The sequence below is a fragment of the Bradyrhizobium sp. 139 genome, from assembly GCF_023074175.1.
Taxonomy (GTDB): Bacteria; Pseudomonadota; Alphaproteobacteria; order Rhizobiales; family Xanthobacteraceae; genus Bradyrhizobium.
On sequence record NZ_JADPKS010000024.1, the window covers coordinates 1 to 57493 of the forward strand.

50 protein-coding genes and 2 pseudogenes (1 of these 52 cut by a window edge) are annotated in these 57493 nt (G+C 63.7%); 26 read left to right on the forward strand and 26 right to left on the reverse strand.

From position 1 onward, the window contains the following. Positions 1–129 precede the first annotated feature (129 nt). From IVA80_RS06395 to IVA80_RS06410, 4 genes are all read right to left on the reverse strand, one after another. Positions 130–1776 carry a GMC family oxidoreductase N-terminal domain-containing protein gene (locus IVA80_RS06395; protein ID WP_247426829.1) on the reverse strand — a complete coding sequence of 549 codons (1647 nt, stop codon included), beginning with the start codon at positions 1774–1776 and terminating at the stop codon, positions 130–132. A 17-nt stretch (positions 1777–1793) separates the two neighbouring features. Further along, entirely contained in the window at positions 1794–2387 is a 594-nt protein-coding gene (locus IVA80_RS06400) for a GNAT family protein (RefSeq protein ID WP_247426832.1), read from the reverse strand. Between the two features lie 201 nt (positions 2388–2588). Beyond that, positions 2589–3515, reverse strand: a complete 927-nt coding sequence (locus IVA80_RS06405) for an SMP-30/gluconolactonase/LRE family protein (protein ID WP_247426835.1) — start codon at positions 3513–3515, stop codon at positions 2589–2591. Positions 3516–3824: 309 nt separating this feature from the next. Beyond that, complete coding sequence (locus tag IVA80_RS06410) at positions 3825–4175, reverse strand: hypothetical protein (RefSeq protein WP_247426838.1); 351 nt, start codon at positions 4173–4175, stop codon at positions 3825–3827. A gap of 184 nt (positions 4176–4359) precedes the next feature. On the opposite strand from IVA80_RS06410, the gene IVA80_RS06415 reads away from it, so the two are divergent. Beyond that, positions 4360–4584: a hypothetical protein gene (locus IVA80_RS06415; protein WP_247426841.1), complete on the forward strand. Its 225-nt coding sequence runs from the start codon at positions 4360–4362 to the stop codon at positions 4582–4584. Between the two features lie 280 nt (positions 4585–4864). Here the strand turns inward: IVA80_RS06415 and IVA80_RS06420 are convergent, their stop codons facing one another. Beyond that, entirely contained in the window at positions 4865–5521 is a 657-nt protein-coding gene (locus IVA80_RS06420; protein ID WP_247426844.1) for a glutathione S-transferase family protein, read from the reverse strand. Positions 5522–5691: 170 nt separating this feature from the next. Between IVA80_RS06420 and phaZ the strand changes: the two genes are divergently transcribed. Continuing rightward, entirely contained in the window at positions 5692–6915 is a 1224-nt protein-coding gene (gene phaZ, locus IVA80_RS06425; protein ID WP_247426846.1) for a polyhydroxyalkanoate depolymerase, read from the forward strand. A 53-nt stretch (positions 6916–6968) separates the two neighbouring features. Here the strand turns inward: phaZ and IVA80_RS06430 are convergent, their stop codons facing one another. The 9 genes from IVA80_RS06430 to IVA80_RS06470 all read right to left on the reverse strand — a co-directional run bounded on the left by IVA80_RS06430 (position 6969) and on the right by IVA80_RS06470 (position 19216). Next, positions 6969–10298: an adenylate/guanylate cyclase domain-containing protein gene (locus IVA80_RS06430; RefSeq protein WP_247426850.1), complete on the reverse strand. Its 3330-nt coding sequence runs from the start codon at positions 10296–10298 to the stop codon at positions 6969–6971. Between the two features lie 175 nt (positions 10299–10473). Continuing rightward, a complete protein-coding gene (locus IVA80_RS06435; protein WP_247426853.1) occupies positions 10474–10632 on the reverse strand; it encodes a hypothetical protein in 159 nt (52 codons plus the stop codon). After that, the gene (locus tag IVA80_RS06440; RefSeq protein ID WP_247426856.1) at positions 10629–11144 is read right to left on the reverse strand and encodes a hypothetical protein; all 516 of its coding nucleotides are present in this window, start codon (positions 11142–11144) and stop codon (positions 10629–10631) included. Before IVA80_RS06440 ends, IVA80_RS06435 begins: the two co-directional genes overlap by 4 nt. A gap of 336 nt (positions 11145–11480) precedes the next feature. Beyond that, entirely contained in the window at positions 11481–13349 is a 1869-nt protein-coding gene (locus tag IVA80_RS06445) for an ABC transporter ATP-binding protein (protein ID WP_247426859.1), read from the reverse strand. 9 nt (positions 13350–13358) lie between these two features. Further along, positions 13359–14285, reverse strand: a complete 927-nt coding sequence (locus IVA80_RS06450) for a glyoxylate/hydroxypyruvate reductase A (protein WP_247426862.1) — start codon at positions 14283–14285, stop codon at positions 13359–13361. A 13-nt stretch (positions 14286–14298) separates the two neighbouring features. Next, complete coding sequence (locus IVA80_RS06455; RefSeq protein ID WP_247426865.1) at positions 14299–15627, reverse strand: FAD-binding oxidoreductase; 1329 nt, start codon at positions 15625–15627, stop codon at positions 14299–14301. A 43-nt stretch (positions 15628–15670) separates the two neighbouring features. Continuing rightward, the gene (locus tag IVA80_RS06460; protein ID WP_247426867.1) at positions 15671–16546 is read right to left on the reverse strand and encodes an ABC transporter permease; all 876 of its coding nucleotides are present in this window, start codon (positions 16544–16546) and stop codon (positions 15671–15673) included. 3 nt (positions 16547–16549) lie between these two features. After that, a complete protein-coding gene (locus IVA80_RS06465) occupies positions 16550–17500 on the reverse strand; it encodes an ABC transporter permease (protein ID WP_247426870.1) in 951 nt (316 codons plus the stop codon). A gap of 27 nt (positions 17501–17527) precedes the next feature. Next, a complete protein-coding gene (locus tag IVA80_RS06470) occupies positions 17528–19216 on the reverse strand; it encodes a peptide ABC transporter substrate-binding protein (RefSeq protein WP_247426873.1) in 1689 nt (562 codons plus the stop codon). A gap of 218 nt (positions 19217–19434) precedes the next feature. Here IVA80_RS06470 and IVA80_RS06475 point away from each other — a divergent pair, with 218 nt between their 5' ends. The 4 genes and pseudogenes from IVA80_RS06475 to IVA80_RS06490 all read left to right on the forward strand — a co-directional run bounded on the left by IVA80_RS06475 (position 19435) and on the right by IVA80_RS06490 (position 23668). Beyond that, positions 19435–20067, forward strand: a complete 633-nt coding sequence (locus tag IVA80_RS06475; protein WP_247426879.1) for a cupin domain-containing protein — start codon at positions 19435–19437, stop codon at positions 20065–20067. Between the two features lie 121 nt (positions 20068–20188). Next, positions 20189–22029, forward strand: a pseudogene (locus IVA80_RS06480) (ATP-binding protein). Positions 22030–22106: 77 nt separating this feature from the next. Then, positions 22107–22556 carry a cupin domain-containing protein gene (locus tag IVA80_RS06485; protein ID WP_247426882.1) on the forward strand — a complete coding sequence of 150 codons (450 nt, stop codon included), beginning with the start codon at positions 22107–22109 and terminating at the stop codon, positions 22554–22556. A gap of 41 nt (positions 22557–22597) precedes the next feature. After that, on the forward strand, positions 22598–23668 hold the full coding sequence (locus IVA80_RS06490) for a hypothetical protein (protein ID WP_247426885.1): 1071 nt from the start codon (positions 22598–22600) through the stop codon (positions 23666–23668). Between the two features lie 72 nt (positions 23669–23740). Here IVA80_RS06490 and IVA80_RS06495 read toward each other — a convergent pair whose 3' ends face one another. Continuing rightward, positions 23741–24532, reverse strand: coding sequence for an ABC transporter substrate-binding protein (locus IVA80_RS06495; RefSeq protein ID WP_247426888.1), 792 nt, complete (start codon positions 24530–24532; stop codon positions 23741–23743). A 243-nt stretch (positions 24533–24775) separates the two neighbouring features. Here IVA80_RS06495 and IVA80_RS06500 point away from each other — a divergent pair, with 243 nt between their 5' ends. Both IVA80_RS06500 and IVA80_RS06505 read left to right on the forward strand, forming a co-directional pair. After that, positions 24776–25960 (forward strand): efflux RND transporter periplasmic adaptor subunit, encoded by a 1185-nt coding sequence (locus IVA80_RS06500; protein WP_247426890.1) that lies wholly within the window; start codon positions 24776–24778, stop codon positions 25958–25960. A 24-nt stretch (positions 25961–25984) separates the two neighbouring features. Continuing rightward, positions 25985–29143 carry a multidrug efflux RND transporter permease subunit gene (locus IVA80_RS06505; RefSeq protein WP_247426892.1) on the forward strand — a complete coding sequence of 1053 codons (3159 nt, stop codon included), beginning with the start codon at positions 25985–25987 and terminating at the stop codon, positions 29141–29143. Here the strand turns inward: IVA80_RS06505 and IVA80_RS06510 are convergent. Together IVA80_RS06510 and IVA80_RS06515 are read right to left on the reverse strand one after the other, a co-directional pair. After that, a complete protein-coding gene (locus IVA80_RS06510) occupies positions 29140–31407 on the reverse strand; it encodes a cation:proton antiporter (RefSeq protein ID WP_247426894.1) in 2268 nt (755 codons plus the stop codon). The two genes, IVA80_RS06505 and IVA80_RS06510, sit on opposite strands and share 4 nt — an antisense overlap. A gap of 421 nt (positions 31408–31828) precedes the next feature. After that, positions 31829–33001: an MFS transporter gene (locus IVA80_RS06515; RefSeq protein WP_247426897.1), complete on the reverse strand. Its 1173-nt coding sequence runs from the start codon at positions 32999–33001 to the stop codon at positions 31829–31831. 59 nt (positions 33002–33060) lie between these two features. Between IVA80_RS06515 and IVA80_RS06520 the strand changes: the two genes are divergently transcribed. Both IVA80_RS06520 and IVA80_RS06525 read left to right on the forward strand, forming a co-directional pair. Continuing rightward, positions 33061–33858 carry a helix-turn-helix transcriptional regulator gene (locus IVA80_RS06520; protein ID WP_247426900.1) on the forward strand — a complete coding sequence of 266 codons (798 nt, stop codon included), beginning with the start codon at positions 33061–33063 and terminating at the stop codon, positions 33856–33858. Positions 33859–34201: 343 nt separating this feature from the next. Continuing rightward, complete coding sequence (locus tag IVA80_RS06525; RefSeq protein WP_247426906.1) at positions 34202–35554, forward strand: malonyl-CoA decarboxylase; 1353 nt, start codon at positions 34202–34204, stop codon at positions 35552–35554. 151 nt (positions 35555–35705) lie between these two features. Here the strand turns inward: IVA80_RS06525 and tarD are convergent, their stop codons facing one another. From tarD to IVA80_RS06550, 5 genes are all read right to left on the reverse strand, one after another. Next, complete coding sequence (gene tarD, locus IVA80_RS06530) at positions 35706–36875, reverse strand: mandelate racemase/muconate lactonizing enzyme family protein (RefSeq protein WP_247426909.1); 1170 nt, start codon at positions 36873–36875, stop codon at positions 35706–35708. 164 nt (positions 36876–37039) lie between these two features. Next, complete coding sequence (locus IVA80_RS06535; protein ID WP_018318553.1) at positions 37040–37297, reverse strand: DUF3297 family protein; 258 nt, start codon at positions 37295–37297, stop codon at positions 37040–37042. Next, positions 37294–37770, reverse strand: coding sequence for a glutathione peroxidase (locus IVA80_RS06540; RefSeq protein WP_247426912.1), 477 nt, complete (start codon positions 37768–37770; stop codon positions 37294–37296). The genes IVA80_RS06535 and IVA80_RS06540 overlap by 4 nt, the downstream gene beginning before the upstream one ends. A gap of 2 nt (positions 37771–37772) precedes the next feature. Next, complete coding sequence (locus IVA80_RS06545) at positions 37773–39173, reverse strand: amidase family protein (RefSeq protein WP_247426914.1); 1401 nt, start codon at positions 39171–39173, stop codon at positions 37773–37775. 177 nt (positions 39174–39350) lie between these two features. Continuing rightward, entirely contained in the window at positions 39351–39608 is a 258-nt protein-coding gene (locus tag IVA80_RS06550) for a hypothetical protein (RefSeq protein WP_247426917.1), read from the reverse strand. Positions 39609–39855: 247 nt separating this feature from the next. Between IVA80_RS06550 and pqqA the strand changes: the two genes are divergently transcribed. The 10 genes from pqqA (at position 39856) to IVA80_RS06600 (ending at position 49865) form a co-directional block, all read left to right on the forward strand. After that, a complete protein-coding gene (gene pqqA, locus IVA80_RS06555; protein ID WP_007595659.1) occupies positions 39856–39936 on the forward strand; it encodes a pyrroloquinoline quinone precursor peptide PqqA in 81 nt (26 codons plus the stop codon). A gap of 130 nt (positions 39937–40066) precedes the next feature. Then, complete coding sequence (gene pqqB / locus IVA80_RS06560; protein WP_247426920.1) at positions 40067–40996, forward strand: pyrroloquinoline quinone biosynthesis protein PqqB; 930 nt, start codon at positions 40067–40069, stop codon at positions 40994–40996. Next, complete coding sequence (pqqC, locus tag IVA80_RS06565) at positions 40993–41772, forward strand: pyrroloquinoline-quinone synthase PqqC (protein ID WP_247426923.1); 780 nt, start codon at positions 40993–40995, stop codon at positions 41770–41772. The genes pqqB and pqqC overlap by 4 nt, the downstream gene beginning before the upstream one ends. Before the next feature lie 12 nt (positions 41773–41784). Continuing rightward, complete coding sequence (gene pqqD, locus IVA80_RS06570) at positions 41785–42096, forward strand: pyrroloquinoline quinone biosynthesis peptide chaperone PqqD (protein ID WP_247426926.1); 312 nt, start codon at positions 41785–41787, stop codon at positions 42094–42096. Then, positions 42093–43292 (forward strand): pyrroloquinoline quinone biosynthesis protein PqqE, encoded by a 1200-nt coding sequence (gene pqqE / locus IVA80_RS06575; RefSeq protein ID WP_247426930.1) that lies wholly within the window; start codon positions 42093–42095, stop codon positions 43290–43292. The genes pqqD and pqqE overlap by 4 nt, the downstream gene beginning before the upstream one ends. Further along, on the forward strand, positions 43282–44268 hold the full coding sequence (pip, locus tag IVA80_RS06580; RefSeq protein WP_247426934.1) for a prolyl aminopeptidase: 987 nt from the start codon (positions 43282–43284) through the stop codon (positions 44266–44268). The genes pqqE and pip overlap by 11 nt, the downstream gene beginning before the upstream one ends. A gap of 13 nt (positions 44269–44281) precedes the next feature. Further along, positions 44282–44959, forward strand: a complete 678-nt coding sequence (locus IVA80_RS06585; protein ID WP_247426937.1) for a DUF4286 family protein — start codon at positions 44282–44284, stop codon at positions 44957–44959. A gap of 237 nt (positions 44960–45196) precedes the next feature. Beyond that, complete coding sequence (locus IVA80_RS06590) at positions 45197–46996, forward strand: FAD-dependent oxidoreductase (RefSeq protein ID WP_247426940.1); 1800 nt, start codon at positions 45197–45199, stop codon at positions 46994–46996. Continuing rightward, positions 46966–48813, forward strand: a complete 1848-nt coding sequence (locus tag IVA80_RS06595; protein ID WP_247426942.1) for a 2-oxoacid:acceptor oxidoreductase subunit alpha — start codon at positions 46966–46968, stop codon at positions 48811–48813. Before IVA80_RS06590 ends, IVA80_RS06595 begins: the two co-directional genes overlap by 31 nt. After that, complete coding sequence (locus IVA80_RS06600; protein ID WP_247426945.1) at positions 48810–49865, forward strand: 2-oxoacid:ferredoxin oxidoreductase subunit beta; 1056 nt, start codon at positions 48810–48812, stop codon at positions 49863–49865. The genes IVA80_RS06595 and IVA80_RS06600 overlap by 4 nt, the downstream gene beginning before the upstream one ends. Here IVA80_RS06600 and IVA80_RS06605 read toward each other — a convergent pair whose 3' ends face one another. Further along, positions 49866–50312, reverse strand: coding sequence for a DUF4399 domain-containing protein (locus tag IVA80_RS06605; RefSeq protein ID WP_247426947.1), 447 nt, complete (start codon positions 50310–50312; stop codon positions 49866–49868). It lies immediately after the preceding gene. Positions 50313–50329: 17 nt separating this feature from the next. After that, positions 50330–51841 (reverse strand): SUMF1/EgtB/PvdO family nonheme iron enzyme, encoded by a 1512-nt coding sequence (locus IVA80_RS06610; protein ID WP_247426950.1) that lies wholly within the window; start codon positions 51839–51841, stop codon positions 50330–50332. A gap of 303 nt (positions 51842–52144) precedes the next feature. Between IVA80_RS06610 and IVA80_RS06615 the strand changes: the two are divergent. The 6 genes and pseudogenes from IVA80_RS06615 (at position 52145) to IVA80_RS06640 (ending at position 54946) form a co-directional block, all read left to right on the forward strand. Next, positions 52145–52765, forward strand: a pseudogene (locus IVA80_RS06615) (hypothetical protein). Positions 52766–52803: 38 nt separating this feature from the next. Then, positions 52804–53253 (forward strand): DsrE family protein, encoded by a 450-nt coding sequence (locus IVA80_RS06620; RefSeq protein ID WP_247426953.1) that lies wholly within the window; start codon positions 52804–52806, stop codon positions 53251–53253. Between the two features lie 240 nt (positions 53254–53493). After that, on the forward strand, positions 53494–53817 hold the full coding sequence (locus IVA80_RS06625; protein ID WP_247426956.1) for a metalloregulator ArsR/SmtB family transcription factor: 324 nt from the start codon (positions 53494–53496) through the stop codon (positions 53815–53817). Continuing rightward, the gene (locus tag IVA80_RS06630; RefSeq protein WP_247426959.1) at positions 53814–54245 is read left to right on the forward strand and encodes an SRPBCC domain-containing protein; all 432 of its coding nucleotides are present in this window, start codon (positions 53814–53816) and stop codon (positions 54243–54245) included. Before IVA80_RS06625 ends, IVA80_RS06630 begins: the two co-directional genes overlap by 4 nt. 46 nt (positions 54246–54291) lie before the next feature. Next, positions 54292–54495 carry a hypothetical protein gene (locus tag IVA80_RS06635; RefSeq protein WP_247426961.1) on the forward strand — a complete coding sequence of 68 codons (204 nt, stop codon included), beginning with the start codon at positions 54292–54294 and terminating at the stop codon, positions 54493–54495. Positions 54496–54508: 13 nt separating this feature from the next. Continuing rightward, positions 54509–54946 (forward strand): DUF1801 domain-containing protein, encoded by a 438-nt coding sequence (locus IVA80_RS06640; RefSeq protein ID WP_247427184.1) that lies wholly within the window; start codon positions 54509–54511, stop codon positions 54944–54946. Between the two features lie 9 nt (positions 54947–54955). Here IVA80_RS06640 and IVA80_RS06645 read toward each other — a convergent pair whose 3' ends face one another. After that, the gene (locus IVA80_RS06645; RefSeq protein ID WP_247426965.1) at positions 54956–56491 is read right to left on the reverse strand and encodes a SpoVR family protein; all 1536 of its coding nucleotides are present in this window, start codon (positions 56489–56491) and stop codon (positions 54956–54958) included. After that, positions 56488–57493: the 3' portion of a YeaH/YhbH family protein gene (locus IVA80_RS06650; protein ID WP_247427187.1), read on the reverse strand. It continues 272 nt past the right edge of the window; 1006 of the gene's 1278 nt are visible here — the last part of the coding sequence; its start codon lies beyond the right edge, outside the window; the stop codon is at positions 56488–56490. The genes IVA80_RS06645 and IVA80_RS06650 overlap by 4 nt, the downstream gene beginning before the upstream one ends.

Here is a 57493-nt window from a genome sequence, read left to right on the forward strand (position 1 = left end):
GCAGAAAGCTCGGCTGATCCCGGCTGACACCGGTCTTGAAGGTACGATTCGTCATGCCGAATCGTACCTTCCTTCGCTATAAGAATCTTGCCCAGTCTCGAAAGCGAAACCCATCCTACGAAGATGCCTTCACGCCACCGCGGCATCCGGCACGCGCGCGGATTCCATCGGCTGCTTGCCGCGGAGGAGATCCGACGCGCGGTCGGCGATCATCATGGTCGACGCATTCAAATTCGCCGAGATCATGCGCGGCATCACCGAGGCATCGATCACGCGGAGGCCTTGCAGGCCGTGGACGCGGAGCTGGTCGTCGACCACTGCCCACGTCGAATCCGCCGGGCCCATGCGGCAGGTGCAGCCGGGGTGGAAGGTGGTGGTGCCGCGTTCGGTGGCGGCGGCCAGGAACTCGTCGTCGGTGTTGATGTTCGGCCCCGGGAAATCCTCATAGGCGTAATAGGGCGACAGCGGCGCGGATTTCAAAAGTCTGCGCGCAAGCTTCATGCCGCCGACGATGACGCGGCGGTCGAGCTCGGCGTCGAGATAGTTGGTCTGGATGATCGGCGGTGCGAACGGATCTGAGGAGCGAATGCGGACATAGCCGCGGCTCTCGGGGCGCTGCTGCCAGGACGCCACGGTCATGCCGGGCTCGTCCTCGAGCTGGCCCTGCACGCCTTCCTTGTAACTTGCCGGCGTGAAGGTGAGTTGCAAGTCGGAGCTGTCGGCGCTCTCGCCGGAATGCCAGAAGCAATAGACCATGGTCGGCGAGAGCGAGAGCAGGCCGCGGCGCGCGGTCGCCCATTTCAGCGCCTCGACCCACAGCGAGAGGCCGCGGCGGAGCTCGTTGATGGTCTTGATGTCCTTGACCCGCGCCACGGTGCGCGGGGCGTAATGGTCCTGCAGGCCCTCGCCGACCGGCAGCGCGTGACGCACTTCGATGCCGTGCGCACCCAACAGCTCAGGCGAGCCGATGCCGGAGAGCTGCAAGAGCTGCGGCGAATTATAGGTGCCGCCGGAGAGGATCACTTCCTTGTTGGCGCGCACTTCCACCGGCGTGCCGCCACGGCCGCCCTTGATGTAGCGCACGCCCACGGCGCGCTTGCCCTCGAAGATGATCTCGGTCGCGTGCGCATGGGTGCGCACGTGCACGTTCGGCCGCTTCATCGCCGGCTTGAGGAACGCGGTGGCGCCGGAGACGCGCAAGCCCCTCTCGATGGTGCGCTGGCAGTAGGAGACGCCTTCCTGGGTCTTGCCGTTGTAGTCGGGGTTGCGGGGAATGCCGAGTGAGACCGCGCCTTCCATGAAGGCTTCGCAGAGCGGATCGCGCCACTCCATCGTCGTGACCGTGAGACTGCCGTCGCGGCCGCGATAAATTTCCTCGCCCTCGCCGACCCGCTTCTCCAGCCGCCGGAAGTAAGGCAGCACGTCGGCATAGCCCCAGCCGCGATTGCCCATCTGCGCCCAGGTGTCGAAATCCATGCGCTGGCCGCGGTTGTAGATGTGGCCGTTGATCGAGGAGGAGCCGCCCAGCGTCTTGCCGCGCGGCGCATAGATGCTGCGCCCACCGGTCCAGGGCCCGACCTCCTGCTGGTAGGCCCAGTTGATGCTCTTCATGTGGAAGGTCTTGATGAAGCCGGCCGGCAGATGGATGTAGGGATGCCAATCGCTCGGTCCGGCCTCGAGCACGCAGACACTGGTCGAGGGATCTTCGCTGAGCCTGCTGGTAAGCACGCAACCGGCGGAGCCCGCGCCGATGATCACATAATCAAATCTATCCATATTGCCTCGGCCGCCGCTCATCGCGGCTTGTCGTTGAGTTGATAATTCAAATGCGTCCGCACCGTCGGCCATTCGGCCGCAATGATGCTGTAGACCACGGTGTCGCGCAGCGTGCCGTCCGGCGCGACCTGGTGGCTGCGCAGAATGCCGTCCTGCTTGGCGCCGAGGCGCTCGATGGCGCGGCGGCTCTGGTGATTGAAGAAATGCGTACGGAATTCGACCGCGATGCAGTTCAGCGTCTCGAAGGCGTGCGTGAGCAGCAGCAGCTTGCACTGCGTGTTGAGCGGCCCGCGCTGCGCGCTCTTGCCATACCAGGTCGAGCCGATCTCGACGCGGCGATTGGCGGCATCGATGTTCATGTAGGTCGTCATGCCGACGATCTTGCCGCCGCTGTCGAACACGGTGAAGGGCAGCATCGAGCCCGCGGCCTGAAGGCCGAGGCGGCGGTCGATCTCCTTGGTCATGTTCTCGGGCGTCGGGATCGCGGTGTACCAGATCGTGGAGAGCTCGCCGTCCTTCACGGCCTCCACCAGCCCCTCGCGGTGCTGCTGCGACAGCGGCTCGAGACGGGCGTGCTGTCCACGCAGGGTGATGGGATCAGGCCAGGGCATTGATGTCTCTCCTTGCGTCATTGCGAGCGAAGCGAAGCAATCCAGGCTGCCAGACCCTTATCCTGAGGAGCGCGCCTCTTGCGCGCGTCTCGAAGGATGAAGGCCCGCTCTCGGCCTCGCCCTTCGAGACGCGCGAAGGGCGCGCTCCTCAGGGTGAGGGTCTAGTGGATTGCTTCGCTTCGCTCGCAATGACGGCTTGGCTCACTTGTTCAAAAAGTTCAACGGCAATCCGCCGCGCGGCCAGTCCATGGCGATCAGCTCGCCCTTGCCGGACAGCGTAATGTAGGCGGTCTTCAACCCCTCGCCTCCGAAGGCGATGTTGGTGGTGACGCGGTCGCCGGTCGGGACCTGCTCGACCAGGGTACCGTCGGGCGCGATCACCGAGATGCAGCCGGAGACGAGGGTGGCGACGCAGACGTTGCCATTCGCTTCCACCGCGAGCGAGTCGAACATCTGGTAGCCGCCGAGGCCGCAGATCGGTTTTCCCCGCTCGCCGCGATAGATTACGTCGCGCGGCTTCAGCGTGCCGGGCGCGGAGAGCTCGTAAGCCCAGAGCCGTCCGGTCGGCGTCTCCGCGATATAGACGGTGTTCTCGTCCGGCGAGAGACCGATGCCGTTCGCCGGCAGCACGCCGTGCACAATCTCGACGATCTCGGTCATGCCGGGCTTAAGATAGTACATGCCGCCGACGTCCATCTCGCGCGCGCGGCGTTTGCCGAGATCGGAGAACCACAGGCCGCCCTGCTTGTCGAAGACGAGATCGTTCGGCCCGCGCAGATCGTGCTCGCCGCATTTGGTCACGACGGTCTCGACCTTGCCGGATTGCAGATCGACGCGCTGGATCGAGCCGCCGAGATAATCATCCGGCTGCGGGCCCGGCATGATCATGTTGCGGGTCGGAATCCAGGAGAAGCCGCCGTTGTTGCAGATGTAGATCTTGCCGTCGGGGCCGAGCGCTGCGCCGTTCGGGCCGCCCGGAATCTTCGCGACGATCTCCTTGCGGCCGTCGGGATAAACGCGGGTCAGGCGCTGGCCGCGGATTTCCACCAGCACCACCGAGCCGTCCGGCATCACGACCGGCCCTTCCGGAAATTCGAGGTCGGTGGCGAGAACGCGGACGTTGGACATGTGGGGACCCTCCCGGCTGCTTGTTATGACTTGCACGCGATGTCCGGCACGGGCCCCACACGCAAGATTACCTGCGGTTATGGCAAAGTCACCGGGGCTTGCCAAGCAATCGCGATGGTATGCCAGCCTTGCGCGCTACTGCTTCACGGGCGTTGCGGCCACGCGAAATCGCAGGGTGGGTTAGCCGATCACATCACAGGTCGCGCAACGCGCGCAGGTAAAAGGCGTAACCCACCATGCCGCGGGCGAGAGAAGTGGTGGGTTACGCCGAGCGGATTGCGCTTCGCGCAGCCGCGGGGCTAACCCACCCTACTTTTCCTTCGCCGGCGGCGCGTCCTGCTTCTTCTTCACATCCTCCGCGATCTTCGCCTGCGCGGCCTGGAGATCACCGAGCGTCTTCTGCAAGCCAGCGATCGTCGTCTTCAACGCATCGATCTGACGGTTGGCGGCATCCAGCTTCTGCTGATGATCGAGGTTGAGCTTGGTGATCGTCTTCTGGAGAAAATCGACGTTGCTCTGGAGGCAGCTGGTGCGCCGCTCCATGGTTTTCTCGACGGTGCAGATCTCGAGGCCCGGCACGTCTTGCGCGCGGACCGGCGCGATCGCCAGCGTGGCGAGCGGCAACATCACGAAACAAACGCCGGCGCTTCGAAGCAGCATGCAGGTTCCTCGTCCAATCGATCACGGCAATGTGCGCTGTTTGCGCGCGGCCTGTCGAGGCTACCACACTGGTACCGTATTCTCGCGTTGAGCTTGGGTTTGTTCCCTCGGACGGGGAGCGATGATCTGCACGCGAAGGAAGTGGGCGCTCCTTCCGCGGCTTTGTTTAGGGGAGATTTTTGGAATGGCAACGCGCGACAGACGACTGGCGGAATTCGACGGCGCCGGAGAACCGCCACCTGGCCTCGCAGTCGAAGTGCTGTGCGAGGACCACAGCGGAACATATCAACTGCCGTTCGCCTGCCGCTATGTCGAGGGACGCTGGCAGAATCACGCAGCCGGGGTCGCGGTGGAAGCAACCGTGATCGGCTGGCGCGTGCCGCGCGCCAAGCATAGCGGAGCGGCCTGACGGGCCGCGCTGTCTCAAAATGCAACGGGGCCGCGCTCCGGCTTAACCTTCGGAACGCGGCCCGAACGAATCACGTCCGAATCAGCCGCAAGGCTATGTTCCCGCCTGTTCACGGCTAGATGTCGCAACGAGCCCGCGCTCGTATACAATATCTGCGCAGCGCGTGAGCAGGCCCGAGCCGGCCACCGACGCCAAAAGTTAACGGCTTCAATGACATGGCTGCCCGGTGCGGCGGCTTTAAGAGCCCGCTCCCAAAACAGGCAGGGCGGCGCCAGCCTGCCTAATATTCCACCTCGAGCTCCTCGATCTCGGCCGGCTCATCCCTGGCCGCCGCGATCCATTCCTTCATCTCGGGCATGGCCATGATGGTGTCGGCATAGGCCTTCAGGAGCGGCTCGAGCTTGACGTCATAGGTCACGAAGCGCGTCACCACGGGGGCGTACATCGCGTCCGCCATGGTGCGCCTCTCGCCGAACAGGAAGGGACCGCCGGACTTCTCCAGGCAGTCGCGCCAGATGTGCCAGACTCTGTCGATGTCGCCCTGCGCGCGCGACCAGATCTTGAAGCCGGGGAAGTGCCCCTTCAGATTGACCGGCAGCGAAGCCCGCAGCGTCGTGAATCCGGAATGGATTTCGCCGCAGATCGAGCGGCAATGCGCCCGCTGGACGCGATCATCAGGCAACAGACCGGCGTGCGGCATCACCTCGTTGAGATATTCGGCGATCGCCAGCGTGTCCCAGACGGTCGCGCCCTCGTGGCGCAGGCACGGCACCAGGATTGACGACGACAGCAGCAGGATCTCCGCGCGCGCCGACGCGTCGTCCGGCGCGGTGACGATCTCCTCGACATCGAGCCCGGAAAATTTCGTCAGCAGCCAGCCACGCAGCGACCAGGACGAGTAGTTCTTGCTGCTGATGGTCAGTGTCGCCTTCGCCATATGGCCCTTCCTCTTACGCCTGATGCTGGCACTCCGCCCGGCCCGCGGCGTGCCCATGATCTGTGCTTCCCGCGAAATGAGCAGCAAGCGATGTGCCAGTTTTGAGGGCGGCCTGACTCCCGTTTGGCTTCGATATTGCATAGCAGCACGGGACAGGTGGGCATTTCAGTATGATGTCGATGTATTATCAGGCCTTTCAGAACCATATGGACTTGACGGCGCCGTGGCGGTCGGGCGCTTCGTCCGCGCTCAAATTCCTCAATCTGGTGCCGCAGGGCCTGTCGGATCAGGTCGTCGGCCGGCTCTCGGCCGCGCTGGAGCTGATCTCGCGCTCCACCCTCACCTATCACCGTCCCGCCTATGGCATCGACAGCGTCATGGTCGGCAATCGCGAAGTCGCGGTCACCGAGGAGATCGCCTACGCGACGCCGTTCGGCTCGCTGCTGCACTTCAGGAAACCGGACGTTCCCCAGCAGCCGCGCATGCTGCTGGTAGCGCCGATGTCTGGCCATTTCGCCACGCTGCTGCGCGGCACTGTGAAGACGCTGCTCCAGGATCATGACGTCTACATCACCGATTGGCACAACCCGCGCGACATTCCCCGCAGCGAAGGCCGCTTCGGGCTCGACGACTACACCGATCACCTCATCGATTTCCTCGGCCAGCTCGGCCCGCGCCCGCACATGGTCGCGATCTGCCAGCCATCGGTCTCTGCGCTCGCGGCCGCCGCGGTCATGTGCGAGGATAACCACCCGTCGCGGCCTGCCACGCTGACGCTGATGGCCGGCCCGATCGACACGCGCATCCAGCCGACCCGGGTCAACGAGTTCGCCAAGAGCAAGCCGATCGAATGGTTCGAGCAGAACCTGATCAATTACGTGCCGGTGCAATGCCGCGGCGCGCTGCGGAAAGTCTATCCGGGCTTCGTGCAGCTCACCGCGTTCGTCTCGATGAACCTCGAGCGCCACATCAAGCAGCATGTGGATCTCGCCAACCATATCGCCAAGGGCGAGAAGGAGAAGGCGGCCAGCATCAAGACCTTCTACGACGAATACTTTGCCGTGATGGACCTGCCGGCCGAGTTCTATATCGAGACCGTGCGCGATGTATTCCAGGAGCACCTCCTGCCGCAAAGCAAGTTGATGCATCGAGGCCGTCCCGTGAACACCAAGGCCGTCAGCCGCATGGGACTGATGACGGTCGAAGGCGAGAAGGACGACATCTGCTCGATCGGCCAGACGCTCGCGGCGCAAGACCTCTGCACCGGCGTGCGCGCCTATCGCCGCGTTCACCACATGCAGGCCGGCGTCGGCCATTACGGCGTGTTCTCGGGCAAGCGCTGGAATAACGAGATCTATCCGCTCCTGCGGGATTTCGTGCACGTGAATTCGTAACCGTCATTCCCCGGCCCGCACCCCAAACGGCCAGCTAGAGAAGCGGCACGTGGCTACCGCTCTTTCTTGAGCAGCTCCTTCGCTTCTCCAAATTCGGGAAGATTTCGCTCTGCATCGAATTCAGCGAGGACGGGAGCGAGCACCTCGGATACCGCGCCCGCTCGGCCATTTTTCTTGTGCAGGCGTGCAAGTCCAAGAGCGCTGCGCAGCTCGAAAGACTTCGCCTGTTGGTGCCGTGCGATTCCCAGCGCTCGGTTGAAGGCATTTTCGGCTCCGGAATCGTCTGGAGGGGCATGACGCAACAAAAGCTCCCCCTGGACGCGATGCAGCTCGGCATCAAGCCAATGCTGGCCGGATTGCCCGGTCCACGCGATCAAGTCGCTCAAGATTTCCAGCCCGGATTCGAGTTGGCCCGCCTCTGCATCCGCCATGGCGACATGCATCCCCCAAAACGGTTCACAGAGATAGCAGTCATTCTCATGCAGCAAGGTCCAGCCGCGACGCATTTCCATCGGTCCGGCCATTCGGTCGCCGGCACGCCACTTGGCCAGGCCATTCAGGTAGGTCCCGGCGGCCACATACAGCGGCATCGTATGGTCGCGAGCGAGACCGAGCGCCAGGATGGTCTCTGTTTGCTGCAACATGCCCCCGCATAGTCCGTCGAACACAGCTCGATGAACAAGCGCGTTGGCCTGGGAAAGCGCCCGTTTTTCTCCTGAAGCACTCACCGCTTCGGCGGCGAGCCCGCGCGCGCGAGCGATCCTGCCAAGCGGCCAGAGCACCAGGGCAAGAAACCTCATGATCACGAACGGGAGATCCAGCGCCGAGGCCCTGAACGTCGCGGGATCCGGCTCGGCACCATAGATCGCTAGTGCCTGCTCAAGATGCGTTCTCGCGTTCAAGTAGTCGCCCCCGAACCAGCAGGTGACGCCGCCCGTCCAATGCGCAACGACGGCGGCCACCGGCGAGTCCGGTCGTCGGTCAGCGGCGCTCATGATGGCATCCGCCAGCTCCCGCATCGGAGCGAGTTCGCCGTGTGTCAGGCAGGCGTTGAAGAGGCCCGAATGGACCGGCGCAAGTTCAACTGGATCATTGATGTCGGCTGCGAACTGACGAGCGCGCGTCCATGCGGCTACCGTTTCGGGAGCGTTGTGCCCGAGGCTGCCCCGTAGTGCGCGGCCATATGCGATTTGAAGATGGAGCCTACTCATCATCCCGCGGGGCTCATCAGGCAACTCATCGGCGGTGGCAATCGCCTTGCCGAGATGTGCGATCGCCTCGGAATAGGCCGAGCGCTTCAGCGCCTGCTGTCCCGCCTTGCGCCACCATTCGTGGGCGACCTCGCTCAGCCCCGCCTCGGTGAAGTGGTGTGCCAGAACTTCCGGCTCAGTCTCGGCGATGACTGGGAACTTTTCGCGCAGGACATCGCCGATGCGCGTGTGAAGCAGATGCCGTTTGCTCTTGAGCAGGCTCTCGTAGGCCGCTTCCTGAACGAGAGCGTGCTTGAAACTATAGTTTGCTTCGGGCGGAGCCCCGCGACGCACCAGCAGTTCGGCCTCTTCGAGTTGCCCTAGCGCAGCGCTCAGCGTCAGATCATCGCGTCCCGCCACATATCTCAGCAGCGTGTATGAGAAGTCGCGGCCGATGGCGGCGCCTATCTGCGCTACCTCCTTGACTGGAGCCAGCCGGTCGAGCCGTGCCATCAGCGAATCTTGCAGCGTCGCGGGAATAGCGAGCGGCGGGAGCGGACTTTCGAGGCGATAGCGCCCGGCATCCTCGACGAGCAGTCCGGACTCCAGCACCATCTTGGTCAATTCCTCAACGAATAGCGGGATGCCATCCGTCTTGTCGATGATCTGCTTCATCATCTCGCGGGGCAGCTGGCGACCAACGGCCACCTGCTCGACCAGCGCGCGCGTGTCCTGCCGATCGAGCCGGTCGAGCCGCACCAGACTGACGTTGGCAAGGCCCGACCAGGGGGGCTCGAACTCTGGCCGGGACGTCATGAGCACGAGTATCGGCAGTCCCCTGATCCGGTCGACCCCGAGATCGAACAGTTCACGTGTCGTGGCGTCGGCCCAATGCATATCCTCGCAGACAATCAGCAGAGGTTGCTCTCGCGCCAACCCCTCAAGCTGATCGAGAAGGGTGGCAAATGTCTGTCGCCGCTGCTGCGCCGGGCTCAAACCAAGCGGCGGACAACGGTCGCCGGTTGGAATCGAAAGGAGAGCCGCAATAAGCGGTGTCGCTCGGGCGACCTGCTGTGTTCCAAGCGCCAGCATTGCTTCAAGCTTGTCGAGCTTTTGCCCGGACGTGTCGTGCGGGCGGATGCCGGCGGCGCGCTCGAACTGCGCGACAAAGGGATGAAGCGCACTGTTGGTGTGGTAGGGCGAACACTGATATCGCACCCGGCGGTGCGTCCCCAACGCGGGGCTTTCGGACAGCGTTGCAACAATGCGCGACTTGCCGATGCCCGCTTCGCCAGAAATCAACACCATCTGGCCCTGCCCCTGCCATGCCAGCCGCTGGCGCGAGAGCGTGAATTCGATCTCCTCCTTGCGGCCGACAAAGCCGATCGAGCGCGCTGCGCGGACCGCCTCGAAGCGACTCTCCGATGCGGCCGCCCCCTCGACCGCCCAGACCGCAATGGGTTCGGATATCCCCTTGACCTCGCGGCGGCCGAGATTGCGAAAAGTGAAGAGATCGCCAAGCAGCCGGCGCGTCGACGAGGCAACGACGACCGCCCCCGGTTCCGCCAGGCTCTGGAGCCGAGCAGCAAGGTTTGGTGTATCGCCGACCGTTGCGTGCTCCTCTGACGCATCTCCGCTGATGAGGTCGCCGACCACCACAAGCCCGGTCGCGATTGCGATCCGCAGTTCAACCCGTTCGTCGGCGCCTGTTCTGAGCTGCCTAATCGCAGAGATGGTGTCGAGGCCCGCTCGCACCGCGCGCTCCGCATCATCCTCATGGGCACGGGGATAGCCGAAATAGACGAGTATTCCGTCGCCGACGAACCTGACTATCCTGCCGTCATAAGCAGCGATGACGTTCGCGCAGGCGGCACGATAGGCCCGGATCACTTCCCACATATCCTCGGGATCGAGACGCGCCGAGAGCGCAGTGGAGCCGACCAGATCGCAAAACATAACGGTAAGGTGACGCCGCTCGGCGTCGTGAGGAGGAGCCGGCGATGCGATCAACGCGGCTGGATCGAGGTCGGCAATGGCACGCAGCATTTTACGGCGATGGCCGAGCAGGACTCCGAGCTTCTCGAAGTCCTCGTCCATCAGTTCGGGAAGGACGCCCATGTCGATCCCATTTTGGGAAAAACGCTCTGCGTATTGCCCAAGCCCCAGCTTCTCGAGCCACTCTGCAATCTGCATTGGCTCCACCGATTGCGTGGTTGGCGGTTAGCAGAATTTTGGACCACGGCGCGCGGGGACAATATCCCAACACCACCATGATGGCACGCCTTGTTTGTTGCGCGATAATTTAGGTTGCTCAGTACCGATACCGCCTTCCAGGCAGGGACATTGCTCGATGCGAACGGCTGCGCTACTAAAAATCGTCAGCACGCAGCGTTTGGCCACAGAGGTTGCGATGAGTCCTCAGCCGCCAGCTTCTCACTTTCAGACCTGAAGCCGAAACCAACACTGCGGCTTGTGCCCACGCCATGACGCCAAGCAGACGTTTTTCCGTGAGCACAGCTTTCTTCATTCCTTGTCCACGGGCGCTTCGTAGTTGCGAGCCATCGTGCCCGCCGCAACTTGAAGCGAAGAACCAACCACCCAACAGCCGGCAACAAAGCCTATCAGGCCATTGGGCAAGGTTTGATCAAGGACAAGGATGCTGACGGACAGAGTTGCTGCAATCGCGGCGCCGAACGTTCCGGCCGCACTCATGATCTCAGCCGCCTCGAAACCGTTCCATTCTTCCGTGATGCTCGAAGTCGACCTCCGAGCGGCAGTGCGGGACAAATCAATTCCGACATAACAGCTAAGAGCTCCGTACAGCATCATTAGCAGCACGATCCAGCCGCTTTCAACCAGTCCGCCTCTCTGACGCAATAAGGTCGCACCCACATAGAGGCCGCAAGACGCCCCAACGGCTGCGAGCCCAATTCTCTCAAGAACATGGGCCGATTTGATCAAACTGGAACGAGCGATCCGAAGATTGCCGGTTTGCTTCGTTACGGACAATGCGCTGGAAACTGCATTGCTTATCTTCATTGGTGAACTCCTTCTCAGGTAAGTAGCGACCTACCGGCGGACCGGAATAGAGACTGCGTGCTGGACGCGTTTCGCTATGCCCTTGATTCCAATTTCTGAAGGATCTGTTCTGAGTGATGGCGCTGGCTTGCTCGTGAGCAAGGCGAGGGCCAATCCAAAGCTGCGAGCTCGCGGCTTCGCAGGCATTGCATCTCACCCGTGTCTGTCGGTTAGCTCCGGGTGCGGCAATTTCTTATGTGAGTGGTAGCTCGAAAAGAGAGTGATGGAATATGAGATCGTTCACATACCGCAGTTCCTTGTCGCTCCATCCGGTCACAATTTCCGGAAGACAACGCCTCAGGCCGACCATTCCTCGCCCCAGACCTGGATGACGTGACCAGGTGACACTTCGCGATATTGCCGGACCGGCGGCTGATAATCCGGCGCGCGCACCGGGCTTCTGATCTCGTCATTCGAGGCCGCGCGCCGCGTGCCGCGACGCGATGGATCGGGCACCGGCACGGCGGCCATCAGCTTCTTCGTATAGGGGTGCTGCGGATTGCCGAACACGGCCGCGCGCGGACCGGTCTCGACGATCTCGCCGAGATACATCACCGCGACGCGATGGCTCATGCGCTCGACCACCGCGATGTCGTGGGAAATGAACAGATAGGCAAGACCCATGCTGGCCTGGAGGTCGAGCATCAAATTGACGACCTGCGCCTTGACCGAGACGTCGAGCGCGGAGACCGCTTCGTCCGCGACGATCAGTTTCGGCCCGAGCGCGAGCGCGCGTGCGATGCAGATGCGCTGACGCTGGCCGCCGGAGAATTCATGCGGAAAGCGCGCGGCCATGTCGGCGGTCAGGCCGACGCGCACCAGGAGATCGGCGACCTTGTCGCGCGCCTGCGACGCCGTGGCGAGCCCGTTGGCGAGCAGCGGCGCGGCGATCGCCGTCCCCACCGACATGCGCGGGTTAAGGCTCGCGAACGGATCCTGAAACACGATCTGCATCCGCTTGCGGAAGTCGCGCAAGGTGCGGCCGTTCATGGCAAGCACATCCTGGCCGTCGATCAGGACCGTGCCGCTGTCCGGCTCCGTCAGCTTGAGGATGGAGCGACCCGTGGTCGACTTGCCGCAACCGGATTCGCCGACCAGCGCCAGCGTCTCGCCGGCGCGCAAGGTGAAGGAGATGTTCTCGACCGCGTGGACCCGGCCCGAGACTTTTCCGAACAATCCCGACCGGATCGGAAAGCGCGTGGTGAGGTTGGAGACTTCGAGCAGCGGCCGCTCGGCAATCGAGACCGTGTCAGGCGTTTCCGCCGGCTCGTCCGAGGTCCCCGTCATCTTGTCGACGATCGGAAAACGCATCGGCCGCACGCGTCCATCCATCGAGCCGAGGCGCGGCACGGCCGCGAGCAGCGCGCTTGTGTAGGGATGCGAGGGTGCTGCGAAGATGCGCGAGGTATTGTCGGTCTCCACGGCCTGGCCGCCATACATCACCACGGTGCGGTCCGCGATCTCGGCGACCACGCCCATGTCGTGGGTGATGAAGAGGATCGACATCCCCTCTTCCTGCTGAAGTTCCTTCAGCAGCTCCAGGATCTGGGCCTGGATGGTGACGTCGAGTGCCGTCGTCGGCTCGTCGGCGATCAACAGCTTCGGCTTGCAGGCGAGCGCCATCGCGATCATCACGCGCTGGCGCATGCCGCCGGAGAAACGATGCGGATGCTCGTGGAAGCGCGATTTCGCCGCGGGGATGCGGACACGATCGAGCAGACGGATGGTCTCGGCCTCCGCCGCCGCGCGCGACAGGCCGCGATGCTGGATCAGCGCCTCGGCGATCTGGAAGCCGATGGTGAGCACCGGATTGAGGCTCGTCATCGGCTCCTGGAAGATCATGGCGACGTCGTTGCCGCGGATATCCTTCATGCTCGCTTCAGGCAGCGTCAGCAGCTCGCGGCCGGCGAGCGTAACGCGCCCCTCGATGCGGCCGTTCTCCTTCGGGATGAGCCGCATGATCGACAGCGCGGTGACGCTCTTGCCCGAGCCGGATTCACCGACGATCGCCACGGTCTCTTTTGCTACGACGTCGAACGACACGTCGCGGACGACCGGAATCCATTGCCGCTCGCCCAGGAAGGCCGTGGTGAGGCCGGCGACGGACAGCACGGGCGCTTGCGCTTCGGCAACGACTTGGTCAGATCTGCTTGCACCGATGCTCATGCGAGTGTCCTAGTAACCGCGTTCACGATCGACACGCCCCGGCAACTCTTCGCCGCGGCGGTGACGCGCAATAATGTCGAGCACGTGGTCGACGGCCGTGTCAGGCGTCGTCATGCTGGCATTGTGCGGCGTCAGCAGGATGCGCGGGTGGCTCCAGAAGGGATGGCTGGCAGGCAGCGGTTCGGGTTCAGTGACGTCGAGCACCGCCCCCGACAGCGCACCGCTGTCGAGCGCCGCGAGAAAATCGGCTTCGACGAGATGCGGGCCACGCCCGACATTGACGAGGGACGCACCGCGCGGCAGGCGTGCGAACAGATCGGCATTGAGGATGCCGCGAGTCTCATCGGTCAGCGGCAGCAGGCAGACGAGGATATCAGCCTGCGCAAGGAAATCTGGCAAGGTATCCGCACCGGCATAGCAGGTGACGCCCTCGATCTCGCGCGGCGAACGATTCCACCCCGAGAGCGGAAAACCGAACGCCTTGAGGCGTTCGAGCACGGCCTGGCCGAGCTGGCCAAGCCCCATCACGCCGACACGCCGTCGCTTCGCCGGCGTGATCCGGATCTCGCGCCAGACCTGTTCTTTCTGCTGGCTGATGAAGTGCAGGAGATCGCGATGCAGCGCGAGTACAGCCATGGTGACGTATTCCACCATGGTCTCGGCAATGCCGGGCTCCAGCATGCGGACGAGCGGAATATGCGCCGGAAGCTTTGTGGCGTCGAACTGGTCGACGCCCGCGCCGACCGAGAAGACCAGTTCGAGGTTGGGGAAGGTCGTCCCGATATCGTCGGGCGGCACCCACGCCACCAGATAGCGCACCTCTGCGGGATCGCCGATGTCTGGCCAGAGCCGGAACGGCACATCGGGCGCGCGCTCCGCGAAGAAGCGCGCCCATTCCGCGCCGCGAACCATGTTGGCCTTGTAGAGAACCGTCATGCCGCCACAGCCCTCAGAACGGGCTGACCGGCGCGAGCCGGCGGCCGTCGATCAGGCGCTTGTGGCTGTAGGCCGCGGGATCGACCAGCGGCGTCGCGCCGGTCACGATGTCGGCGGCGAGCTTGCCGGCCGCAGGACCGATGCCAAAGCCGTGCCCGGAGAAGCCGGTCGCGAGGAAGAAGCCGGGCAAGGCATCGACCGGCGAGATCACGGGAATGGTGTCCGGCGTGCAGTCGATCGTGCCGCCCCAGGCTTCCGCGATCTCGATGTCCTTCAGTTCGGGGTTCGATTTGATCAGAGAGGCGAGCGCCGCGTTGACCAGCGACATGTCAGGCGCGGGATCGCGTACGCGCTCGGTCTCGAACGGCGACGGCTTGTCAAGGCTCCAACTGGTGCCGCGCATGAGCTGGTCGAAGAACGACTTGCCGAATGACATCTTCAGACCATTGCGGCGATGCAGGTAAGTCGGCCAGAAGGTGCGCGCGTAGCGGAACAGATCGGGCGACAGTTCCACCGTACCACGATTGCGCAGCGCCAGCGTGAAACCGCCGTCGAGACGGCGGCGGATGCAGTAGAAGTCGGTGCCGAGCGCGCCGGACGTGATTTCCGATCCCGGCGTGGTCCGGCATGCGGTGGCGTTGACGAGGCCGATCGGCAGCTCGATGCCATGGCGGCGGCAGAACAGCGACGACCACGCGCCGCCCGACAGCAGCACGGACTGGGTGCGAATGGTGCCCTTCTCGGTGACGACGGCGCTGACGCGCCCGCCCTGCGTTTCCAGCCCGCGCGCAGCGCAGCCCTGATGGATGGTGACGCCGTGCTTGCGCGCGGCGGTAGCGAGCGCCGGCACGGCCATCGACGGCTCGGCCCGCCCGTCGCTCGGCGTATGCAGGCCCCCGACCCATTTGTCGGAATTGCCGGGCAGGCGCTCGGCGACTTCCGCTGGCGTCAGGACAGTCGAGTGGACCTGCATCTCGCGCGCCATCGCGGCCCAGCGCTCCCAGCTGGCAAGCTCGTCCTTGCTTTTGGTCAGGAACAGCACGCCGGTGCGGCGGAAGCCGGCATCGACGCCGGCGTCGCTCTGCATGTCGTCCCACAGCCGCAGCGCTTCGCGGGCGAGCGGAATTTCTTCACGCGCGCGGCCCTGCTGTCGGCACCAGCCCCAATTGCGGCTCGACTGTTCACCGCCGACATGGCCCTTCTCGACCAGCGCGACCGAATGGCCCTTCTTCGCCAGATGATAGGCCGCGGAGACACCGATGACACCGCCGCCGATGACGACGACGTCCACCTGCGCCGGCAGGCGCTCGTCGCTGTTTATACGGCTGAGCGGCGGGGACATGGGACACTCCTGGTATTCAGTTCGATCGAAGCGAGGCGGCTCGTCATGGGATGTTCATTCGCGGATCGAGCGCATCGCGCAAGCCGTCGCCGAGGAAGTTGAAGCTCGTCACCGCAAGCGTGATAGCGAGGCCCGGCGCAATCGCCAGCCATGGCGCACTGGTGAGATAGATCTGGGCGTTGTTGAGCATGTTGCCCCAGCTCGCCGCCGGCGGCTGGATGCCGTAGCCGAGATAGCTGACATAGGATTCAAGCAGGATCGCCTTGGCGACGTTCAGCGTCGCCGCCACCACGATCGGCGCCATCGCATTGGGCACGAGTTCGCGGAACATGATCCGCAGGTTCGACGAGCCGAAGGCGAGAGCTGCCACTGCAAATTCACGCTCCCGCAGCGAGCGGACCTGGGCTTCGACGACGCGGGCGACGGCCATCCAGGCGGTGGCCGCAATCAGCACGGTGGTGGTGACGAGGCCCGGCTCGGTGAGTGCCGCGAGCGCGAGGAGGAGGAAGATGGTCGGAAAGCACAGCACGGCATCGACGAGCCGCATCAGGACTGCGCCGACCACGCCGCCATAGAAGCCGGCGAAGGCGCCAACGGCGATGCCGACCGCCATCGCGATTACCATCGCGACGATGCCGATCGAGAGCGACACGCGTCCGCCCATCATCAGCCGTGCCAGCACGTCGCGACCGAGCTCGTCCGTGCCGAGGATGTGCGCGCCCGACAATGGCGGCGCGAACCGCTTCATGATGTCGATATAGGTGTCGTCGAACGGCAGCAGATAAGGACCGAATGCCGAACCGAGGACGAGGACCAGAATGATCACGGCGCCTGCAAGCGCGAGCCGGTGGCGGCGGAATCGCCGCCACGCGGCCTGGCCTGGGGCGAGCTGAACGGTGGACAGGGTTGCAGTGGTCATCGCCTAACCCACCCGGATACGGGGATCGACGACGGCATAGAGGATGTCGGCGAGCAGTGAGCCGATCAGCACCATGGTCGCCGAAAACATCAGGATGCCCATCACGACGGGATAGTCGCGGTAGCCGATGGAATCGAGGAACAGCCGGCCCATGCCCGGCCAGGTGAACACGGTCTCGGCGACCAGCGCGCCGCCGAGCAGCGTCGGAAACTGAAGGCCGGCCACCGTGATCATCGGCAGCAGCGCGTTCCGCAAGGCATGAACGGTAAGGACGCGCCATTCCGGCATGCCCTTGGCGCGCGCGGTGCGGATGTAGTCCTGGTTGATCACCTCGAGCATGGAGGAGCGCATGAAGCGGCCCCACATCGCGGTCTCGACCAGCGCCAGCACCAGCGCCGGCGCCATGAGATGATGGAGCAGGTCGAGCAGCGAGCCGTCGCCGATGGTCTCGCGATTGCCGGCCGGCAGCCAGCCGAGCTTCACCGAGAAGACGTAGATGGTGACGAGGCCGAACCAGAAGGTCGGGATCGACAGCGCGACCATGGCGCCGACGGTTGCGAGCGTGTCGAACAGCGAATAGCGGCGCAGCGCGCCCAGCACGCCGATCCAGCAGCCGAGCAGGACCGCGATGATGGTCGCCGTCGCCATCAGCTCCAGCGTGGCGCCGAGATGGGAGGAGATCACCGACAGCACCGCCTCGCCGTCGCGATAGGACTTGCCCCAGTCGCCTTTGAGCATGCGGCCGAACCAGTCAAGATACTGGATCGGCAGCGGACGATCGAGGCCGAGCTGCTTCGTGACGCGGTCGAGATCCTCCTGCGTCATCTGCGCGGAGGCCGCGAATTGCGAGAGCGGGCCGCCGGGCGCCAGATGCAAGATGGCGAAGCCGATCGCGGAAACGATCACCAGCAACATGATCGCCTGCGCCAGGCGATTGGCGACGTAACGGGCCATCTCAGGCGATCCAGCGCGCCGGATGCATCAGGCCCAGTACCATTCGCGGATGTTCCAGCAATTGATGGAGGTGTTGATGTTGGGACGGAAGCCTTGCAGGCCTTCCTTGACGCCCTCGGCGATGAAGCCCTGGAACAGCGGCAGAATCGCGAGATCGTTGCGAATCAGCTTCTGCAGATCGCCGTAGGTCGTCTTGCGCTGGGCGAGGTCGAACTGCTTGGCGCCTTCGGCGAGCAGACGATCGGCCTCCGGGCTGTTGTATTGATAAGTGTTGTAGCCGCGGCCGCCCTTGGCGGGGATCGCACCGGAGCCGAAGCGCGGCGTTACGTCGGGGTCGCTGCCCAGCATGAAGTTCACGGACACCAGCACCGAGTTGAATTTCGACTGCTGCCAGAAATCGCCCCAGATCACCGCGGCCGGCATGTTGTTGACACGCATCGCAGCACCAATCGCGCGCCAGTCCTGGATCAGCAGCTGTTGGGTCTGCTCGCGCACGGCATTGCCCGACGTCGTCGAGTTGGTGAATTCGAGCTTGACGCCGCCCTTCTCGCGGATGCCGCCGGAGCCGCGCGTCCACCCGGCCGCGTCGAGCAGCGCGTTGGCCTTGGCGGGATCGTATTTGTGCTGCGGCAGGTCCTGCTGGAACGACCACGCCTGTTGCGGCACAAAGCTCTCGGTCTGCGTCGGCAGGCCGTAGTTCAGCGCGTCGATGATCGCCTGCTTGTTGATGGCGAGGTAAAGCGCCTCGCGCACCGCGCGGTCGGCGAGCGCACCAAACTCCAGATTGGGCGCGATGTGCTCGACCGAGGACGTCGGCGAGACGAAGATCTTGCGCCCCTTCAGCGTCTTCGCCTCCTGCACGAAGTTCGGCAAGATGCCTTGCAGGCCGGTGTAATCGACCTGGCCGGTGCGGAACTGGGTGTAGAGGACGGTGAGGTCCGGAATGTATTTGAAGACCACGCGTTCGACGTAAGGGCCTTTGCCGTGGTAGCCAGCATGGGCCTTCAACTGGATGTGGTCGCCGGGCACGCGCTCGCCCCAGCGGAACGGGCCGGTGCCGACCGGCGCATTGTGGAACGGCGAGGCGTTTGGATCCGACAGCTTCTCCAGGATGTGCTTTGGCACGATGAAGGTGAGCGACAGGATCGACATGTAGGGCGAATAGGGAGATTCCATCCGCCAATGGATTTCGTCCAGCGCGACGACCTTGATGTCCTTGACCAGGTTGTGGCCGACGCGATTACGGACCCGGAAATCGGGGTTGTTGATCAACTCGAGCGAGAACTTGACGTCCTCGGCCGTGAACGGCGTGCCGTCGTGCCATTTCACGTCGCTGCGCAGCTTGATCTTCCAGGTCAGGCCGTCGGCCGACAGGCCGCCATTCTCGACCGTCGGGACTTCGCGCGCGAGGTCGGGAACGAACTTGCCGTCGGGTTCGATGAACCAGAGCGGCGAGAACACCTGCCACCAGATGCCCTGATCGACCTCGATGCCCGGCATCAGGGGATGGAAGACGGTCGGCTCCTGCGACAGCGCCGCAATCACCTGCCCGCGCGGCTTGTCCGGCGGACTGCCTGGGCGTTCGGTCTGGGCAAAGGCGTTGCCTGAAAGGCTCCACCCCGCCGCCGCGCCCGCACCGAACTGAAAGAACTGACGGCGATTCGGAATGCCGAGTTGCAGTGCCCCAACGCCGAACCTGCCGGTGTCGTCTGCCATGACCACTCTCCGTTGTCGCACGCGGCACCGTCTCCCGCGCCCCGAAACCCCGGCAAGGGACAGGAGTGAGCTTTAGTGCTTCTAAACTTTTCGATCAAAAGTTCATCATGACTAAATACGGCTGTCAATCACATTGCTAGGATGCGCGACCTTTTCACACTGACTAAAGCCTCGGGCCCAATGTGGTCCGGCGGCGAGATGATGCATGGGAGAGCGGCATGGATGGTCGCGGCAATACCAACGGTCCGAAGGACGCCCCGGCAATCGAGGCCGACGATGCGGTCGACCAGCGCCTCGGCGAGACCGTACGGCTGCTCCGCCAGCGCGCCGGCCTCTCGATCCAGGATGTCGCCACCAGGACCGGCCTCTCCAACGGCATGATCAGCCAGCTCGAACGCGCGCGCGCCATGCCGTCGATCCGCACGCTGCGCCTGCTCAGCATCGCGCTCGACGTGCCCATCTCCTACTTCTTCGAGACCACCGATCCCGCCGATTTGCAGCGCTACATCGTGCGCAAGAACAGCCGGCGGCTGCTGCGGCTCACCGCCAGCGGCGTCGTCAAGGAAGCGCTGACGCCGGCAGACAAAGGCCAGCTCGAACTCTACGAGCTCACGCTCAATCCCGGCGCCTCGTCCGGCACCGACTTTTTGCAGCACACCGGCGAGAAGGCCGGCTACATCCTGTCCGGCAGCCTGCGGCTGTGGCTCGACAACCAGGCTCACCTGCTCGAGGCCGGTGACAGTTTTCGTTTTCCGAGCATCGTGCCGCACATGTTCGACAACCCAACCCAGCAGGCAGCGCGTGTGATCTGGGTCACGACGCTGCGGCAGACCGATTCGCCGGCAGGTTGAAACGCACGCCGCCGGAGATTGCCCCTCGACGGCGGCGCACGGAGTCTGTAGCTCACGTTCGAGCGGGACTCATTGACAGGTGGGCGCGAGGGTCCGCGACTGACGTCGTTGGTGTGAGACCATGAAATTCAGGGGGCTTCTGACACTCGCGATGGCCGCGCAGGTCGTCGTGACCGCCGCGGCCCTGCTCGCCTCCTATGCCGTGACCGGAACCGGGTTCGGCCTTGCCTAGATCGTCGCCTTGCTGGCAAGCGGCGCCGTTGCGGTCCTGCTCGCGCGTCTGTGCACGCGCGCGGTCGAAACGGCGCAGGAAAAACACGCCGCCGCGCAACTGGCCGAGCAGGCACAGGCCAGCGCACAGATGACCCAGGCCGTCATCAAGACCGCGCTCGATGCCTTCATTCAGACCGATGCAAACGGTATCGTCCTGGAGTGGAGTGTTCAGGCCAAGGCCCTGACCGGATGGACGCGCAAGGAGGCGCTCGGCACCGACGTCGTCAACCTCCTCATCGCTGAGCCGCTCCGCGACGGTTTTCGGCAACGCATGGTGCGGCTCTTGCCGGAACTGTCGGATACGCCGATCGGCATCCGCTTCGAGGCGACCCTGCTGCACCGGGGGGCGACGAGATCCTGATCGAGGCGTCGAGCACAGCGCTTCAGATTGGAGGGCGGACCATCATCAACAATTTCGTCAAGGACGTCACCCAGAAGCGTGCGGCCGAGGAGCAGTTGATCCAGGCCCAGAAGATGGAGGCGATCGGCCAGCTCACCGGCGGCATCGCGCACGAATTCAACAACATGCTCACTGTGATCACGGGCACGATCGAGATCCTTGCCGACGCCGTGAAGGACAACCCGCCGCTTGCGATCGTCACCAAGCTGATCAGCGACGCCGCCGATCGCGGCGCCGGGCTGACATCGAGCCTGCTGTCCTTTGCCCGCAAGCAGACGCTCCTGCCGGCGGAGATCGACGTCAACGAGCTCATTGAGGAGCTGGCAAAACTGCTGCTCGCGACCTTCGACAAGACGATCGAGATCGTGACGAGGCTCGACCGCAACGTCTGGCTGGCTTTCGCCGACCGCGGTCAGCTGAGTTCGGCCCTGCTCAACCTCGCGATCAACGCCCGCGACGCGATGTCCGATGGCGGCAAGCTCACGCTGACGACACGCAACGTGGTGTTCGGCGTGCGCGAGGCGGTGGCGGTCGGCGCCGGCTATGCCGGCGACTATGTCGAGATCGAGATCGCCGACACCGGCATGGGCATCCCGCAAGCCATCCTCGAACGCATCTTCGATCCCTTCTTCTCGACCAAGGAGGTCGGCAAGGGCACCGGGCTCGGGCTCAGCATGGTGTTCGGCTTCGTGAAGCAGTCCGGCGGCGGCATCAAGGTCGCCTCCGATGAAGGCCGCGGCGCGGTTTTCACGATCTACCTGCCGAAGGCCGAGACCAGCACGCTTCGCCCGATCGGGTACGACGAACGCAAGGTCGTGGGCGGGGTGGAAACCATCCTTTGCGTCGAGGACGATCGCGACGTCCGCCAGTATGTCACGGTCCAGCTCGAAAGCCTCGGCTACAAGGTCATCCCCGCCGCCAATGCGACCGAAGCGCTCGCCATCGCGGCCGAAGGTACGCCGTTCGATCTGCTCCTCACCGACATCGTGATGGCCGGCGGCATCAACGGACGCGAGCTCGCCAAACAGATGGTGACCGCGCGACCCTCGCTGCGGGTGCTGTTCACGTCGGGTTATGCTTATGATTCGCTGCATGTGCAGGGACGCGCCACCATGGGCGCGCCGTTTCTGACAAAGCCGTACCGAAAAGCCGAGCTCGCGCGCATGCTGCGCCGCTCCCTCGACACTGCCGTTGACGCTGCGGGCGATCCGATCCCGACGCCCTATTCGGTGCAGGCCGAGGTCGAAGGTTTTTTGCGCAGGCAGCGGTCCGATCGCGACGGGCGTTAACGCGCGTCTTGCGCATGGACAGCGCAAGGCAGCTGCGCAACACTACGCCTCAGTCAAAATTCCATTGGAGGCGAGCCATGACTGCACTCGAAAAGGGCATCACCGCGAGCGGCACGGGCTTTAACGGCAAGAGCTGGAACATCCTGGGCCAAGTCTATTTCCCCAAGGCAATCACCGAGTCCACCTTCGCATTCGAGACCAACAGCGATCCCGGCCAGTTCGTGCCGGTGCACATCCATCCGACCCAGGACGAATTCATCCTGGTGCAGGAAGGCACGCTCGACCTCAAGCTCGACGGCAAATGGGTGAAGGCCCATGCCGGCGATCTCGTGCGCCTGCCGCGCGGAATCCCGCACGGCTATTTCAACAAATCCGACAAACCGGCCCGCGCGCTGTTCTGGGTCTCACCGATGCAGAAGCTGGAGGCGTTGTTCAGCCAGCTCGACAATCTGACCGACCCCGCCGAGGTTGTGCGCATCTCGGCCCTGCACGAGGTCGATTTCCTGCCGCCCGAAGCCAACGATTAGGCTACGATCCCCTGACCGACGAATCGTTGGGGGAACCGGCCATGCGTGCACGACGTCATGCCATCGCAGCCATAGGCGCGCTTGGGCTGCTCCTCACATTTGCCGCGAGCCAGGCGCAAACGCTGACGGCAAAGCAAGCGGAGGCGGTTGCGACCTACGAGCGCGCGCTCGGCGATTTCAAAGCCATCCTTGCCGAGCGTCGCGGCCAGATCGAGGCAAAACAGCCGCTGCCGAATCTGCCGGGCCAAGCCATCTACCTTGCGCGCGTCGCTGTGATCAGCAGCTACAAGGATCTCACCGACGCCATGCCGTCGCGGATCGGCAGGCCCAACAAGTTCGAAATGCCACCGGCTTATTTCGACGCCGACATCGAGCCGCTGATCGACGAATACGGAAGGCTGTTCGACCTCATGGAGGCGCCACCTGCCGGCGCGCAAAACTCGGCGACCCCGTTCAAGGACGTGGTCGATCTCGCCATCGCGATCGCGCGCGCCAAAGGGCTTGCACCGGCTCACGCCGAAGCTGCGGGCCGGATCAGCCTCGGGCTCTTCTTCGCCGAGACCAACGGCAAGCAGAATGTCCGCAATGGGCGCTCGAACACCTATATGGGCAGCTTTCAGACCGGCCCGTCCGAAGACCGCAACGGCCGCAGGAAGTGGGAGGTCATCAAAGGAACGATCGCGGCGGCCGATCCCGAGCTGAACGCGCGCGACGACAAGGAAGAGGCGCGGGCCCGCGGCACCGATCATCGCTTCAACCACTGGACCAACGTGCGCGACGGCCTGATGAACGCGCATGCGGATGTCTTCCGGGAGATCCCGGCGATCCTGAAGACATTGCCCGATCCGATCGACCAGATGAAGCTGTTCGAGCTGATCCAGATCGTGCCCACCCCGACGCGGTCCGCGCTCAAGTCGGGCGATCTCCTGAACTACAGGGTGTCCAGCCCGACGATCATGAAGCACTTGCGCAACAACAGCATCTTCGCGTTCGGACAGGCGGACCGGGCGCGCACCTCGGCCAGCTTCCGCGACATTCTGGCTGCGATGTGGCTGTTCAACCGAAAGTTCGAGCGCGCGATGGCGAAATATTCGGAGATCAAACCGCGCTGACGGACCGGTTGCAAACGCTACCCGCTTGCGACCGCAATCTAGCCTGATGGCGCGCAACTCAGGCCGACGGACCTATTCCGTCCGGATCGGCGAATCCTTCAGGCCATTGTTGTCATAGGCCTTGCGCAACGTGCCGTTCGTGGTCGCATCCGTCATGAATTTGGTGACGAACGCCAATGCCTGGCTGTGACCGAGCGGGACAGCGACGGCGGTCACCGTCTTCTTGAACGTCTCGTCCAGCACCCGCGTGCCCGGAATTTTCTGTGCCATCTTGTTGAGCTGATCGCGCGACAGCGCGAAGGCGTCGACCTCGCCGCTCTTGAGATGACCGAAGATCTCGTCATAGGTCTGGTAGCCGGTGACCTTGGCGTTCTTCAGATGCGCGATCGCGCCACGCATGGTGGTCGTGGCGTTGACGGCCGCGACCTTGATGCCGGGCTGGTCGAGCGTGGCGAAATTGGTGACGGCGGAGCCGGGTCTGACGATGTAGGTGGCGTCCGCGACCTCGTAGATCGGCCCAAACATCATCCTGGTCTCGCGCTCGGGATCCCTGGGCAGCCAGGTGATATCCCAGCTGCCCTTCGACGCCGCGTCGGTGATCTGCCCGGAGTTCTGGTGCACGACATATTCGACGGGCACGCCAAGCTGCGCGGCCATCTCCCTGCCGAGATCGACCGGCACGCCGGCATAGCCGGATTCGGTCTTGGTCGACCAGAACGCGCCGCCCGCCGGGCTGATCGCAATCGCGACCCGCAGCTTGCCGGTCGGCGCAATGTCGTCCTTCAGGCCGTCGGCTAGCGCTGGCAAGGCAAGCACTGCTGCGACAACGAGGCCGGCAAGGGCCGATTGGAGGGATGTGGGCATGTCATGTTCTCCTCACCTTTTCTTCTTCTCTCGTTCCCGACCGCTTGGTTTCCGTCACTCGGCCATTGACATAATTCTGGTTGATCGCGCGCACGGTGAAAAGCGATTTGTCACGACAAACCTGTCAAAGGCCACACCGCCGTTTGGAGTGCAAGGCCTGTGACTGCCATGGCTATGGTGTTCCACGGCCGGGCATTTGTTGGTAGCCTGCCGCCCCGACAGACAATAATCGGGGACCACCGAATGACCTGCGCGAATCTCGCACCACGGAACGGAGCGCGGAGACATATCGGGCGGGCACTGGCTGCCGCGGCGGCCATGGTGGCGCTCGCCGGCTGCGAGGACAAGAACAGTTTCGTGGCGCCACCGCCGCCGAAGGTGGACGTCGCGACACCCGTGGAGCGCCCGGTGACCCGCTATGTCGAGGCCACCGGCAACACCGCGCCGATCAAGAATGTCGATCTCGTCGCGCGCGTGCAGGGTTTCCTGCAATCGATCGACTATCAGGACGGCACCTTCGTCAAGCAGGGCACCCAGCTCTTCACGATCGAGCCCGAGACCTACAAGCTGAAGCTCGATCAGGCGCAGGCGGCTGAAGCCGGCGCCCAAGCCTCGCTTCGTCAGGCCGAAGCCGACTTCAAGCGGCAGGCCGAGCTGGTGCAGCGTCAGGCGGTCTCGCAGGCCACGCTCGACACCTCGACCTCGAACCGCGACAACGCCCAGGCCAACCTCCAGCAGGCCCAGGCCAACACCCGCCTCGCCGAGGTCAACTACGGCTACACCAAGGTGAGTGCACCGTTCGACGGCGTCGTCAGCGCGCATATGGTCTCGATCGGCGAACTCGTCGGCGTCGCCTCCCCGACCCAACTCGCCTCCATCGTCGCGATGGACCCGATCTATGTGAACTTCACCGTCAACGAGCAGGACGTCTTGCGCATCCGCGCCGAAGCTGCGCGCCGCGGGCTGACCGCCTCCGACCTCAAGCAATTTCCGATTCAAGTGGGCCTGCAGACCGAAACCGGCTATCCGCATGAGGGTCATCTCGACTACGTCTCGCCGACCCTCAATCAATCGACAGGCACGCTGGCTGTCCGCGGCCTCGTCCCCAACGACAAGCGGGTGCTGCTGCCCGGCTATTTCGTCCGCGTCCGCGTGCCGTTCTCCCAAGAGAAGTCCGCCCTCCTCGTTCCCGACACCGCGCTCGGCAGCGATCAGGGCGGCCGCTATCTCCTGGTGGTCAACGGCGATAATTCGGTCGAGCAGCGCAAGGTGCAGATCGGCCCTGTCGACAACGGCCTGCGCGTAATCGAAAGCGGCCTGAAGCCGGACGACCGCGTCGTCATCGCAGGGCTCCTGCGGGTGATCCCGGGCCAGAAGATCGACCCGCAAGTCACGAAGATCGAGCAGCCGCAGGCGTCTGCCAAGTAAGATCTGCAAGTAGGAGCGGCGGCCATGATCTCAAAATTCTTCATCGAGCGGCCGGTCCTCTCGAACGTCATCGCGCTTCTGATGATCCTGATCGGCGGCGTCGCGCTGTTCAATCTCGCGGTCGCGCAATATCCGGACGTGGTGCCGCCGACCGTGCAGGTTACCACGCGCTATCCTGGCGCCAGCGCCAAGACCGTGATCGACACCGTCGCGCTGCCGATCGAGCAGCAGGTCAACGGCGTTGAGGATATGCTCTACATGCAGTCCTACAGCGGCTCCGACGGCACTTATACGCTGACCGTGACCTTCAAGATCGGCACCGACCTGAACTTCGCGCAGGTGCTGGTGCAGAACCGCGTCTCCAGCGCGCTATCGCAACTGCCGGCCTCCGTGCAGAACCAGGGCGTCACCGTCCAGAAGCGATCGACTTCGATTCTGCTGTTCGTGACGCTGACCTCGCCGGACAAGACGTTCGATAGCCTCTATTTGAGCAACTACGCCACCATCAATCTGCGCGACGAGCTCTCGCGCCTGCCCGGCGTCGGCAACGTCACGGTGTTCGGCGCCGGCCAGTATTCGATGCGGGTGTGGCTCGATCCGAACAAGCTGCAAGTGCGCGGCCTCGTGCCGCAGGACGTCATCCAGGCGATCCAGCAGCAGAGCCAGCAGGTCTCGGCGGGCCAGGTCGGCGCGCCGCCGACGCCGCCGGGCCAGGCGTTTCAGTACACGCTCAACGTCAACGGTCGGCTCGACGACACCACCCAGTTCGAGAACATCATCGTCAAATCAGGCACCAGCGGCGACGTCACGCGCGTGCGCGACGTCGGCCAGGTCGAACTGGGCGCGCAGACCTACAGCCAGATCTTCTCGCTGAACAAGCAGCCCGCCACCGGCATCGGCGTGTTTCAGTCGCCGGGCGCCAACGCGCTCCAGGTCGAGCAGGCGGTCGAGAAAAAGATGGCGGAGCTCGCAAAGGCCTTCCCGCAAGGCATGAAATACGACACTCCGTTCGACACCACAAAGTTCGTGCAGGCCTCTGTGCACGAGGTCTACATGACGCTGATCGAAGCCGGCCTGCTGGTGCTGGTCGTGATCCTGGCTTTCCTGCAGGACTGGCGCGCGATGCTGGTGCCGGCGACCACCGTGCCGGTGACCATCATCGGTGCATTCGCGGCGATGGCGGCGCTCGGCTTCACCATCAACATGTCGACGCTGTTCGCGATCGTTCTTGCGATCGGCATCGTCGTCGACGACGCCATCGTCGTGGTCGAAGGCGCCGCGCACAACATCGAGCAGGGCATGAACGGCCACGACGCCGCGATAAAGGCGATGGACCAGCTGTTCGCGCCGATCGTCGGCATCACCCTGGTGCTGATCTCCGTGTTCTTGCCGGCCTCGTTCCTCTCCGGCCTCACGGGGCGCATCTATTCGCAATTCGCGCTGGTGATCGCGGCAACCGCGCTTTTGTCCGCCATCAACGCGGCGACGCTGAAGCCGACGCAATGTGCGCTCTGGCTGCGGCCGACGGTGCCGCCCGAGCAGCGCAATTTCTTCTACCGGGGGTTCAACGCCGTCTATGACCGCGTCGAGCGTGGCTATACCCGGCTGATCAGTTTCCTGTGCAGGCACGCCACGGTCTCGGTCGCGTTCGCAATGGTGCTGATCGGAATCGGCGGCTATGGCCTGTCGCGGGTGCCGACCGGCTTCCTGCCGATCGAGGACCAGGGCTATCTGATCGCCGCCGTGCAACTGCCCGACGGCGCCGCGCTGGAACGAACTCAGACGGTGCTCGACAAAGCGAGCGAACTGATCAAGGAAACGCCTGGAGTCCAGCAGGTCATCACCATCGCCGGCATCTCCGCGCTCGACAACAGCGCCAGCCTTGCCAATGCCGGGGTCGCCTACATCATTCTGAAGGATTGGGAGGCGCGCAAAGGACCGGGCGAGGACCTGCGCTCGCTGGTGTATGGGCTTAACGACAAGCTCGCGACCATCATGGAGGCACGCGCGCTGGTGCTGCCGCCGCCGCCGATCCAGGGCATCGGCAACGCCGCCGGCTTCTCGATGCAGGTCGAGCTGCGCGACGGCAACAGCGATTTCGCCAAGCTGCAAGCGATTACCGGGGCGATGGTCTCCAACGGCCAGAGCCAGAGCGCACTCCAGCGCGTCCAGTCCTCGTTCCGCTCCTCTGTGCCGCAATTCAACGTCGAGATCGACCGCGTCAAGACCCAGACCCTGCACGTGACGACGGACCAGGTGTTCTCGGCATTGTCAACCTATCTCGGCTCGTCCTATGTCAACCAGTTCAACAAGTTCGGCCGCGTGTTTCAGGTCTACACGCAGGCCGATCCCGCGTTCCGCGTCACAGAGCGCGACATCGCCAACATGCAGGTGCGCAACTCGAACGGTGATATGATCCCGATCGGCACCGTCGCCACGATCACGCCGGCCACCGGCCCCTCGCTGATCAGCCTCTATAACCTCTATCCATCCTCGACCGTCATCGGTCTGCCGGCGCAGGGCTATTCCTCGGGCCAGTCGTTGAAACTGATGGAGGAGATCGCGGACAAGACGCTGCCGCCGGGCACCGGCTACGAATGGACCGCGATGTCCTATCAGGAAAAGGCGGTCTCGAACCAGATCTATTGGGTGTTCGGCCTCGCCATGCTGCTGGTCTATCTCGTGCTCGCCGGCCAGTACGAGAGCTGGTACGCGCCGATCTCGGTGATCCTCGCGGTGCCGCTCTCGCTGATCGGACCAATGCTGATCCTCAACGCCTTGAAGATCGACAACAACCTGTATTGCCAGATCGGCCTGATCCTCTTGATCGCACTGTCGGCCAAGAACGCCATCCTGATCGTCGAGGTCGGGCTCGAGCTGCACGGCCGCGACGGCAAGCCGGTGCTGGAATCCGCCATCGAAGCGGCGCGCGCCCGCTTCCGGCCGATCCTGATGACCTCGTTCGCCTTCATTCTCGGCGTGGTGCCGCTGGTGGTCGCGACCGGCGCCGGCGCCAGCGCGCGCAAGTCGATCGGCATCACGGTGTTCTCGGGCATGCTGGCCTCGACCTGTCTTGCGGTGCTGTTCGTGCCGGCTTTCTTCGTGGTGGTGCAGCGCTTCGAGAACTGGCGCGCGTCGAAGAAGGTGCCGAAGGCGCAGCCGCTGGCGGAGGCGAAGCCTTAGGCTTTTTCTGCAGTCGTCCGGTGCGCCTCCCCGCTCGATATCAGAAGCACCGAGATCTTCGACTGCCGCAGCACGGCGTCGGCGACGCCGCCGAAGGAGAGATGATCGGCCTGGATGCGGTCGACGCCCATCACCACGAGATCGACGTCGGTGGTGTCGATCTCGCGGAGGATCGCCGCCTCCGGCGCCCGGTTCACGCGCAACGTGGTCGTGATATCGACATCGTAGCGGGCGGCGAGATCGCTGGCATCCTTGAGGATACCGGCTTCCTGGCTGAGCCCGCGCGATGCGCCGCGCTGCGCGCCCCTGTCCCGCGTTGTCGCCACATAGATCACCCGGAGCGAGCCTGATCCGGCCTGGGTCAGCGCGACTGCGACCTCGGCGCCGCGCCTGGAGACGCCGCTGCCGGAGACCGGCACGAGGATGTTGAGCGCATCGGGCACCGGCTGCTTCAGGTGCTTGCCCTTGGCCACGACGATCGCGAGCGGCCCCTCAAATTCGGCGACGATGTCGTCGATCTTGCGATCGAAACGGTCCTTGGCTGCCGTGACCTTGTCGACGCCGACGACGAGCAGATCAAAGCCCTTCCGCGCTTCCTCGGCGATCGTCTCGCCGAGCTCCGCGCGCCTTGCCCGGGTGACGACATCGACGCTGCCGGCATCGCGCTCGCCGTGGGCGGAAACGGTTTCGGCGGCCTTCTTCACCACGGTTTCGTGGCTCTCTTGCTCGTCGCGGCCCTTCTCCCGCTCATTGGCGCGGTTGCCGATATGCAGCACGGTGATCGGCAAGCCGCGCATGCCGGCGATCAGGCCGGCGATGTGCGCGGCGAAAGTGGCGTTGACGCTTTCGTCCACCGCCAGCAGGGGACGCTCGAGATTGGCAATGAAGCCGCGCTTCTCGAATTCTTCCCGCTCCAGCCGCTCCTTCTCCTCCTCATTCATCGGCAGCTTTGCCAGCGCCGCGCGCAGCATCGGCGGCATCGCCATCGTGGTCACGATCGCCATGGTCACGATCATCGTGAACAGGTTCTGGCTGAGCACGCCGATGGACAGGCCGATGGTGGCGATGATCACCTCGGTCGAGCCGCGCGCGTTCATCCCGCTCGCGAGCGCAAGCGACTCCCGCGTGTTCAAGCCGCCCAAAGTGCCGCCGACGAATGCGCCGCCGAATTTGCCGACACTGGCGATCACGACCAGCAGGCCGGTGAGCATCAGGAGATTGGGATCGCGCAGCACCGATAGATCGGCGCTGAGGCCTGCAAGGCCGAAGAACACCGGCATGAAGAAGCTCGAGATCAGGCCACGCAGGCGCTCGTCGATCTGCCTTGTCAGGATCGGGGATTCGCCGACCAGGATGCCGGCGACGAAGGCGCCGAGTACGGTGTGGACGCCAATCAGATGCGTGATCAGCGCCATGACGCACATCAGCAACAGAATGACCGTAACCACCGCCGCCGCGCTGACCAGATTGTCGTTGGCCCAGCGGATGAGCTGAGACACCAGCCGGCGGCCGATGGTGAAGCTGATGGCGAGGAAGGCGAGCGTGCCCAGCACGGCTTGCGCCACCGAGGCGATATCCAGCGTACTATGCGAGGCCAGGCTGAAGATGATCGCGATGATGATCCAGCCGATGGTGTCGTCGATGACGGCGGTCGCGACGATGATCTGGCCGACATTGCGGCGCATGAAGTTCATCTCGCGCACCACCACCGCGACGATCTTGACCGACGAGATCGAGAGTGCCGTGCCCATGAACAGCGAGGCCACCAGCCGCGCTTGCGGATTCGGCAGCAGTGCGTCCGGCAAAAACTCGCCCAGCGCAAAGCCGCAGGCGAAGGGCACGACGATGCCGGCGATCGAGATCGCGATTGCGGCCTTACCGACCTTCCTGACCAGCTTGAGATCGGTCTCCATGCCGGTCAGCAGCAGCAGGAGAAGAATGCCGAACTGGGCGATGCCGTCGATCATCGCCTTCTGCTCGGGCGTCTTCGGGAAGATCGCGTGCTGCGCCTCCGGCCAGATCCAGCCGAACAGCGACGGTCCGAGCACGATGCCGGCGAGCAATTCACCGATCACCGAGGGTTGGCCGATCCGCTGCATGATCTCGCCGAGGCCGCGGCCGACGGCGATCAGCAGCACGATCTGCGCCACCAGGAGGAATTCCGAGGGACCGGCCGATTTGCCGCCCTCTGCGCTGGCCGCAAAGGTGGTGAGGACAAGCGCCGCGGGGACAAGGCCGACCGGTCGGAGCAGGCTCCACCGCATGCAGGTCTCTTTCCCCCTTCACCCGCCCCGGCGAGGTGCCGGGGCCACGGGGATAGAACCCGCGGGAGTTGGAGCAGGTTCCAGTCGCTGGCGGTGGGGGCCAAAACAAAAAATGCGAAAACAACCCCATGCACAGTAGAGATGGCATTGAAAAAGCTTGAGAAATTTCGGTCTTGCCGAAACGGCTTGCGCCGTCGGGCAAAACACCGGCAGAATGGCATGATCGGTGGCGTGCACGAGAGTTGCGCAAGGCACCTCCTCATCCTCCGTCATTGCGGGTGGAGAGAGTGCCGATCAGCGCAGCGCCACGTCGCGGTGCGCTGCAGAGCCGGGGCCCCATGCGACACGGCATTCGGGGCTTCTGGGTTCCGGTTCTGCGCCGCAACGCTCACGCGTTGCAGCTCGTCCGAGACACGAAAACTCACGCCGCCTGCGGCGTCCTGATCTCGCGCGGCAGGATGATCGCGGCGGCGATCGCCAGCAGGCAGAGCGCGGCGAACGCATGCAGCATCGTCACGAAGCCGCCCTGCTCGTAGAGCCAGGCGACGAGGCCCACGGAGGCGCCGGCGGCGGTGAAGCCGATGAAATAGCGCACCGCATAGGCGCGCGAGCGCCATTCCTCGCTGGTGTATTTGCCGACCATGGCGTCGTTGACCGTGACCTGCCCGAACGCGCCCATGACGATGCCGATCGAGACCAGGATCAGCGGCAGATTGGACAGGCTCGCGGCGAGATAGAGGAACGGCGCCAGCATGAACGACAGCGGCAGCGCCACCGTCTTCAGCGCGTAGCGGTCGAGCAGCCGGCCGATCGTGTATTGCGTCATCGCGCCGAACACGTAGACGCAGGCGGCGATGACGCCGAGCAGCGCCGGGCTGCTGGTGAGATCGGCGAGCCGCTCGGCGAACAGCTTTGGCAACGCCACGGTGACGGCGTTGAACGTGGTCGAAATCGCGATCACGACGATCAGCAGCGACAGGATAACGCGCCACATGTCCTGCTTGGCCACGCGCGCCTGCGCCGCCGCCTGCCTGGAGCCCTTGCGGTCCTCATGCACGACCATCATCGCGAAGGCGATGCCGATCAGGATCGTGACAATGCCGGGAACGATGAAGGCAAAACGCCAGCCGAGATACTGGCCGATCACGCCGGTAACCAGCGCGGACGAGGCGACACCGAGATTGCCCCAGACGCCGTTCAATCCCATCTCGCGGCCGAGCTTGTCCGCGTATGACACGATCATCGCGGTGCCGACGGGATGGTAGATCGAAGCGAAGATGCCGATCGCGAACAGTGTCGCGCCGAGCTGCGCCGGGGTCTGCACGAAGCCGACCGAGATCATGGACAGGCCGATGCCGATGAGGAAGATCAGCATCATGTGGCGGCGGCTCCAGCGGTCGCCGAGCCAGCCGGTGAGCAGCGAGCCCGCACCGAAAGCGACGAAGCCGGGCGTCGCGTAGGGCAGAAGTTCCGAATAGGCCATGCCGAGTGCCGGTCCCATGATGATCACCGCGGCGGCGAAGATCAGCATCGCATAATGGTCGATGAAATGGCCTGCATTGACAAAACTGATCACCCGGCTGGGACTGTTCATACGAATCCTCTCCTGCTCCGAAATGAGTTATATGTCCTGGACATGACGGGATGCTGCCAATGACTGTCGTCGAAACGCCAATCCGGGACGTTCAGGGAAACCACCGCTCGACCGCGGGCGTGCACCTGGTCGCGCGCGACTATCCCAGGGGCCTGCGGCTCGACCCGCACATGCACCGGGAGGCGCAGCTGGTCTATGCCGCGAAGGGTACGATGCAGGTGACCACGCCGAAGGGCCGTTGGCTGGTGCCGCCGGACCGCGCCGTCTGGGTGCCTGCCCACCTCGAGCACGCCATCGACGTGCTCGCCGACATCGAGATGCGCACGCTGTATTTCGACCTGCCCTGGCTCAAGCGCGAAAAGCGCTATGAAGGATTGACCAAGGAATTCGTTGTGCGGGTGTCGCCGCTGCTCAATCAGGCGATCCTTGCGCTGTTCGACGCGCGGAATACGGAAGAGCGCACCGAGCTGCTGGTCCGTCTGGTGATGCTGGAATTGCACCAGGCCGAGGATTCTGCGACCTTCGTGCCGCTGCCGCGCGAGCCGCGCTGCCGGCGCGCTGCCATGATCGTGCTCGACGATCCCACCGGCCTGCATGACGTCGACACGCTGGCGCGCGAGGTCGGAACCTCCGCGCGCACGCTGTCGCGGCTGTTCTCGATGCAGACGCAATTGAGCTTCAAGAGCTGGTGCCAGCGCGCCCGCATCGCATCCGCGATCCAGCTTCTGTCGACGGATACAAACGTGTCCGTGAAGCAGCTCGCGACGCAGCTCGGTTATGCCAGCGTGCCGGCGTTCTCGGCCGCGTTTCGTCAGGTGACGGGGCGGACGCCGACGGAGTTTGCGCGGAAGGGGTAACTCCACATTCGCTGTCATTGCCCGCTTCGCGAGTGGGCAATCGCATATGAACATTCACAAGAGGTCGTCATGCCCGGGCTTGTCCCGGGCATCCACGTTCTCTGGGGCGGCCAGAGAAGGTCGTGGATGGCCGGGACAAGCCCGGCCATGACGATGCGGATGCTGCAGCACCCCAAACTCTCATGCGCAATTGCCCCGCCCTCGCAGGGCAGGCATGACAGCGTAACTCAGGGCGCACGGCATAGCTAAAGTTGCCAAATTCTTGCGCTTGATTGTGATCGGCTTCCGCCTAAATGCCGTGTAAGCTTCCCCGCATCGCACACACCGGGATCGAAAAGCCCAGATGGCCAATGCCTATTTCTCCGACCTGCTCGCCACCATCTCCGAGCGCGGCCGCACGCTGCTGCGCCGCAGGGATTCCGCTGATACCAGGCAGGATGCCGACGGGCTGATCGAGCTCTGCGGCGCCTTGTTGTCGGGCCGTGGCGAAGCTTCGGGCACCGCCATGGCGCGTGAGGTGCTCGATATCTACCAGGAGTTGGATGCGGCGGGACGCCGCGCTTTCTTCGAAGCGCTGGTGCGCGATTTCGGTCCCGATCGGGAACGCCTGTCCAAGGCGATCGAAACATGGCGCGCCAAGCCCAGTGACGAGGACGCAAGTTCCCTGCACTTTGCCTCCGAGCCGCGCCGGCAGGAGCTGATCCGCCGTCTCAACCGCGCCCCGGGCGGCACCGGCGATCTCGTCAACATGCGCGCCGATCTGCTTGGCATGATGAACGGTCACACCGATCTCGCCGCGCTCGACCGCGACGTCTCGCATCTTCTCTCTTCGTGGTTCAACAGGGGGTTTCTCGTGCTGCGCCGGATTGACTGGTCGACCCCGGCCAACATCCTCGAAAAGATCATCCGTTACGAAGCCGTGCACGAGATCAGCGACTGGGACGATCTGCGCCGCCGCATCGATCCCGTTGACCGCCGCTGCTACGCCTTTTTCCATCCCGCGATGGTCGACGAGCCCCTGATCTTCGTCGAGGTGGCGCTGACCGAGACAATCCCCGGCGCGATCGCGCCGCTGCTCGCTGTGGATCGCCAGCATCTGGCGATCGCGCGCGCCCGCACCGCCGTGTTCTATTCGATCTCCAACACCCAGCGCGGTCTCGGCGGCATCTCCTTCGGCAGCTTCCTGATCAAGCAGGTGGTCGAGGAGCTGCGCCGCGAATTGCCGAAACTCGACAATTTCGTGACGCTGTCGCCGGTACCCGGCTTCATGCCGTGGATCAAGCAGGACAAGGACCTGCCGCTGTCGGACGAGGACCGCGAGCTAGTCAAGCGTCTCGACGATCCGAAATGGTTCGAAGATGCAGAGACGACCGCGCAGCTGCGCGCCGTGGTCGAACCGCTCGCCGCGCATTACTTCCTGAAGGCGCGTACGCCGAAGGGGCGCCTGATCGACTCCGTCGCCCGCTTCCATCTCGGCAACGGCGCCCGGCTCGAGCGCATCAACTGGCTCGGCGACCTCTCCCCGAAAGGCGTGCGGGAGTCGGCCGGCGTCATGGTCAACTATCTCTACCGCCTCGAGGACATCGAGAAGAACCACGAGGCCTACGCCAATGACGGCGAGGTCGTGGCCTCCAGCGCGGTGAAGAAGCTGCTGAGGGGCGAGGGACGAAGGCTGCTGGATATGCGGTTGTCGTAAGGGACAGCCGGCTCGCCGCCACATCGTCGTCGCGAGCGAAGCGACGCAATCCAGTCGGCCTCCGCGGAAAGATTCTGGATTGCTTCGCTGCGCCCGCAATGGCGACGCCTCGCAATGGCGGAGTGTGTGGCGCGGACTTCGCGCCCCAGCACTACTCCGCCAGCGCCTTCATTTCCTTGTAGAGATCCGACTTGCCCTCGAAGCCGATGCCGGGAAGGTCCGGCATGGTGATGTGGCCGTTCTCGACGCGGACGCCGTCGGGGAAGCCGCCGTAGGGCTGGAACAGGTCGGGGTAGCTCTCGTTGCCGCCGAGGCCGAGGCCGGCGGCGATGTTGAGTGACATCTGGTGGCCGCCATGCGGGATGCAGCGGCTCGGTGACCAGCCGTAGGTCTTCAGCACGTCCAGCGTGCGCTGGTACTCGCACAGGCCATAGGACAGCGCGCAGTCGAATTGCAGCCAGTCGCGGTCCGGGCGCATGCCGCCGTAGCGGATCAGATTGCGTGCATCCTGGTGGCTGAACAGGTTTTCGCCGGTTGCCATCGAGCCTGGATAAAATTCGGCGAGCGCGGCTTGCAGTGCGTAGTCAAGGGGATCGCCGACCTCCTCGTACCAGAACAGCGGGTAGTCGCGCAGCATTTTTGCGTAGGCGATTCCGGTTTCGAGATCGAAGCGGCCATTGGCGTCGACCGCGAGCTGCGCTTCCTTGCCGATCTCCTTCAGCACCGCCTCGATGCGCGTGCGGTCGTCCTCGATCGGCGCGCCGCCGATCTTCATCTTGACGACGTTGTAGCCGCGATCGAGATAGCCGCGCATCTCGCCGCGCAGCATCGAGAGATCCTTGCCGGGATAGTAGTAGCCGCCGGCGGCGTAGACGAAGACGCGCGGGTTGGCGGTCAGCCCGTGACGCTCGGCGAGCAGGCGAAACAGCGGCTTGCCGGCGATCTTCGCCACCGCATCCCACACCGCCATGTCGATGGTGCCGACCGCGACCGAGCGCTCGCCATGGCCGCCCGGCTTCTCGTTGGTCATCATCGCGGCCCAGACCTTGTCGGGGTCGAGATTGTCACCAGCCGCATCGAGCAGCGACGTCGGGTCGGCTTCCAGGATGCGCGAGGCAAAGCGCTCGCGGATCAGGCCGCCCTGGCCGTAGCGGCCGTTGGAATTGAAGCCGTAACCGACCACGCGCCTGCCGTCGCGCACCACATCGGTGATGACGGCAACGAGGCTCGTCGTCATCTTGGTGAAATCGATATAGGCGTTGCGGATCGGCGAAGAGATCGGTTTTGTCACTTCGCGGACGTCGACGATGCGGACGGACATATGGTTTGGCCTTTTGCTTTCGTCATTGCGAGGAGCGAAGCGACGAAGCAATCCAGACTGTCACCGCGGAAAGATTCTGGATTGCTTCGCTTCGCCGCTTCACTCGCAATGACGAAGAGAGAGTGCAGGCTCCTCGCAATGACGAGGAGAGAAAGTGCGATGCGCTATTTCTTATCCCTGAAATACGGCTCGACCGGCCCATGCACCTTGATCGTCAGCGGGTTGCCGTGGCGGTCCTTGGCATTGCCGGCGGTGACGCGGACCCAGCCTTCGCTGATGCAGTATTCCTCGACATTGGTCTTCTCGACGCCCTTGAAGCGGATGCCGACGTCCCGCGCCAGGATATCCGCGTTGTAATAGGGGCTGTTCGGATCGACCGAGAGGCGGTCCGGGAATTCGTCGCTCATGATTGTCTCGCTCATAAAAGGGTCTCGATTTGCTGCCGCAATCCTTCGGGCCGCGCGGTCGGCGCATAGCGCGCGATCACCTTGCCGGCGCGATCGACCAGGAATTTGGTGAAATTCCATTTGATGGAGGCGCCCAGCAGTCCGGATTGCTGGCGTTTCAGGTACTCGTACAACGGATGTGCGTTGCTGCCGTTGACCTCGATTTTCTCGAACAGCGGGAAGGTGACGTCGTAATTGGTCGAGCAGAACGCCTGGATCTCGCTGGCCTGCCCCGGCTCCTGCGCGCCGAACTGGTTGCAGGGAAAGCCGAGCACGGAGAAACCGCGCGGATTGAGATCGCGATAGAGGTCCTCAAGGCCGCGATATTGCGGCGTGAAGCCGCATTTGCTCGCGGTGTTGACGATCAGCAGCACCTGCCCTTCGAAACGGCGCAGGGCGACCTCCTCGCCGAGCAGCGAGTTGGCCTTGAAATCGTAGATCACCGACATCGCTAACCCACGGGATCGATCGGCGACGGCGGCACGCCGCCCGCCTCGATCGCTTCGCCTGCGAGCAGGCAGAGGTCCTCACGATAGCGGCCCGACACGATGTGCACGCCGACCGGCGCCTTGCCGACGAGGCCGGTGGAGACCACCAGGCCCGGCAATCCCATGAAGGGAATGGCGATCTGCGGCAGCTGCGCCTCCCAGACGCGCTTGAAGCTGTCGTCGTCCTTGCGGTCGAGATGATCGGGGAACGGCAATTCGCCGGATACCGGCGTCAGCAGCACCGCATATTTTTCGAAGAACAGCATCCAGTCGCGCGTCAGCGTGGCGCGGCGCGTCAACGCCTTGGCGTAATTCGCCTGGTCCATTGGCGTGACCCTGGCGCGGTTGCCGCGCAGGCACGCCAGCGCGCCGGGATCGCCCTCACGCTCGGCCATCTCAAGCTGCGACTCGCAGCCGTCGCCGAGCCAGAGCTTGATCTGCCAATCGACGGCTTCGCGCATCGGCGGCGTGTTCTCGATGATATCGACGGTCCACCCCGCCCGCTCCAGCCGCTTGCCGGCATCGCTCACGGCCGCCTTCACGTCCGGCGTCGTCGCAAGGCCGTCCGGGTTAAGGCAGAGCGCAGCGCGCTTCGGCTTCGCCGGGCCTTCCAGCGGCACCGGCACAAACCAGGGGTCGCGGATATCGCGGGCCGACATCGCGGCGAGCGAAATCCTGATGTCGTTGACGGTGCGCGCCAGGGGTCCGGACACCGCCATGATCTGCGGCCCGATCGGGCGCTCCGGCAGCGCCGGATTGAAGGCCGGGATGCGACCCAGGGTCGGGCGCAGGCCATGCACGCCGCAGGCATAGGCGGGATAGCGGATCGAGCCGGCGATATCGGTGCCATGGGCGATGTGGCCGATGCCGGCGGCGACCGCTGAGCCCGCGCCGCCGGACGAGCCGCCCGGCGTCAGCGAAGCATCGCGGGGGTTCTTGGTGTCGCCATGGACCAGATTGGTGGTGAACCAGCGATAGGAGAAGGCCGGGCAATTGGTGCGCCCAAGGAGAATGGCGCCGGCTTTGCGGAAATTGGCGACCACCGGATTGTCCTCGCGCGCGATCAGGTCGCGCTGGAGTTTGAGGCCGTTGGTGGTGGCAAAGCCTTCCTGGTCGACATTGGCCTTGATGGTCACGGGCACGCCGGCGAGCATACCGGGGTCCTCCCCCCTCGCAATGGCGGCATCAACCGCATCAGCCTGCTTGAGCACATCCTCGGGCCGGTGGTCGATCACGGCGTTGAGCCTTGGATTGACGGCGTCGAGGCGGGCCAGACCGGCCTTGGCCGCCTCCCTGGCGGACACCTTCCTGGATTTGACGAGGGTAGCGAGGTCGGCGGCCGACAGGCGCCAGAGATCTTGCATGGCTTGCTCCGTGTGACCGGCGTCTTTTAGCGCCGGGAACGCGGCAAAGCCATGCGGATTTCGCAGGGACACCTCCGTCAGTGCGAGCGAAGCGAGTAATCCGGAGGCCCTCGGCGAAGGCAGGAGGGATCGCTTCGTCGCAAGGGCTCCTCGCAATGACGGTGGAGGGAATGGGCCTTAATGCCGCGTCGCGGACTTGTCCGGGATATCCAGCAGCGCCTCGGTGAAGGGAAATTCCAGCACGATCTCGCCTCTGACGTCGGTGACCTCGATGACCGCCTCAAGCAGCGCTGGCTGGGTCCCCTCGGATTTCAGGACTTCCAGGATCATCTGGCGGGCGACCTCCCACGCGCGATCGGGGTTTCGCAGGTCCTCTCCATCAGGATCCACGATCAGTTCGCTGCCGATGCGGGTGTTGAAGAAGTATCTGGGCATCACGAAGGTCCAATTGGGCCGCCTGTAGCGGATTGAAAGCTGCACTGCACTCACAACTGCTTTATCAGGACAGGGTTCGCGACCGAATGCGCCACGCGCAAGGCAGCATCACTGGAACTGGTGTTCCAGTGCCAATTTTCGCGATGCAACATGAGTTTATCGGGAAGATTTCACTAGCGAACTTTTCCGCTCGCATTACTTTAACCACGGGCGGATACGTCCGAATTCACGAAAATGGAGAGCCAAAATGGCCTGGAAAGCCCCGAAGATCGTCGAAGTGCCATGTGGCATGGAAATCAACATGTATGTGAGCGCCACCCGCAAGTAAGCGGTTGGTGAGTTCGCGTTCAGCGCAGGTGGATCTTTCGGTCACGATCGGTTTCCGGAAAACATGAACTTTGTCGGCCTCCGTGTCGGCCTGAGATCCACCTCGCGACGTTCCCTCCAGGAGACGTATCATGCTTTGCGTCGTCGTCCTGGGCGCCGGGGCCGGCGGCGGAGTCCCGCAGTGGAATTGCGGGTGTGAGGGCTGCCGGGCGGCCCGTGAAAACGGCCAGGAGCTTCAGCGAACCCAGGCCTCGGTCGCCTTCAGCGGCGACGGCGAGCATTGGTTCCTGATCAACGCCTCTCCCGATCTGCGTCAGCAATTGAATGCCACGCCGCAGCTTCATCCCAAGGCAGGCGCGCTACGCCATACGCCGATTGCGGGCGTGATCCTGACCAACGGCGAAGTGGATGCGGTGGCGGGCCTGCTCTCGATGCGCGAGGGTTCGCCCTTCACGGTCTATGCGCATGAGAAGGTGCTGGCGATCCTTGGCAGCAACAGCATCTTCAACGTGCTGAACGAAAAGAACGTGCGGCGCCAGCCGATCGCTATCCACGAGCCGTTCGAGCCGCGGCTGCCCGATGGCGCGCGCTCGGGACTTGAGGTGCTGCCCTTCGCGGTGCCGGGCAAGTCGGCCTGGTATCTGGAGGGCAAGGCGCATCCGAGCGGAGACACCGGCGACGGCGATACGCTGGGCCTGAAGATCACCGACAAATCTACCGGCAAGTGCTTCTACTTCATTGCCGCCTGCGCCGAGGTCACCGACGCACTCAAGGCCGAGATTGACGGCGCTGCGCTGGTGTTCTTTGACGGCACGGTGTGGCGCGACGACGAGATGATCAAGGCCGGGCTCGGCCACAAGACCGGCAAGAGCATGGGACATGTCGCGATGTCCGGCGACGATGGCGCGATCGCGCGGCTCGCCGACCTCACTATCGACAGGAAGATGTTTCTGCATATCAATAACTCGAACCCGGCGCTGCTGCCCGGCTCGCCGGAACGGCAAGCGGCCGAACAGGCAGGCTGGCAGATACCTGCCGACGGAACGGAGATCGTGCTGTGAATGCCGCGTCACTGACTGGAATGACCGCGCTCTCGGTCGGCAAGGACATCCGGCTCAACTCGGCCGAGGAACTGGAGGCGACGCTGCGCCATATCGGGGCGACGCGCTATCACAGCCTGCATCCGTTCCATAAGCTCTTGCACGGCGGCAAGCTGAACAAGGGTCAGGTGCAGGCCTGGGCGCTCAACCGCTACTATTACCAGAGCACGATCCCGATCAAGGACGCCGTGGTGATCTCGCGCTTCCGCGACCGCGCCACCCGCCTGGAATGGCGCCACCGCATCGAGGACCATGACGGCGATGTCGGCAGCGAGGGCGGCATCGAGCGCTGGCTCAAACTGACCGAAGGCCTCGGCCTCGACACGGCCTATGTGGAATCGACCGAAGGCATCTTGCCGGCGACGCGCTTCGCGGTCGAAGCCTATGTTCATTACTGCCGCGAAAAGAGCCCGCTGGAGGCAATCGCCTCCTCGCTCACCGAATTGTTCGCGCCGAACCTGCACGAGGAGCGCATCTCCGGCATGCTGGAGCACTACGACTTCGTCAATCCCGATATCATGAGCTACTTCAAGCGCCGCCTGGCACAGGCGCCGCGCGATGCCGGCTTCGCGCTCGACTACGTCAAGGCGCATGCGCGGACGCCGGAGGAGCGCGCATCTGTCTGCAATGCGCTGATCTTCAAGACCAACGTATTGTGGGTGCAGCTGGATGCGCTCTATCATGCCTATGTCGAGGGCCACATTCCGCCGGGCGCCTTCGTGCCCAAAGCGAGCTGAAGAGGAACCGTAATGGCCGGGCCGCGTCACATCAGCGTCAGCGAGGCAAGCCGTCCCGTGCTGCCGCGGCACGCCAAGCTCAAATACGACGAAACGCGCAAAGTCTGGGTGATCCTGGCGCCGGAACGGGTGCTGGCGCCCGACGAGATCGCGGTCGAGGTCTTGCAGCTCTGCAACGGCGAGCGCAATGTCGGCGACGTTTCCGACCAGCTGGCCGCGAAATACGCCGCGCCGCGTGGGGCGATCCTCGCTGATGTCATCGTCATGCTCCAGGATCTCGCCGACAAGGGCTTTCTCACCGAGGCCCGGGAGAAGACATTATGAGCGACGTGCTCGGCAATCCCGTCATCCCGACCGATGCCAGCGACAGCCTCGCGGTGCTGGAGAAGCAGCGCTCGACGGCAGAGACGTTTGGCATTCCGCTCGCGGTGCTGCTGGAGATCACCCATCGCTGTCCCCTGCAATGCCCCTATTGCTCCAACCCGGTCGAGCTCGACCGCTCGGCTAAGGAGCTGACCACCGAGGAATGGAAGAAGGTGTTGAGCGAGCTCGCCGAGATCGGCGTGCTCCAGGTACATTTCTCCGGCGGCGAGCCGACGGCGCGGAAAGATCTGGTCGAACTGGTCAAGCATGCCAGCGACGCCGGCCTCTACACCAACCTGATCACCTCGGCCGTGCTGCTGACGCGCGAGCGGCTGAGCGCGCTTGCGGATGCGGGACTCTGCCATGTCCAGATCAGCTTCCAGGGCACCGAAGAGGGCTTGGCCGATCGCGTTGGCGGTTACAAAAACGGACATCGCAAGAAGCTCGAAGTGGCGAAATGGACGCGCGAGCTCGATTTGCCGCTCACCGTGAACGCGGTGATGCATCGGCAAAACCTGCATCAGCTCCCTGATATCATCCAGATGTCGGTCGATCTCGACGCCGACCGGCTCGAGGTCGCCAATGTGCAATATTATGGCTGGGCACTAAAGAACCGCGCCGCGTTGATGCCGACGGTGGCGCAGTTAGAGGAGTGCACCCGCATCGTCGAGGAGGCGCGCGAGCGGCTGAAGGGCACGCTTTCGATCGACTACGTCGTTCCCGACTATTACGCGCTGCGGCCGAAGAAGTGCATGGGCGGCTGGGGCCGCCAGTTCTTCAACATCTCGCCCGCCGGCAAGGTGCTGCCCTGCCATGCTGCCGAGAGCATCACCGGGCTCGACTTCGAGTCGGTACGCTCCAATCACTCGATCGCGTGGATCTGGCAGAACTCGGATGCCTTCAACCGCTATCGCGGCACCGGCTGGATGAAGGAGCCGTGCAAGACTTGCGAATTCCGCGAGATCGATTTCGGCGGCTGCCGTTGCCAGGCCTTTGCGCTGACGGGTGACGCCGCCAACACCGATCCGGCCTGCGCGCTGTCGCCGCTGCACGAAGCCATCTTCAAGCAGGCCGAGCGCGAGGCCGAGGGCGAGACCAACCGCTTCCTCTACCGCAACTTCGCCGGCGGCACTCTGGAATCCGAGAATGGTGCCTGACGCCGACGCCGCCGCATCCGCCAAGCGCGCCGATCCCTTTGCGCCGCTGACCTCCGAAACGCTCGACGTCGGCGACGGCCACGAGCTCTATGTCGAGAGCGTCGGCCGCACCGAGGGCATTCCCGCGGTGTATCTGCACGGCGGTCCCGGCAGCGGTTGCCAGCCCGACCATCGCCGGCTGTTTGATCCCGATCGTTTCCATGCCGTGCTGTTCGACCAGCGCGGCTGCGGCCGCAGCCGGCCGAAGGGATCGCGCGAGCACAACACGACGCAACATCTCATTGCGGACATGGAGAAGATCCGCCACAAATTCGGCTTCGAGCGCTGGTTGGTGGTCGGCGGCTCCTGGGGCGCGACGCTGGCTCTGGCTTATGCCGAGGCGCATCCCGTGCGCGTCTCTGGCATTGCGCTGCGCGCCACCTTTCTCGGCACCCGCGCCGAAGTCGAAACCGGGTTCACCGTGCGCCTGTCGCAATTCTATCCCGCGCTCTACGAGGATTTTTTGAGCGTGCTGCCGCCCGGGGAGCGGGAGCGGCCGGTGGAGGCCTACTGGCGCCGCATCCTTGATGCCGATCCGGCCGTGCACGGACCCGCCGCGCGCGCCTGGCACGACACCGAGCGCGCCTTGTCGGAGCATAAGGCGGCAAAAACGCGGCTGGATCTGGCCTCGCTGAACGTCTGGCGCACGCTGCCTGCGACGCCGTTCATGGAGGCGCATTATTTCGTCAACAATTCCTTCATGAACGAAGATCAGTTGTTGCGGGATGCGGGCCGTTTGTCCGGCGTTCCCGGCATCATCGTCCAGGGCCGCTACGATCTGTTGTGCCCTCCTGAGACATCGCAGGCGCTCGCGAAAGCGTGGCCGGGTTCCGAGATTCGCATCATAGAACAAGCCGGACATTCGCTCTATGATGCCGGCGTGAGGGACGCGGTCATGAAGTCGATCGCGGACCTCGCTTCGAAAGGCGCGCGATAACAGGATAAGAACAATGCCGCTCGCCGGAAAGGGCATGCTGCTGACGTCGATGAACATCGACGCAGCCGATGAAACCGATTTCAACCGCTGGTACGACCGCGAGCATCTGGAAGAGCGCGTCGCGATCGAAGGTTTTCTGGAGGCGCGGCGCTATGTCGCGCATGCCGCCGATCCCAAATATCTCTCGCTGTATTCGACCGCGACGCTCGACGTGCTCGACAGTCCCGCCTACCGGGCGCGCCTCGCCAATGCAACAGACTGGTCGCGGCAGAGCATGGCGCGTTTCAAGAATATGCTCCGCGTGGTCGCACGGATCACCATCAGCAACGGCACCGGCCGCGGGGCTGCACTCGGCGTGGTACGGCTGCGGCCGACGCGCGACAACGCAGCGCCATGGCGTGATGCACTGCAAGACAAGCTGGCGCCGAACAAACGCGACGGCATCATCTCGATGCATCTTCTGGAGAGCGAACCGGAATTGTCGGGCGCAACGGCAGACATTCCAGCGGTGCGCAACGAGGGCGCGCGCGACTGGTTTGTGCTGATCGACGGCACCCATATCGGCGCGGTCTCCGCTGTCATTGCCGAACGCTTCACCGGCCCCGCTGCATCGCCTTTCCCGCTTCCTGTCTCCGTCGGCACCTACAGCCTGATGTGGGATCTCGCGAAGAGCGATATCGCGCCCAGCTAAAGCGGCCATCCGCATCGCAATATATTGCATCGCACGCACATCACGTGCGGCCGTTAATGCTGAGCGCGCGTAGGTCCCATGAAAGCGGGTGATCGCGAAAATTTGCCGTTGTACTTCGGAACGGTTCTAATAAGCTAACCCAATGACGTCATTCAGAAACCAGATAGACGCGCGTTAGCGTTCGCCAGACTCAAGAAAAGGCCGCGGGGTCTTCGGGCCTGCGCGGACAGGGTAGGAATGAAACCGACCGATATCGCGGCCCCCGACTACTTTCACAAAGTGGTCGATTGCCAATGGGCCTGTCCTGCGCACACCCCGGTTCCCGAATACATCCGACTGATCGCACAAGGCCGCTACAGCGACGCCTACATGATCAATTGGAAATCGAACGTGTTTCCCGGAATTCTGGGACGCACCTGTGATCGTCCGTGCGAGCCGGCGTGCCGCCGCGGACGTGTCGAGGAAACTCCGGTGGCGATCTGCCGTTTGAAGCGCGTCGCCGCCGACTTCAAGGACGACATCAGACAGCGCCTGCCACGCCCCTCACCGAAGAATGGCAAGCGCGTCGCGCTGGTCGGCGGTGGCCCGGCCTCGCTCACGGTCGCGCGCGACCTCGCGCCGCTCGGCTATCACTGCACCGTGTTCGACGGCGATCCGGAAGCCGGCGGCATGATGCGCACGCAAATCCCGAAATTCCGCCTGCCAAATTCGGTCATCGACGAGGAGACCGGCTACATCCTCAGCCTCGGCATCGAGTTCAAAGGCGGTCATCGCATCGAGAGCATGAAGGCGCTGCTCACGGAAAAGTATGACGCGATCTTCGTCGGTTCCGGTGCGCCGCGCGGCCGCGAACTCGACATTCCCGGCCGCAAGGAGGCTGCCGCCAACATCCATATCGGCATCGATTGGCTGTCCTCGGTCTCGTTCGGCCACACCGACAAGATCGGCAAGCGCGTGATCGTGCTCGGCGGCGGCAACACTGCGATGGATTGCTGCCGCACGGCGCGCAGGCTCGGCGGCGAAGAAGTGAAGGTCATCGTGCGCTCCGGCTTCGAGGAGATGAAGGCCTCGCCCTGGGAGAAGGAGGACGCACTCCATGAGGACATTCCGATCCTCAACTTCCTCGTCCCCGTCGCCTTCGTCCACGCAGGCGGCAAGCTCACCGGCATCACCTTCCAGAAGGTGAAGGCCGAATACGACGACAAGGGCCGCCGCAACCTCGTACCTTCAGGCGAGCCGGACCAGACCATCGCATGCGACGACGTGCTGGTCGCGGTCGGCCAGGAGAACGCCTTCCCCTGGATCGAGCAGGATTGCGGCATCGAGTTCGACAAATGGCACATGCCCAAGGTCGATCCGAACACGTTCGTTTCGACCAATCCAAAGGTGTTCTTCGGCGGCGACGCCGCATTCGGTCCGAAGAACATCATCTGGGCGGTGGCGCAGGGCCACGACGCCGCGCTGTCGATCCACCGGCTGCTCTCGGGTGAGGACATCACCGAACGGCCGCTGCCCGAGGTGCAAATCTCCTCGCAGAAGATGGGCATCCACGAATGGAGCTATGACAACGACATCTCCATCGACAAGCGCTACAAGGTGCCGCATCGCGACAAGATCATCGCGCTGAAGGATATCCGCACCGAAGTCGAGCTCGGCTACGACGTCAAGCTCGCGCTCGGCGAGGCGCATCGCTGCCTGAACTGCGACGTGCAGACGGTGTTCTCGACCTCGCTCTGCATCGAATGCGACGCCTGCGTCGACATCTGCCCAATGGACTGCATCACCTTCACGGAGAACGGCGAGGAAGCCGATCTGCGCCAGCGCCTGAAGGCGCCGTCACCGCACCCGGACCAGGATCTCTACGTCTCCAGCGATCTCAAGACCGGGCGCGTGATGGTAAAGGACGAGGATGTCTGCCTGCATTGCGGGCTGTGCGCCGAGCGTTGTCCCACCGGAGCCTGGGACATGCAGAAATATTTTATCGAGATGACTTACGCAGGTTCAGCATGTCCGACAAAAAGCCGATCAGCAGCGTAAACGACTTCGTCGTCCGCTTCGCCAACGTCAACGGCTCGGGCTCGGCCAGCGCGAACGAGATGTTCGCGCGTGCGATCCTGCGCCACGGCGTTCCGGTGAGCCCCCGCAACATCTTCCCCTCCAACATCCAGGGCCTGCCGACCTGGTACGAGGTGCGGGTGACCGAAGACGGCCATCTCGGCGCCCGCGGCGGCGTCGACATGATGGTGGCGATGAATCCGCAGACCTGGGACAAGGACGTCGCCGGCATCGAGCCCGGCGGCTATCTGTTCTACGATTCCACCAAGCCGATGCCGTCGACCAAATTCCGCGACGACATTACCGTGATCGGCGTGCCGCTCACCGCGATCACCAACTCGACCTATACCGATCCGCGCCAGCGCCAGCTGTTCAAGAACATCATCTATCTAGGCAGCCTCTCGGCGCTGCTCGACATGGACCCGAAGCTGATCGAGCAGCTCATCGGCGAGCAGTACAAGGGCAAGGAGAAGCTCCTGTCGTCCAACGTCCACGCGCTGCATCTCGGCCGCGACTGGGCGCTGCAAAATCTGAAATGCCCGATCGGGCTGCGGGTGAAGAAGTCCGACAAGGTCGGCGACCGCATCTTCATCGAGGGCAACAGCGCCGCCGCGCTCGGCGCGGTCTATGGCGGCGCCACCGTGTGCGCCTGGTATCCGATCACGCCGTCCTCGTCGGTGGCGGAGGCCTTCACCGCTCACTGCAAGAAGTATCGGCACGATCCCGAAACCGGCAAGGCGAAATACGCGATCGTTCAGGGCGAGGACGAGCTGGCTTCAATCGGTATCGTCATCGGCGCCTCCTGGAACGGCGCGCGCGCCTTCACCGCGACCTCGGGCCCCGGCATCTCGCTGATGACCGAGTTCATCGGCCTCTCATATTTTGCCGAGATTCCGGCCGTGATCATGAACATCCAGCGCGCCGGCCCCTCGACGGGCATGCCGACCCGCACCCAGCAATGCGATATCATCGCCTGCGCCTATGCTTCGCATGGCGACACCAAGCATGTGCTGCTGTTCCCGGAAGATCCGGCCGAGGCGTTCGAATTTGCGGCGGCGGCCTTCGATCTGGCCGAGCGGCTCCAGACCACGATCTTCCTGATGCTCGATCTCGACATCGGGATGAACCACCGGCTCTGCCGTCCATTGAAGTGGGATGACGCCAAGCAGTACGACCGCGGCAAGGTGATGACCGCGGAGATGCTGGAGGAAGGTCGCGACTTCGGCCGCTACCTCGACGTCGACGGCGACGGCATACCCTATCGCACCTATCCTGGCGCGCATCCGACCAAGGGCTCCTATTTCACCCGCGGCACCTCGCGCGACCGCTATGCTCGCTATTCCGAGGAAGGCTCGGTCTATGCCGACAACATGCAGCGTCTGGTGCGCAAGTTCGAGACCGCGCAGGACCTCGTGCCGCGGCCGCTCCAGGCCAATGCGGCACGGCCGACCAAATATGGCGTGATCTATTTCGGCTCGACCTCGCCCGCGATGGACGAGGCGATCGGGCTCTTGGAGGCACGCGGGCATCAGCTCGACCGCCTGCGCATCCGCGCCTTCCCGTTCCACTCGAGCGTCGCGAGCTTCCTCGCCGAGCACGACTTCGTCTACTTGGTCGAGCAGAACCGCGACGCCCAGCTCCGCCAGCTCATCGTCAACGAGAACGGCATCGACCCGGTGCGCCTGGTGCCGATCGTGCATTACGACGGCTCGCCGATCACCGCCCGCTTCATCGCAAAAGCCATTGGCGACCACCAGGATCACCTCAAGGTGACCCCGCTCCGCAAGGCCGTGTCATGACCTACATTGCAAAGCCGAAATTCCATCATCCGGGCCTGAAGAAGAACGAGCTCGGCTATACCCATCGCGACTACGAAGGCAAGATCTCGACGCTGTGCGCCGGCTGCGGCCACGATTCGATCACGGCCTCGATCATCGAGGCCTGCTACGAGCTGTCGATCGAGCCGCATAGGGTTGCGAAGATCTCCGGCATCGGCTGCTCGTCGAAGACGCCGGACTACTTCCTCGGCAATTCGCACGGCTTCAACTCCGTGCACGGCCGCATGCCGTCGGTCTTGACCGGCGCCAACCTCGCCAATCGTGACCTGATCTATCTCGGCGTCTCCGGTGACGGCGATTCCGCCTCGATCGGCTTCGGCCAGTTCGCGCATTCGATCCGGCGCGGCGTCAACATGACCTATATCGTCGAGAACAACGGCGTCTACGGCCTGACCAAGGGCCAGTTCTCGGCGACCGCCGACCGCGGCTCGAAGTCGAAGAAGGGCGTCACCAACACCGACAACGCGATCGACCTCGTCGCCATCGCGCTCCAACTCGGCGCCACCTTCGTCGCACGCTCGTTCTCCGGCGATAAGACCCAGCTCGTGCCGCTGATCGCCGCCGCGATCCGCCACAAGGGCGCGTCCTTCATCGACGTCATCAGCCCCTGCATCGCCTTCAACAACCACGCCGGCTCGACCAAGAGCTTCGACTATGTCCGCGAGCACAATGACGCGGTGAACCGGCTCGACGTGCTGGTCGGTCGCGATCCGATTGCGGTGGATTACGCACCAGGCACGGTACAAATGGTCGAGCAGCATGACGGCAGCAAGATCGCGCTGCGCAAGATCGACGCCGACTACGACCCGCACGATCGCCTCGGCGCCCAGGCTTTCCTCCAGAAGCATGCCGCCAAGGGACAGATCGTCACCGGCCTCCTCTACGTCGATCCTGATGCGGAAGATTTGCACGAGCATCTCAACACCGTCGAGACGCCGCTCAACACGCTGGAAGCGGACACGCTGTGCCCGGGCTCGGCGGTACTGGACAAGTTCAACGCCAGCCTGCGGTGATCATTTGCCGCGCTGAAGCGGCTGCCTGACGCGGATGGTGATCTTGTCCGACACGACAGGTGGCTCGAACGGATAGTGCTTCGCGTCGCCCAGCACCAGTTGAAGAGTATGGGCTCCGGGCGAAAGATCGAGAAGCGTTTCGGTCTGCCCTGCCCCGAAATGTAGATGCGACTTGTCCTGCGGGATTGGCTCCTTCGGATCGATGGGATCGTTGACGTCGATCAACAAATGATGGTGGCCGGCGTTCTGGTAATCGTCGCCGGCATGCGTCACGCCCATATTGCGCAAGCCGAACCGGACCAGGAATCCGCCGCGCACCTTTTGCCGGTCATACGGTGTGATGAAATAGAGCTTTGCGTCCTTGGGAGCAGTCTTACCCTGCGGAAAGGCGGCGCCCGGGAGCAATGCGAGCGCCATCGACAGCGCAACGCAGCGAAGGATTTGCATCAGATCGACTCCAGCAATTAAGGACCGAGCGCGACGCGGAATCCATGCGTCGGATAACGAACGTTGGTATCGTAACCATCGCGGTTGGACGGTCGCACGTATCGCGAGTCGTTCTTCCAGGAGCCCGAGCGCAGGACGTGCGAGCTGCAGTCGCCGCCACTCCATGCCGAGCCGTCATTGGGCGCGCCCTGATAGGTCTTATGCCAGCAGTCTTCGACCCATTGGTCGACGCCGCCGCCCATGTCGTAGAGACCAAAGGCATTGGGCTTGAAGCTGCCGACTTTCGCTGGCTGCTCGGCCGCGGCGTCGCCGCAGTCCTTGCACCCGGCCATGCCTCGCTGGAGCTTGTCGCCCCACCAATACTTGGTCGACGTTCCGCCGCGCGCCGCATATTCCCATTCAGCCTCGCTCGGGAGCCGGTAAGGCTTTTTCGTGGTCTTGGCGAGCCAGGCGGCATATTGCTGCGCGTCGGTCCAGCTCACATTGGTGATCGGCGCGTCGTCCTTGCCGATGGCAGTGAAGCCGCACGCCTTGGCGGCGGCGCATTCATTCCATTCCTGCACCGTCACCGGATATTTTGCGATCGAGAACGACTTGACCATGACCTGATGGACAGGGCGTTCGGTCGGATCATCATTGCTTCCCATTGCAAAGCTGCCGCCGAGAATAGCAATCATCTCGGGTTCGCGGACCGGCGTCGGCGATTGACTGGGCGCTGGTGCGGGCGAAGGTGATGGAGTCAACGCGGGCGATGGTTGCGGCGTTTGCACGGCCGCTTCGCGCGGCGGAGGTTGCGGGCTCGGGGATGCGACCGGCGCGGTGGCCCGTTCGCCCACCCTGCCGGGCTGCGTCAGCACATACCAGAGCACGCCCGTGGCAATCGTCAGCAACGTGACGCCCAGCAGAAAGATCAGGACATTCTCGCGCCGACCGCGCGTCCCGCCGATCGCATTTGCGTCCGGCAGCACGCGATAGACGCGCACGGGATCGGTGATGTTCTTGACTTTGCGATCCCCGAGCGACTCATAGCCGCACACCACCTTGTGCTTGATCTGTTCGTAGATCGCGCCCGAGATGTAGACTTGGCCAGGCTCGGCAATGCCCTCGAGGCGTGAGGCAATGTTGACGCCGTCGCCGTAGACGTCGTCCGGCTCAACGATGACATCACCGAGATTGACGCCAATTCGGTATTCGATCCGGGAATCCTTCGGAAGCGAGGTATTGCGGCCGACAAGATTCTGCTGGATGACAATGCTGCATCGAACGGCCTCAACCGGACTATCGAAAATAGCAATGAAACCATCGCCCGTCGTCTTCACCAGACTCCCATGATGCTCGACGATGCTGGGTTGGATGAGATCCCGCTCGATCCGCTTGACGCGGACATGCGTGCCTTCCTCATCAGCCTGCATCAAGCGACTGTAGGAAGCGATGTCACCGACAATGATCGCGGCGAGACGGCGAGGCATCCCGCCATGTGGCGGCGGGTCATCGTGGCTTCCGGATCTGAAGTTGCGAATTTCGCCCATTGCGGGGGGACTCCAGACTTACAAAGGCAGCCCCAGCTTACGACTGCCAAAGGCCGTCGTCTGTGAAGGCTATCACATCGATGAACTGGGGCAATGTCGAACAGACTGCGGGCATCGAGTTCCGAAGGCGAAGGCGTCACATCGATTGAACCTTCGTGGCCCCACCGATGACTAATGCCCTGCGTGGGACTAATCACGTCGCTCTACCCTGCGACGATCCATGTCAGGGACTTGCGACGTTGAACGCGTCGCCCTTGGGCCGCGTCTCCAGCCTGCAGCTCGGCTGCTGCGCTTGGGGCCATCATGAAGCTTTCTGTCTTTGCTGCCCTTGCCGTTGCCGCACTCATCGGCACGGCCTCAAGCCGAGGAGGCCGACGACATCCGCGAGGCCCGCAAGGCCAAGGCCGAAACCTTCAACACACGGATGTATGCAGGCCCGCCTGGCGACAAGGCCTACGCCTGCTTCGTCCGCCGCTACGATGCCGCGCATCTGGCGCGGCATCCGAGACAGAAGGTCGCTTCGATGAAGCTGCTGGTCTCGGCGGAATACGACAAGCAGGACAAGCAGCTGCACAACTCCTTCCGGCTCGGCTTCAGATACCGAAATCGCGCTGGCGATTTCGATTCCAGCGGTTCGTGCAGCCACGCCGTGTTCACGAAGGACGGTAACGAGGTGCGTCTCGGCTGCGGCGTCGACTGCGAAAGCGGCGGCATCGGCGTTGCGCTCTCCAAGGACGACAAGTCGGCAATCGTGCGGCTCGCACGGGTCAGGGTCTGGCAGAACAACAAACCGGATGACGATGCGGAGGAGTCGCTCGTGGCCGGCGCCGACGACAAGATTTTCGGCTCGACCGCACGGATACGGGTAAATGCGCTTTGCTGGTGACCGACCGCAAGGAACTCGCCGCGCTCCGCCACAAGTGATACCTATCCGGCGGCTTCAGTCAGTCGAGGAGATCGTCATGAACCGCCGGAACATCTTGTGGAGCGCCGTCTCGGCTTTGGGCGCGGCACTTGGCGCCTCCAGCGCGAAGGCCGCGACGGAAACCAGTGCGGGTGGCAAGCTCAAGGTCGTCTATCATCTCAGCGATGCCGAGAAGGTCAATTTCGTGCTTGGCAACATCCAGAACCACATCGACGGCGTCGGCGGTCCCGATCATGTGACGATCGCGCTGGTGATCCACGGGCCGGCGCTGAAGGCGTTTCACGCGGCGCAGGCCAACCCCAATGTCAGCAAGCGGGTCGGCGACTTCTCCAAGGACGGCGTCGAACTCGCGGCGTGCGGCAACACGATGAAGGCGCAGAACGTCACGCTCACGGATCTGCTGCCCGGCTTCGTCAGCGCGGAGAAAGGCGGCGTGGTTCGCTTGGCCGAGCTTCAATCGCAGGGCTTTCTCTATCTGCGGCCCTAGGCAGTTGCTGCGAAAAAGGTGCGCTCCCTCCCCCGCTGGCGGGGAGGGTCGGTGAGAGGGTGGTCTCGCGATCGAGAAGTCCAAGATGGGAGAACCCTCACCCGACGCTGCGCGTCGACCTCTCCCGCAAGCGGGAGAGGAAAGGGGAGCCCCGCTTCCCAACCGATGCGCAGCGCGCTTGACACACCCATAACTCCATGGTTATGAGTTTACCCATAACTTGTGGGTTATAGATTTCGCATGTCCGCCTCGCACGATCTTCTGTTCAGGACGCTCGCCGATACGACCCGGAGGGCGATCTTCGAGCGGCTGTGCCGCGAGGGTGAGCAGACGGTCGGGGCACTGACCGCGGTGTCCGGCGTTTCGCAACCGGCGGTCTCGAAACATCTCGGCGCGCTGAAGCAGGCTGGCCTCGTGCGCGACCGCCATGAAGGACGCCAGACGCACTACAGCGCGCAGCCCGGCGCGCTGAATCCGCTGATCGACTGGAGCGGCCAGATGGCCGGCTTCTGGCAGAACCGGCTCGATGCCCTCGACGATCTCCTGAAGAGGATGGACCAATGACCGAAGCTGCCGCCGAGATGCGCTCCGTGGTGATCGAGCGCGAATTTGCCTTTCCGGCCGAGCGGATCTGGCGCGCGCTGACGCAACCGCATCTGATCGAGGAATGGCTGATGAGGAACGACTTCAAGCCGGTCGTCGGTCATCGCTTCAATCTTCGCGGCGAATGGGGCGGCGTGCTGGACTGCGAGGTGCTCACCATCGAGCCGCAACGCACGCTCGCCTATACCTGGAATTTCTCGCATGAGGACGCAGCGTTCGATCTGAAAAGCGTGGTGACCTTCACCCTGAGCCCGACGAGTGCAGGCACGCATTTGCGCGTCGAGCAAGCGGGCTTCAGCCCGACGCAGAAGCAGGCTTTCGGCGGCGCGCATGCCGGGTGGAAGCAGTTCTTTGCCAAGCTGGACGAAGTGCTGGCGCGAGCAGACTAGCTCTCCCGCCGGCGCCTATTCCGATCATTTTTCAGAGGAGGTCCCAATGAACTCGAACTTGTGGATTCGACAGATCCATCGCTGGCTCTCGATCGCTTTCACGCTCGCCGTCATCGCGAACATCGTCGCCATGACCATCCAGCTCCAGGCCGTCTGGATCGGCCTGCTCGCACTCGTCCCACTGATTCCCTTGCTCGCAACGGGACTCTATTTATTCGCGCTGCCCTATGTCAGCCGCAGCAACGCGTGAACGAGGCAAGATGATGAAAAAGGCAGTGACAGCTGGCAGCACGAAGGAAGCGGACGGGGTTTCAGCCTCCAAGTTGATCGACGGCAGGATCAAGGAGCTCGGCGACTGGCGCGGCGAAATGCTGGGGCGGATCCGCGGCCTGATCAAGCAGGCCGATCCTGATGTCATCGAGGAATGGAAATGGCGCGGCGTTCCCGTCTGGGAGCACAACGGCATCATCTGCACAGGCGAGACCTACAAGGCTGTCGTGAAGATGACTTTCGCCAAGGGCGCGGCGCTGGAGGATCCCGCGGGGCTCTTCAACTCCAGCCTTGAGGGAAATGTCCGGCGCGCGATCGATTTTCGCGAGGGCGAGAAAATCAATGAAAAGGCGTTGAAGGCGCTTATCCAAGCGGCTGTGGCCCTGAACACGTCCAAGGCCGGGAAAAAGCCCAGCAGACGTTCGGCGTAGACCGCGGCGTCAGGCCGCCGCCGGGATCGGACGCGGGCTCACGACATATTCGCGCAAGACCTTGTCGTTGGCATCGACCTCGATCAGCGAGACGTCGTAAGTCCAGAGATCGGCGAGGTGCTGGAGCACGCGCTTGGCGTCGGTCTCGTGGAGCTGCGAGCCCTTGATGACGTGGTGATGCAGGATCAGCCGGCGGTCGCCGGAGAGATCGACGTCGACCACCTCGATATTGGCGTCGATGTAGCCGACATCGTGTTGCCGCGCCAGCTCGCGCCGCACGCGGCGGAAACCACGCTCGTCGTGGATGGCATCGACCCGGATGCCGGCGCGTTCTTCAGGATCGTCGTGCAAATGGAACATGCGGAGGTGCCGCATCAGCTTCGGGCTCAGGAATTGAGCGATGAAGCTTTCGTCGCGGTAGTTGGCCCAGACGTCGCGCAGCACGCCCATCACGTCGTTCTTGCCGGCGATATCCGGGAACCACTCGCGGTCCTCGTCTCCCGGCCTGGTGACGATGCGCTCGATGTCCTGCATCATTGCGAAGCCGAGCGCATAGGGGTTAAAGCCGGAGAAGCGCGGATCGTCGAATTCGGGCTGGAACACCACGTTGGTGTGCGATCCCAGGAATTCGAGGAAGTTGCCGTCAGTGATGCGGCCCTGCTGGTGCAGCTTGGTCATGATGCGATAGTGGACGTAGGTCGCCGTCCCCTCGTTCATCACCTTGGTCTGGCTCTGCGGATAGAAATATTGCGCGATGTGGCGGACGATGCGCAGCAGCTCGCGCTGCCAGGGAGCGAGCCGCGGCGCGCTCTTCTCCAGGAAATAGAGCAGGTTTTCCTGCGGCAGGCCGAGCAGCTTGCGGCGGCGTTCGACGCTGATCGCGGATCGGGTCTTGCTCTTCCCTGCCGGCACGGTACGCCAGAGATCGTTGAAGACTTCTTCTTCATGCTGGCGGCGGCGCCCTGCCCGCTTCTCCTCGGCGCGCAGATCCAGCTTCTTCTTGCCGGGATAGCGATCGATGCCGTGCGACATCAGTGCATGCGCGGCATCCAGGGTGCGCTCGACCTCGACGCGGCCGTAGCGCTCCTCGCAGCTCATCACATACTTCTTGGCAAAGTCGAGATAGTCGAGAATGCCGTCGGCGTCGGTCCACTGCCTGAACAAATAGTTGTTCTTGAAGAAGTGGTTGTGACCGAAGGCGGCGTGCGCAATCACCAGCGTCTGCATCGTCGCCGTGTTCTCCTCCATCAGGTAGGAGATGCAAGGCGAGGAGTTGATCACGATCTCATAGGCGAGGCCCATCAGGCCTTTGCGATAGGAGGCCTCGTGGTAGGCAAATTGCTTGCCGAACGACCAGTGCTTGTAGAACAGCGGCATGCCGACGGAGGAGTAGGCATCCAGCATCTGCTCGGCGGTGATGACCTCGATCTGGTTCGGATAGACGTCGAGCCCGAGATCTTTCGTCGCCACCTCCTCGCAGGCATCGGTGATGCGCTGCAAGGTGTGGAAATCCCAATCGGCGCCTTCGAACAAGCGTTCCGTCATGGAGCGGCTTTCTCCTGAGATGTTTCGCGGCGCTGGAACAGGTCGTGGAACACCGGGAAAATCTCGCTGCGCTCGCTGACCTTGCGCATCGAGAGCGGTGCGCCGCTGTTGCGCAGGCGCTCGTAGAGGGTCCAGAGCGAGGAGTCGGAGAGATCGAAGGCGCTGCCGCCGGACTCCCCGACCTCGAGATAGGCAAAGAACTGGCAGACCGGCAGGATCTTGTCGGTCAGCAGCATGCCTGTGAGCTCGCCGTCGGAATAGGAATTGTCGCCGTCGGAAGCTTGCGCGGCGTAGATGTTCCAGTCCGACGGATTGAAGCGCTCGCGCACGATCTCGTGCATCGCCTGGAGCGCGCTGGAGACCAGCGTGCCGCCGGAGGCCGGGCCGTAGAAGAAGGTCTGCTCGTCCACCTCCTCGGCGCGGTCGGTGTGGCGGATGAAGACGATCTCGACGTGCTTGTAGCGCCGCTTCAGGAATACGTAGAGCAGCATGTAGAAGCGCTTGGCGAGATCCTTCATGTGCTCGGACATCGAGCCGGAGACGTCCATCAGGCAGAACATCACCGCCTGCGCGACGGGCTTGGGCACGGTCTCGAAGCGGCGATAGCGGATGTCCAGAGGATCGATGAAGGGAATTCGCCTCAACTTCACCTTCAGCTTTTCGAGCTGAGCCAGAAGCACCGTGCGCTCGTCCTCGTCGGTGCATGCGGCGATCGCGGCTTCCAGCTCTTCGATCTCATCCTTGCGGGGACGCTTGAGCGCGATGCGACGCGCAAGCGCGAGCCGCACGGTCCGGCTGACCGAGATGTTGGCAGGCGAGCCGGACGTTGTGTAGCCGGCGCGCTGGATGCCCTCGCTCTCGGTCTGCGCCATCTTGCGCTTGGCAAGATCCGGCAGTTCGAGGTCGTCGAGGAAAAGGTCCACGAACTCGTCGCGGCTGAGGACGAAGCGGAAAGCGTCCTCGCTGTCGCCTTCGCCGGGACCGGAATCCTTGGCGCTGCCC

Bases quoted from the DNA above. Each gene is read 5' to 3' on its own strand.
- IVA80_RS06395 (WP_247426829.1), bottom strand. From the start codon at position 1,776: ATGGATAGATTTGATTATGTGATCATCGGCGCGGGCTCCGCCGGTTGC.
- IVA80_RS06400 (WP_247426832.1), bottom strand. From the start codon at position 2,387: ATGCCCTGGCCTGATCCCATCACCCTGCGTGGACAGCACGCCCGTCTC.
- IVA80_RS06405 (WP_247426835.1), bottom strand. From the start codon at position 3,515: ATGTCCAACGTCCGCGTTCTCGCCACCGACCTCGAATTTCCGGAAGGG.
- IVA80_RS06410 (WP_247426838.1), bottom strand. From the start codon at position 4,175: ATGCTGCTTCGAAGCGCCGGCGTTTGTTTCGTGATGTTGCCGCTCGCC.
- IVA80_RS06415 (WP_247426841.1), top strand. From the start codon at position 4,360: ATGGCAACGCGCGACAGACGACTGGCGGAATTCGACGGCGCCGGAGAA.
- IVA80_RS06420 (WP_247426844.1), bottom strand. From the start codon at position 5,521: ATGGCGAAGGCGACACTGACCATCAGCAGCAAGAACTACTCGTCCTGG.
- phaZ (WP_247426846.1), top strand. From the start codon at position 5,692: ATGATGTCGATGTATTATCAGGCCTTTCAGAACCATATGGACTTGACG.
- IVA80_RS06430 (WP_247426850.1), bottom strand. From the start codon at position 10,298: ATGCAGATTGCAGAGTGGCTCGAGAAGCTGGGGCTTGGGCAATACGCA.
- IVA80_RS06435 (WP_247426853.1), bottom strand. From the start codon at position 10,632: ATGAAGAAAGCTGTGCTCACGGAAAAACGTCTGCTTGGCGTCATGGCG.
- IVA80_RS06440 (WP_247426856.1), bottom strand. From the start codon at position 11,144: ATGAAGATAAGCAATGCAGTTTCCAGCGCATTGTCCGTAACGAAGCAA.
- IVA80_RS06445 (WP_247426859.1), bottom strand. From the start codon at position 13,349: ATGAGCATCGGTGCAAGCAGATCTGACCAAGTCGTTGCCGAAGCGCAA.
- IVA80_RS06450 (WP_247426862.1), bottom strand. From the start codon at position 14,285: ATGACGGTTCTCTACAAGGCCAACATGGTTCGCGGCGCGGAATGGGCG.
- IVA80_RS06455 (WP_247426865.1), bottom strand. From the start codon at position 15,627: ATGTCCCCGCCGCTCAGCCGTATAAACAGCGACGAGCGCCTGCCGGCG.
- IVA80_RS06460 (WP_247426867.1), bottom strand. From the start codon at position 16,546: ATGACCACTGCAACCCTGTCCACCGTTCAGCTCGCCCCAGGCCAGGCC.
- IVA80_RS06465 (WP_247426870.1), bottom strand. From the start codon at position 17,500: ATGGCCCGTTACGTCGCCAATCGCCTGGCGCAGGCGATCATGTTGCTG.
- IVA80_RS06470 (WP_247426873.1), bottom strand. From the start codon at position 19,216: ATGGCAGACGACACCGGCAGGTTCGGCGTTGGGGCACTGCAACTCGGC.
- IVA80_RS06475 (WP_247426879.1), top strand. From the start codon at position 19,435: ATGGATGGTCGCGGCAATACCAACGGTCCGAAGGACGCCCCGGCAATC.
- IVA80_RS06485 (WP_247426882.1), top strand. From the start codon at position 22,107: ATGACTGCACTCGAAAAGGGCATCACCGCGAGCGGCACGGGCTTTAAC.
- IVA80_RS06490 (WP_247426885.1), top strand. From the start codon at position 22,598: ATGCGTGCACGACGTCATGCCATCGCAGCCATAGGCGCGCTTGGGCTG.
- IVA80_RS06495 (WP_247426888.1), bottom strand. From the start codon at position 24,532: ATGCCCACATCCCTCCAATCGGCCCTTGCCGGCCTCGTTGTCGCAGCA.
- IVA80_RS06500 (WP_247426890.1), top strand. From the start codon at position 24,776: ATGACCTGCGCGAATCTCGCACCACGGAACGGAGCGCGGAGACATATC.
- IVA80_RS06505 (WP_247426892.1), top strand. From the start codon at position 25,985: ATGATCTCAAAATTCTTCATCGAGCGGCCGGTCCTCTCGAACGTCATC.
- IVA80_RS06510 (WP_247426894.1), bottom strand. From the start codon at position 31,407: ATGCGGTGGAGCCTGCTCCGACCGGTCGGCCTTGTCCCCGCGGCGCTT.
- IVA80_RS06515 (WP_247426897.1), bottom strand. From the start codon at position 33,001: ATGAACAGTCCCAGCCGGGTGATCAGTTTTGTCAATGCAGGCCATTTC.
- IVA80_RS06520 (WP_247426900.1), top strand. From the start codon at position 33,061: ATGACTGTCGTCGAAACGCCAATCCGGGACGTTCAGGGAAACCACCGC.
- IVA80_RS06525 (WP_247426906.1), top strand. From the start codon at position 34,202: ATGGCCAATGCCTATTTCTCCGACCTGCTCGCCACCATCTCCGAGCGC.
- tarD (WP_247426909.1), bottom strand. From the start codon at position 36,875: ATGTCCGTCCGCATCGTCGACGTCCGCGAAGTGACAAAACCGATCTCT.
- IVA80_RS06535 (WP_018318553.1), bottom strand. From the start codon at position 37,297: ATGAGCGAGACAATCATGAGCGACGAATTCCCGGACCGCCTCTCGGTC.
- IVA80_RS06540 (WP_247426912.1), bottom strand. From the start codon at position 37,770: ATGTCGGTGATCTACGATTTCAAGGCCAACTCGCTGCTCGGCGAGGAG.
- IVA80_RS06545 (WP_247426914.1), bottom strand. From the start codon at position 39,173: ATGCAAGATCTCTGGCGCCTGTCGGCCGCCGACCTCGCTACCCTCGTC.
- IVA80_RS06550 (WP_247426917.1), bottom strand. From the start codon at position 39,608: ATGCCCAGATACTTCTTCAACACCCGCATCGGCAGCGAACTGATCGTG.
- pqqA (WP_007595659.1), top strand. From the start codon at position 39,856: ATGGCCTGGAAAGCCCCGAAGATCGTCGAAGTGCCATGTGGCATGGAA.
- pqqB (WP_247426920.1), top strand. From the start codon at position 40,067: ATGCTTTGCGTCGTCGTCCTGGGCGCCGGGGCCGGCGGCGGAGTCCCG.
- pqqD (WP_247426926.1), top strand. From the start codon at position 41,785: ATGGCCGGGCCGCGTCACATCAGCGTCAGCGAGGCAAGCCGTCCCGTG.
- pqqE (WP_247426930.1), top strand. From the start codon at position 42,093: ATGAGCGACGTGCTCGGCAATCCCGTCATCCCGACCGATGCCAGCGAC.
- pip (WP_247426934.1), top strand. From the start codon at position 43,282: ATGGTGCCTGACGCCGACGCCGCCGCATCCGCCAAGCGCGCCGATCCC.
- IVA80_RS06585 (WP_247426937.1), top strand. From the start codon at position 44,282: ATGCCGCTCGCCGGAAAGGGCATGCTGCTGACGTCGATGAACATCGAC.
- IVA80_RS06590 (WP_247426940.1), top strand. From the start codon at position 45,197: ATGAAACCGACCGATATCGCGGCCCCCGACTACTTTCACAAAGTGGTC.
- IVA80_RS06595 (WP_247426942.1), top strand. From the start codon at position 46,966: ATGTCCGACAAAAAGCCGATCAGCAGCGTAAACGACTTCGTCGTCCGC.
- IVA80_RS06600 (WP_247426945.1), top strand. From the start codon at position 48,810: ATGACCTACATTGCAAAGCCGAAATTCCATCATCCGGGCCTGAAGAAG.
- IVA80_RS06605 (WP_247426947.1), bottom strand. From the start codon at position 50,312: ATGCAAATCCTTCGCTGCGTTGCGCTGTCGATGGCGCTCGCATTGCTC.
- IVA80_RS06610 (WP_247426950.1), bottom strand. From the start codon at position 51,841: ATGGGCGAAATTCGCAACTTCAGATCCGGAAGCCACGATGACCCGCCG.
- IVA80_RS06620 (WP_247426953.1), top strand. From the start codon at position 52,804: ATGAACCGCCGGAACATCTTGTGGAGCGCCGTCTCGGCTTTGGGCGCG.
- IVA80_RS06625 (WP_247426956.1), top strand. From the start codon at position 53,494: ATGTCCGCCTCGCACGATCTTCTGTTCAGGACGCTCGCCGATACGACC.
- IVA80_RS06630 (WP_247426959.1), top strand. From the start codon at position 53,814: ATGACCGAAGCTGCCGCCGAGATGCGCTCCGTGGTGATCGAGCGCGAA.
- IVA80_RS06635 (WP_247426961.1), top strand. From the start codon at position 54,292: ATGAACTCGAACTTGTGGATTCGACAGATCCATCGCTGGCTCTCGATC.
- IVA80_RS06640 (WP_247427184.1), top strand. From the start codon at position 54,509: ATGAAAAAGGCAGTGACAGCTGGCAGCACGAAGGAAGCGGACGGGGTT.
- IVA80_RS06645 (WP_247426965.1), bottom strand. From the start codon at position 56,491: ATGACGGAACGCTTGTTCGAAGGCGCCGATTGGGATTTCCACACCTTG.